The 57,671-nt window shown below is 46.0% G+C and carries 48 protein-coding genes (1 of these 48 running past the window's edge); 17 read left to right on the forward strand and 31 right to left on the reverse strand.

From position 1 onward, the window contains the following. Window positions 1-429: 429 nt before the first annotated feature. The 5 genes from B5D26_RS00005 to B5D26_RS00025 form a co-directional block, all read right to left on the reverse strand. Window positions 430-1,239 (reverse strand): ABC transporter permease subunit, encoded by an 810-nt coding sequence (locus B5D26_RS00005; protein WP_078743642.1) that lies wholly within the window; start codon window positions 1,237-1,239, stop codon window positions 430-432. Continuing rightward, window positions 1,236-2,141: an ABC transporter permease subunit gene (locus B5D26_RS00010; RefSeq protein ID WP_078743643.1), complete on the reverse strand. Its 906-nt coding sequence runs from the start codon at window positions 2,139-2,141 to the stop codon at window positions 1,236-1,238. Before B5D26_RS00010 ends, B5D26_RS00005 begins: the two co-directional genes overlap by 4 nt. Further along, window positions 2,138-3,274 (reverse strand): ABC transporter ATP-binding protein, encoded by a 1,137-nt coding sequence (locus tag B5D26_RS00015; protein WP_078743644.1) that lies wholly within the window; start codon window positions 3,272-3,274, stop codon window positions 2,138-2,140. The genes B5D26_RS00010 and B5D26_RS00015 overlap by 4 nt, the downstream gene beginning before the upstream one ends. Before the next feature lie 67 nt (window positions 3,275-3,341). Further along, complete coding sequence (locus tag B5D26_RS00020; RefSeq protein ID WP_078743645.1) at window positions 3,342-4,442, reverse strand: polyamine ABC transporter substrate-binding protein; 1,101 nt, start codon at window positions 4,440-4,442, stop codon at window positions 3,342-3,344. A 284-nt stretch (window positions 4,443-4,726) separates the two neighbouring features. Beyond that, entirely contained in the window at window positions 4,727-5,668 is a 942-nt protein-coding gene (locus B5D26_RS00025; protein ID WP_200810595.1) for a LysR family transcriptional regulator, read from the reverse strand. Window positions 5,669-5,800: 132 nt separating this feature from the next. Between B5D26_RS00025 and B5D26_RS16130 the strand changes: the two genes are divergently transcribed. The 4 genes from B5D26_RS16130 to B5D26_RS00040 are packed head-to-tail and all read left to right on the forward strand — an operon-like array spanning window position 5,801 to window position 8,606. Further along, window positions 5,801-5,971, forward strand: coding sequence for a hypothetical protein (locus B5D26_RS16130; protein WP_159445553.1), 171 nt, complete (start codon window positions 5,801-5,803; stop codon window positions 5,969-5,971). Between the two features lie 6 nt (window positions 5,972-5,977). Continuing rightward, window positions 5,978-6,913, forward strand: coding sequence for a sodium-dependent bicarbonate transport family permease (locus tag B5D26_RS00030; protein ID WP_078743646.1), 936 nt, complete (start codon window positions 5,978-5,980; stop codon window positions 6,911-6,913). Between the two features lie 40 nt (window positions 6,914-6,953). After that, a complete protein-coding gene (purE, locus tag B5D26_RS00035; RefSeq protein ID WP_078743647.1) occupies window positions 6,954-7,445 on the forward strand; it encodes a 5-(carboxyamino)imidazole ribonucleotide mutase in 492 nt (163 codons plus the stop codon). A gap of 33 nt (window positions 7,446-7,478) precedes the next feature. Further along, the gene (locus tag B5D26_RS00040; RefSeq protein ID WP_078743648.1) at window positions 7,479-8,606 is read left to right on the forward strand and encodes a 5-(carboxyamino)imidazole ribonucleotide synthase; all 1,128 of its coding nucleotides are present in this window, start codon (window positions 7,479-7,481) and stop codon (window positions 8,604-8,606) included. 83 nt (window positions 8,607-8,689) lie between these two features. Here the strand turns inward: B5D26_RS00040 and prpF are convergent, their stop codons facing one another. From prpF to B5D26_RS00075, 7 genes are all read right to left on the reverse strand, one after another. Then, window positions 8,690-9,868 carry a 2-methylaconitate cis-trans isomerase PrpF gene (gene prpF, locus B5D26_RS00045; protein WP_078743649.1) on the reverse strand — a complete coding sequence of 393 codons (1,179 nt, stop codon included), beginning with the start codon at window positions 9,866-9,868 and terminating at the stop codon, window positions 8,690-8,692. A gap of 158 nt (window positions 9,869-10,026) precedes the next feature. Next, window positions 10,027-12,639, reverse strand: a complete 2,613-nt coding sequence (acnD, locus tag B5D26_RS00050) for a Fe/S-dependent 2-methylisocitrate dehydratase AcnD (RefSeq protein ID WP_078743650.1) — start codon at window positions 12,637-12,639, stop codon at window positions 10,027-10,029. A gap of 176 nt (window positions 12,640-12,815) precedes the next feature. Beyond that, window positions 12,816-13,943, reverse strand: coding sequence for a bifunctional 2-methylcitrate synthase/citrate synthase (gene prpC, locus B5D26_RS00055; RefSeq protein WP_078743651.1), 1,128 nt, complete (start codon window positions 13,941-13,943; stop codon window positions 12,816-12,818). Window positions 13,944-14,005: 62 nt separating this feature from the next. Beyond that, complete coding sequence (gene prpB / locus B5D26_RS00060; RefSeq protein ID WP_078743652.1) at window positions 14,006-14,899, reverse strand: methylisocitrate lyase; 894 nt, start codon at window positions 14,897-14,899, stop codon at window positions 14,006-14,008. A 13-nt stretch (window positions 14,900-14,912) separates the two neighbouring features. Further along, entirely contained in the window at window positions 14,913-15,611 is a 699-nt protein-coding gene (locus B5D26_RS00065; RefSeq protein WP_078743653.1) for a GntR family transcriptional regulator, read from the reverse strand. Between the two features lie 244 nt (window positions 15,612-15,855). Next, window positions 15,856-16,707 (reverse strand): alpha/beta hydrolase, encoded by an 852-nt coding sequence (locus tag B5D26_RS00070; RefSeq protein WP_078743654.1) that lies wholly within the window; start codon window positions 16,705-16,707, stop codon window positions 15,856-15,858. A 121-nt stretch (window positions 16,708-16,828) separates the two neighbouring features. Further along, window positions 16,829-17,335, reverse strand: a complete 507-nt coding sequence (locus B5D26_RS00075) for a MarR family winged helix-turn-helix transcriptional regulator (RefSeq protein ID WP_327196234.1) — start codon at window positions 17,333-17,335, stop codon at window positions 16,829-16,831. A 115-nt stretch (window positions 17,336-17,450) separates the two neighbouring features. Between B5D26_RS00075 and B5D26_RS00080 the strand changes: the two genes are divergently transcribed. The 4 genes from B5D26_RS00080 (at window position 17,451) to pabB (ending at window position 22,036) form a co-directional block, all read left to right on the forward strand. Beyond that, a complete protein-coding gene (locus B5D26_RS00080) occupies window positions 17,451-18,356 on the forward strand; it encodes a DMT family transporter (RefSeq protein ID WP_234985142.1) in 906 nt (301 codons plus the stop codon). 186 nt (window positions 18,357-18,542) lie between these two features. After that, window positions 18,543-19,625, forward strand: coding sequence for an alkene reductase (locus B5D26_RS00085; protein WP_078743657.1), 1,083 nt, complete (start codon window positions 18,543-18,545; stop codon window positions 19,623-19,625). 15 nt (window positions 19,626-19,640) lie between these two features. Continuing rightward, complete coding sequence (yghU, locus tag B5D26_RS00090) at window positions 19,641-20,489, forward strand: glutathione-dependent disulfide-bond oxidoreductase (protein ID WP_078743658.1); 849 nt, start codon at window positions 19,641-19,643, stop codon at window positions 20,487-20,489. 173 nt (window positions 20,490-20,662) lie between these two features. Next, window positions 20,663-22,036 carry an aminodeoxychorismate synthase component I gene (pabB, locus tag B5D26_RS00095; protein ID WP_078743659.1) on the forward strand — a complete coding sequence of 458 codons (1,374 nt, stop codon included), beginning with the start codon at window positions 20,663-20,665 and terminating at the stop codon, window positions 22,034-22,036. Here pabB and B5D26_RS00100 read toward each other — a convergent pair. Both B5D26_RS00100 and B5D26_RS00105 read right to left on the reverse strand, forming a co-directional pair. Beyond that, window positions 22,033-23,403 carry a sensor histidine kinase gene (locus B5D26_RS00100; protein WP_078743660.1) on the reverse strand — a complete coding sequence of 457 codons (1,371 nt, stop codon included), beginning with the start codon at window positions 23,401-23,403 and terminating at the stop codon, window positions 22,033-22,035. The two genes, pabB and B5D26_RS00100, sit on opposite strands and share 4 nt — an antisense overlap. Beyond that, window positions 23,393-24,097, reverse strand: a complete 705-nt coding sequence (locus B5D26_RS00105; RefSeq protein ID WP_078743661.1) for a response regulator transcription factor — start codon at window positions 24,095-24,097, stop codon at window positions 23,393-23,395. Before B5D26_RS00105 ends, B5D26_RS00100 begins: the two co-directional genes overlap by 11 nt. 178 nt (window positions 24,098-24,275) lie before the next feature. On the opposite strand from B5D26_RS00105, the gene B5D26_RS00110 reads away from it, so the two are divergent. The 4 genes from B5D26_RS00110 (at window position 24,276) to B5D26_RS00125 (ending at window position 27,851) form a co-directional block, all read left to right on the forward strand. After that, window positions 24,276-24,773 (forward strand): GlcG/HbpS family heme-binding protein, encoded by a 498-nt coding sequence (locus tag B5D26_RS00110; protein ID WP_078743662.1) that lies wholly within the window; start codon window positions 24,276-24,278, stop codon window positions 24,771-24,773. A 254-nt stretch (window positions 24,774-25,027) separates the two neighbouring features. Further along, window positions 25,028-26,614, forward strand: coding sequence for a peptide chain release factor 3 (locus B5D26_RS00115; protein ID WP_078743663.1), 1,587 nt, complete (start codon window positions 25,028-25,030; stop codon window positions 26,612-26,614). Window positions 26,615-26,699: 85 nt separating this feature from the next. Next, window positions 26,700-27,491 (forward strand): TatD family hydrolase, encoded by a 792-nt coding sequence (locus B5D26_RS00120; protein ID WP_078743664.1) that lies wholly within the window; start codon window positions 26,700-26,702, stop codon window positions 27,489-27,491. Between the two features lie 21 nt (window positions 27,492-27,512). Continuing rightward, complete coding sequence (locus B5D26_RS00125) at window positions 27,513-27,851, forward strand: hypothetical protein (RefSeq protein ID WP_078743665.1); 339 nt, start codon at window positions 27,513-27,515, stop codon at window positions 27,849-27,851. A 91-nt stretch (window positions 27,852-27,942) separates the two neighbouring features. Here B5D26_RS00125 and sucD read toward each other — a convergent pair whose 3' ends face one another. From sucD to sdhC, 9 genes are all read right to left on the reverse strand, one after another. After that, window positions 27,943-28,818 carry a succinate--CoA ligase subunit alpha gene (sucD, locus tag B5D26_RS00130; RefSeq protein ID WP_078743666.1) on the reverse strand — a complete coding sequence of 292 codons (876 nt, stop codon included), beginning with the start codon at window positions 28,816-28,818 and terminating at the stop codon, window positions 27,943-27,945. A 5-nt stretch (window positions 28,819-28,823) separates the two neighbouring features. Further along, entirely contained in the window at window positions 28,824-29,990 is a 1,167-nt protein-coding gene (sucC, locus tag B5D26_RS00135) for an ADP-forming succinate--CoA ligase subunit beta (RefSeq protein ID WP_078743667.1), read from the reverse strand. Between the two features lie 93 nt (window positions 29,991-30,083). Continuing rightward, window positions 30,084-31,523, reverse strand: coding sequence for a dihydrolipoyl dehydrogenase (gene lpdA / locus B5D26_RS00140; RefSeq protein WP_078743668.1), 1,440 nt, complete (start codon window positions 31,521-31,523; stop codon window positions 30,084-30,086). 41 nt (window positions 31,524-31,564) lie between these two features. After that, entirely contained in the window at window positions 31,565-32,779 is a 1,215-nt protein-coding gene (gene odhB, locus B5D26_RS00145) for a 2-oxoglutarate dehydrogenase complex dihydrolipoyllysine-residue succinyltransferase (protein WP_078743669.1), read from the reverse strand. 82 nt (window positions 32,780-32,861) lie between these two features. After that, window positions 32,862-35,705 carry a 2-oxoglutarate dehydrogenase E1 component gene (locus tag B5D26_RS00150; RefSeq protein ID WP_078743670.1) on the reverse strand — a complete coding sequence of 948 codons (2,844 nt, stop codon included), beginning with the start codon at window positions 35,703-35,705 and terminating at the stop codon, window positions 32,862-32,864. A gap of 232 nt (window positions 35,706-35,937) precedes the next feature. After that, on the reverse strand, window positions 35,938-36,642 hold the full coding sequence (locus B5D26_RS00155) for a succinate dehydrogenase iron-sulfur subunit (RefSeq protein WP_078743671.1): 705 nt from the start codon (window positions 36,640-36,642) through the stop codon (window positions 35,938-35,940). Window positions 36,643-36,659: 17 nt separating this feature from the next. Next, a complete protein-coding gene (gene sdhA / locus B5D26_RS00160) occupies window positions 36,660-38,435 on the reverse strand; it encodes a succinate dehydrogenase flavoprotein subunit (protein WP_078743672.1) in 1,776 nt (591 codons plus the stop codon). A gap of 4 nt (window positions 38,436-38,439) precedes the next feature. Further along, window positions 38,440-38,787 carry a succinate dehydrogenase, hydrophobic membrane anchor protein gene (sdhD, locus tag B5D26_RS00165; RefSeq protein ID WP_078743673.1) on the reverse strand — a complete coding sequence of 116 codons (348 nt, stop codon included), beginning with the start codon at window positions 38,785-38,787 and terminating at the stop codon, window positions 38,440-38,442. After that, a complete protein-coding gene (gene sdhC / locus B5D26_RS00170; RefSeq protein WP_078743674.1) occupies window positions 38,781-39,158 on the reverse strand; it encodes a succinate dehydrogenase, cytochrome b556 subunit in 378 nt (125 codons plus the stop codon). The genes sdhD and sdhC overlap by 7 nt, the downstream gene beginning before the upstream one ends. A 376-nt stretch (window positions 39,159-39,534) precedes the next feature. Between sdhC and gltA the strand changes: the two genes are divergently transcribed. The 3 genes from gltA to B5D26_RS00185 all read left to right on the forward strand — a co-directional run bounded on the left by gltA (window position 39,535) and on the right by B5D26_RS00185 (window position 43,851). Then, the gene (gene gltA, locus B5D26_RS00175; protein WP_078743675.1) at window positions 39,535-40,821 is read left to right on the forward strand and encodes a citrate synthase; all 1,287 of its coding nucleotides are present in this window, start codon (window positions 39,535-39,537) and stop codon (window positions 40,819-40,821) included. A gap of 118 nt (window positions 40,822-40,939) precedes the next feature. Next, a complete protein-coding gene (locus B5D26_RS00180; protein WP_078743676.1) occupies window positions 40,940-41,815 on the forward strand; it encodes an NAD(P)-dependent oxidoreductase in 876 nt (291 codons plus the stop codon). Between the two features lie 146 nt (window positions 41,816-41,961). Further along, window positions 41,962-43,851 carry an HD domain-containing phosphohydrolase gene (locus B5D26_RS00185; RefSeq protein WP_078743677.1) on the forward strand — a complete coding sequence of 630 codons (1,890 nt, stop codon included), beginning with the start codon at window positions 41,962-41,964 and terminating at the stop codon, window positions 43,849-43,851. Window positions 43,852-43,920: 69 nt separating this feature from the next. Here B5D26_RS00185 and B5D26_RS00190 read toward each other — a convergent pair whose 3' ends face one another. The 5 genes from B5D26_RS00190 to B5D26_RS00210 form a co-directional block, all read right to left on the reverse strand. After that, window positions 43,921-44,631, reverse strand: a complete 711-nt coding sequence (locus tag B5D26_RS00190) for an MlaA family lipoprotein (protein ID WP_200810596.1) — start codon at window positions 44,629-44,631, stop codon at window positions 43,921-43,923. A 26-nt stretch (window positions 44,632-44,657) separates the two neighbouring features. Continuing rightward, complete coding sequence (locus B5D26_RS00195) at window positions 44,658-45,617, reverse strand: serine aminopeptidase domain-containing protein (protein WP_139776603.1); 960 nt, start codon at window positions 45,615-45,617, stop codon at window positions 44,658-44,660. Then, on the reverse strand, window positions 45,599-49,522 hold the full coding sequence (hrpA, locus tag B5D26_RS00200) for an ATP-dependent RNA helicase HrpA (protein ID WP_078743679.1): 3,924 nt from the start codon (window positions 49,520-49,522) through the stop codon (window positions 45,599-45,601). Before hrpA ends, B5D26_RS00195 begins: the two co-directional genes overlap by 19 nt. Before the next feature lie 237 nt (window positions 49,523-49,759). Beyond that, window positions 49,760-51,457 carry an AMP-binding protein gene (locus tag B5D26_RS00205; protein WP_078743680.1) on the reverse strand — a complete coding sequence of 566 codons (1,698 nt, stop codon included), beginning with the start codon at window positions 51,455-51,457 and terminating at the stop codon, window positions 49,760-49,762. Between the two features lie 372 nt (window positions 51,458-51,829). Further along, a complete protein-coding gene (locus B5D26_RS00210) occupies window positions 51,830-53,455 on the reverse strand; it encodes an acyl-CoA synthetase (protein ID WP_078743681.1) in 1,626 nt (541 codons plus the stop codon). Between the two features lie 260 nt (window positions 53,456-53,715). Here B5D26_RS00210 and B5D26_RS00215 point away from each other — a divergent pair, with 260 nt between their 5' ends. Together B5D26_RS00215 and B5D26_RS00220 are read left to right on the forward strand one after the other, a co-directional pair. Further along, window positions 53,716-54,498, forward strand: coding sequence for an alpha/beta fold hydrolase (locus B5D26_RS00215; protein WP_078743682.1), 783 nt, complete (start codon window positions 53,716-53,718; stop codon window positions 54,496-54,498). Between the two features lie 111 nt (window positions 54,499-54,609). Next, window positions 54,610-55,080 carry a MaoC/PaaZ C-terminal domain-containing protein gene (locus tag B5D26_RS00220; protein WP_200810597.1) on the forward strand — a complete coding sequence of 157 codons (471 nt, stop codon included), beginning with the start codon at window positions 54,610-54,612 and terminating at the stop codon, window positions 55,078-55,080. Between the two features lie 26 nt (window positions 55,081-55,106). Here B5D26_RS00220 and B5D26_RS00225 read toward each other — a convergent pair whose 3' ends face one another. From B5D26_RS00225 to B5D26_RS16570, 3 genes are all read right to left on the reverse strand, one after another. Beyond that, window positions 55,107-55,730 (reverse strand): response regulator transcription factor, encoded by a 624-nt coding sequence (locus B5D26_RS00225; RefSeq protein WP_078743684.1) that lies wholly within the window; start codon window positions 55,728-55,730, stop codon window positions 55,107-55,109. 17 nt (window positions 55,731-55,747) lie between these two features. Next, on the reverse strand, window positions 55,748-57,337 hold the full coding sequence (locus B5D26_RS00230) for a PAS domain-containing sensor histidine kinase (RefSeq protein ID WP_234985128.1): 1,590 nt from the start codon (window positions 57,335-57,337) through the stop codon (window positions 55,748-55,750). 114 nt (window positions 57,338-57,451) lie between these two features. Continuing rightward, a protein-coding gene (locus B5D26_RS16570) for an AMP-binding enzyme (protein ID WP_327196239.1) crosses the window boundary here: on the reverse strand, window positions 57,452-57,671 show its 3' portion. The gene runs 287 nt beyond the window's last position; the window shows 220 of its 507 coding nt (coding positions 288-507); its start codon lies beyond the right edge, outside the window; the stop codon is at window positions 57,452-57,454.

Consider the following 57,671-nt stretch of genomic DNA (forward strand, 5'->3'; position numbering starts at 1 on the left):
AAGCGCCCACACGAATTATCTGATTGAATTTTTAAAGAGCAATTTAGTTAATCGAAGGAGAGACAGAATCTCGATCACTTCGCTCAACTGAGGCTGCGTATTCTACAGAACCGAACCTCGTATTGTCAACCACTTTTTTCAACTTTCTTTTCAGTGCCGACCAACTCAGAAAACCGAACCAATCAAATATCGCACTCAAAAACATCAGTATAAACAAGCACTTAACACTTCCAATCAAGCCTTGCCTGACTAGAGAGCGCGTATTATACGCAGCAGAATGCATTGCGCAACTGTTTTTTTGAAAAAAGATAATAAAGAGTAAAAATAAGAGTAGAAGTGGCGATGGCGAGCAGTCTTACAGGGTTTTAATACGCAAAAGCCCGCTAAATAGCAGGCTTTGGTATAGTAATGACAAATATTAGTAGCTGACTAGTGTTTCACTTGCTTTTCCTGTCGATACATTACATATCCAGCAATGGCTACAGCTAGACTTACGACCACTACAATAATAGTTGCGAGCGCATTGATTTGAGGGCTAACACCTAAGCGTACACTTGAATACACCACCATTGGCAAGGTTGTTGATCCTGGCCCTGATACGAAACTGGCCACAACCAAGTCATCCATCGATAGTGTGAACGCCAACAACCAGCCCGCAATCAATGCTGGAGAGATAATAGGCAAGGTGATCGCGAAGAAAACTTTGAGCGGTTTCGCTCCCAGATCTAACGCAGCCTCCTCCAGAGACTTATCCATGTTCGCCAATCGACTTTGCACGACAACCGTGACATAGGCCGTCGCAAAAGTGGCGTGTGCGAGTATGATTGTCAGTTGTCCACGCCCTTCAGGCCACCCCAACCAATCTTCCATCGCCACAAATAGCAGCAAGAGTGAAAGACCAATAATCACCTCAGGCATCACCAGCGGTGCAGCCACCATCGTTTGCATCACCGCCCGACCTTTAAACTGGCGAAACTTCACCAATGCTAGGGAGGTTAAAGTCCCCAGCATCACAGCAAGCGTTGCGGTGATCGCTGCTAATTTAACACTAAGCCATGCCGCATTCAGCAAAGGCTCATTGTTTAGCAGCTCTGCATACCAATGGGTACTAAATCCCGCCCAAACGGTCACTAAGCGGCTTTCATTAAATGAATAGACCATCAGGCTGATAATTGGGCCATACAGGAATGCATAACCAAAGATCAGTACCGTAAATAGCAAAGGCATTCTGCGCATCATGAGTTTGCCTCCTCATTACGCTGCTCATAGTGCCGCATGATGACAAAAGGAATGATCAGCACGATCAAAAGAATCGCCGCAAGCGCAGAGGCTAAAGGCCAATCTTTATTACTGAAGAATTCCGTCCACATCAATTTGCCTATCATCAATGTATTAGGACCACCCAAAAGGTCTGGAATCACAAACTCACCCATAACAGGGATAAATACCAACATGGCACCAGCCATTAACCCTGGTAAAGAGAGCGGCAATGTCACAAGTACAAATTGCTTCCAAGGACGACACCCTAGATCTGCTGCTGCCTCCAGCAATGTCAAATCCATACGGACCAATGTGGCATACAACGGCAGCACAAAAAATGGCAAATAGCTGTATACAATACCGATATAGACCGCAACAGGGGTGTGCAAAATCTCTAAGGGAGAGTCAATAATCCCTAGCCACATCAAGGCTTGATTGAGCAAACCATTATTTTTAAGAATACCGATCCACGCATAGACACGAATCAGAAACGACGTCCAAAACGGTAAAATAATCAACATCAACAGTGGTAAGCGCATGTGATCTGGTGCACGGGCAATCGCATACGCCATCGGATAACCCAACAACACACAAAACAGTGTTGAAAGCGCAGCCACTTCAATAGAGCCTAATAACGCATTGAAATAAAGGGGATCTTCTAGCAATAACAGATAATTACCAAGATTGATCTTGATGGTCATTAAACCATCAGAGAACTCTCTCAACAGATCCATATAAGGCGGCTGCGCTAAAATAGGCTCAGAGATACTGATCTTCAGTACAAAAAGAAATGGCAGTAAGAAGAAGATGCTGAGCCATAACCAAGGCACGCCAATAATCAAAGCGCGACCTGTCACAACAGGCCGTTGCAATAGCTTCATTCTGTTAATACCCCACAACTATTTGGCAACCAACTTAAGGTCACAGACTGCTCCCAAGTTAAGGGCTGTTCCGCCAAAGCCTGAATATTAGGCTGTGTGAACTGGATTCGTTTACCCGTTGGCAAGTCAACGTGATAGATGGAGACATCACCTAGATAAGCGATCTCTTTGATGACTCCCTGCACTTCGTTTTCTGAGCCAGTAGGCTGATCAATCAAGCGAATCTTTTCAGGACGGATTGCAACAGACACCTCTGCACCTGTTGGTAATGGCTGACTATGACGCACCAATAATTCAGCCCCTGTATCGTCACTTTGAATCCAAAGCTTGTCATCCTGTTGACGAGCAACATAGCCATGAAATAGGTTTACAGAACCAATGAATGAGGCGGCATATCGAGTTGAAGGGAACTCATACATGTGACGAGGGGTATCCACCTGCTCCAGACGCCCCTCATGCATTAGCGCGATACGTGATGACATGGTCATCGCTTCTTCTTGGTCGTGAGTCACCACAATAAACGTAATACCCAAGCGCTCTTGAATATTCACTAGCTCAAACTGTGTTTTCTCACGTAATTTTTTATCTAATGCACCCAACGGCTCATCTAACAATAAGATCTTAGGGTGCTTTGCCAGTGCACGCGCCAATGCCACACGCTGACGCTGGCCACCGGATAGCTGATGAGGCTTACGTTTGGCAAAGCGCTCAATCTGCACCAGCTCCATCATTTCAGCCACACGCTCAGCACGCTCAGCTTTTGGCATCCCTTCTTGCTTTAAGCCAAATGCAATATTGTCTTCAACCGACATATGTGGAAACAGTGCATAGGACTGAAACATCATATTCACAGGACGCTCATAGGGCGGCACATGGGTCACATCTTGGCCATCAATATAGATACGACCACTACTTGGGGTTTCAAAACCTGCCAACATACGCAAAAGCGTAGTTTTGCCACAACCAGAAGCACCCAACAACGAGAAAAATTCACCGCGATGAATACTCAAGCTGATATCATCAACCGCATAAACCGAACCAAAGTTCTTCACCAAGTTTTCAATACGAACAATAGGTTCTTCTTCTGGAGACTGCCATGGCGCATCCAGAGTTGTTGAGCGCGTGTTTGCCATTATCTTTGAATCTCTCCTCTAAACACTTAAAAGCACAATGCCCCGTTAGGGGCATTGCTTTGACTGGTTACTGGCCGGTTTTCACTCGAGTCCAGAGCCGAGTCATCGCGCGATTCTCTTTATCTGTCGCTGTTTTCAGCGTAATAAACTTATCGCGAGTTTGCTGCGGTGGGTAGATACCCGGATCATTTTTGATCGCATCATCAACCAACTCTGTTGCAGCACTGTTTGCATTAGCATAAGCCACATAGTTAGAGATTGGTGCGATGACATCCGGCTGCATCAAGAAGTTGATGAACTTGTGAGCCGCATCTTTGTTTGGTGCATCTGCCGGAATCGCCATCACGTCAGTCCAAACAACAGCACCCTCAGATGGCACTAGATAAGCCACTTCAACACCGTTATTCGCTTCTTCTGCACGAGCACGGGCTTGCAGGATATCACCGCTATAACCGTGCGCAACGCAAAGATCACCGTTCGCTAGGTCATTAATGTACTGAGAACCGTGGAAGTAACGAATATTGGTACGCGTTGCCGTTACCGTTTTCGCGGCAGCATCTAAAGACTTTTTAGAGAAATCGGTGTGGTCTTCGCCTTTGTAAGCGTGTGCCGCTGCAAACACTTCGTTAGGGTCATCCATCAAAGAGATACCGCAAGAGGACAGTTTCGCTGCGATTTTAGGATCAAAGATCAGTTTCCAAGAATCTAGTGGCATATCATCACCTAGAATCTCTTTCACTTTCTTCAGGTTAATACCAATACCTGTTGTACCCCACATGTACGGCACAACATGCTGGTTACCCGCATCAACCGCAGATAGGTTATTCAGCAGACCTTTGTCGATATTGTCGTAGTTGCTCAGCTGAGACTTGTCTAACGGCTGATAAATATTGGCGCGAATATGGCGATCAGCAAAAGGTAACGCTGTTGGGAAAACCAGATCATAGCCACTGCGACCTGCTAGCAGCTTAGCTTCTAGCACTTCGTTTGAGTCATAAACGTCGTAGGTTACTTTGATACCAGTTTGCGCTTGAAAGCGACTGATAGTGTCTTCTGCAATGTAATCTGACCAGTTGTAAACGTGCAACTCTTCAGCGATAGCGCTTACAGAGCAGGTCAAAGCCAATGCAGCAGTTAGGGTTTTCAGTGCAAACTTGCCATTTTTCATCTGTTATTATCTCCCGAAAGCAGGGAACCAAAATAAACCCCTTAAGAGCTTATCTAAAAACTCTCAAGCGCTTCTTTTTTTCAGCCGTTGTTTGAGGTTAAAAACCTTCTCAACTCCGTTCATAAAAACGTCGCGATTGTCATGCAAAAAAGCTCAGAAAGCTATAATTTTTAAGCCTACAAATTTAAGTTTTTGCCCTACAGCAACCCTAATGTAAATAGCCGAATACAACTGAGGGCTGAATCTAAGCTGACATCAAAAAGCAAGAGTGCACAAGCTTGGCTTCAAGGAGTATCACCCTCAGCATTGATACGAAAAACACGAGGCGAGTTTTGGCGAATAAAGTCCAAAAAGGCTTTTGCCACTGGCGACATCGGCTTATTTTTCAAACGCACCAAATACCAGTGGGTCACTATAGAAAGCTGATCGACCTCTAAAATTGCCAAGCCCGTTCTATCACCAAAAGCTAAGGTGTGCTCAGACAGAATCGACACGCCCATTCCTGACATCACAGCATATTTAATCGCTTCATTACTCTCAATGGTCATGCGGACATTTAAGGTACAGCCCAGATGGGCAAGATAACTGTCAATGGCATGTCGAGTCCCTGACCCCTCCTCCCGCATCAGAAAGGGGGCTTGGCAAAACTCTGACAATGTGACACGTTTTTTTTGTGCCAATGGATGCGATTTGGGGGCAATGGCCACTAACCGATTAGATAAAAACTCAATCAGCTCAAGCCTATCATTTGCCGGAGGATGGCTAAACACATAGAAGTCATCCAAACCTGCAGTTAACTGTTCAATAATCTGGCGCCGATTGCCTACACGAAAGCGAGCATCAATTTGAGGATTTTGTTGGCTAAAATCACCAATCAGGTGCGGAATAAAGTATTTGGCCGTGGTCACGATCGAAAGGCTCAATGTGCCTTGCATCAAGCCCTTTAAACCTGAAAGCGTCATATCCAGACGCTCAAAACAAGCCAACACCTCGATAGCGGTTTGTACCGCTGCCTCTCCCGCCTCGGTAAAACAGATTTTTTTCCCCACCGTGTAATAGAGCGCAATATCCAAGCTCTCAGCCAACTTGCTTAGCTGCATAGACACCGTTGGTTGAGTGAGATGCAACTGTTCAGCAGCACCTGTGATGCTACCTGAGCGGTAAACCGCCAACAGAATCTCCATCTGCCTTAATGTACCCACTCGAGCATGTAAACGTGACGCCACAGGACGCTCTCCTTTTCTCACCAAATCATAGATGATTATCTATACATAACTTAGAGACAATCTATTTTTATCTATAGAGAAAGCCATAGACAATAGTCTCACATATCAGAGCATCATGATGGAGAGTAGCAAATGAACAACAAACAACTGAGTTTCGGCCTTTTAAGCGGCCTAATTGTGATGATAATCGGACTGGTACTGGCTTTAGATAACATCATTCCTTGGACGCTTTCTTTAACTGGCGCGGCGATTTTTGTCCTGAACATTGCTGTTTGGGTGCTCCATCGTCAAACAATGGAGTAATAGAATATGTCTCTGGATATTGTCGTTGCATTTTTCATCCTTGGCCTTGTGGCAACCCTTTTAGGGGCGAAGATCGACTTTCCTAAAGGCTTATATCAAACCTGCGTGCTATTTTTATTGTTAGCGATCGGATTAAAAGGGGGTTACGCCCTTCATCAACACGCTGGCGAGAATATTCTGGTCCAATCCATTGCCGTGATACTTTTCGGGTTTTTACTGCCTTTTGTGGCATATCCTCTGTTGCGCTGGTTTGGAGGTTGGTCTAAAACCGATGCCGCCGCGACTGCCGCACACTATGGTTCTGTCAGTGTCGGCACCTATGCGGTTGCAGTGGCCATTTTAGATGTGCAAAACATCGCCTATGAAGCATATTTTCCACTTTTTGTTGCATTACTTGAGGCACCAGCGATTGCAATAGGTATAATGCTCGCCCGTCAAAAGGGACAATGCCTGAATATCAAAGTGCTGGCCCATGAAATCTTTTTCAACCAAGGGGTATTTTTACTTCTGGGGGGATTAGTTATTGGTGCATGGGCAGGAGATCGTGTACAGAGCGTACAGCCATTCTTTGGCACACTCTTTCATGGTGTGTTGGCTTTATTCCTGTTGGCGATGGGGCAAAAGGCTGCAGAAAAATTGCATGATTTGAAAACACAGAGTGCATTTCTGATCAGTTTTGGTATTTTCATGCCCCTCATTGGCGCTTTAGCCGGTGCATTATTAGGCTCGATGCTTGAGCTCAGCCTAGGTGGCGTTGTATTGATGGCCGTATTAGGTGCCAGTGCATCCTATATCGCAGTACCTGCGGCACTGTCAGTCTCTCTGCCACAAGCCAATTTAAGCTTGGCATTAACAGCCTCATTAGCGGTGACATTTCCGTTTAATGTGATTGTGGGTATTCCACTATACCTCAGTCTGGCGCAGCATTGGTTTGGAGGTTAAGGGTCACACTCTTTTAAAGTCTTACTATTTGGAGTACAAGATGAAGTTTGCAAAAGTCACAATTGTCATGGGGTCTCAGTCTGATTGGGCGACTATGAAAGCCGCAACACTGCCACTTCAGGAGCTGGGTGTTGAATTTACCGCTGGCGTTGTTTCTGCTCACCGTACTCCAAAACGTTTGGCTGAGTTTGCAGGCAGAGCAAAAGAGGAAGGTGTTAAAGTGATTATTGCGGGTGCAGGGGGCGCAGCACACCTACCAGGCATGATTGCTGCTGAAACCGTTCTACCTGTTATTGGTGTACCTGTTGCCAGTCGCCACCTGAAAGGCATGGACAGCTTACTGTCTATTGTGCAGATGCCTAAAGGCGTTGCAGTGGCAACACAAGCGATTGGTGAAGCAGGTGCCTTTAACGCCGGTCTGATGGCGGCTCAAATGTTAGCCATTGAAGATGAGGCGCTCAGCCAGCGTTTGCAGCAGTGGCGTCAGAAACAAACTGATGCGGTTAGCTTTGAATTGATCGACGAAGCTTAATCTGAAAGTCTACAACAGAGGTAAACTGAACAAATGAAGATAGCGATTGTAGGTTCTGGACAATTAGCACGTATGATGGCCTTGTCAGGCTGGACAATGGGACTTGAGTTCAGCTTTCTAGCAGATGCAGGTGACAACACCGACTGCGTGAACGGCCTAGGTACTGTTGTGCATTATGATTCAGCGCTCACGGCTGAAGCACTTTATCTGGCACTGGGCAGCCCAGACCGCATCACTGTTGAAAAAGAAGCAGTGAATACTCAGCTACTGCGTGAACTACAAGCCTTCTGTCCAGTTTACCCTGATCCTGACATGATTGATGTGTGCCGTCATCGAGCCAATGAAAAACGTTGGCTGCAAGCTCAGGGTGCACCTACTGCGCACTTTTATCTGACTAATACTCGGGCAGATATTGAGTCTGCACTTGAGCAAGCTCAAGCGCGTTTACCTAAAGATGACAATAAGCCTACCATCATTCTGAAAAGCTGCGCAGGGGGCTATGACGGCTATAGCCAATGGCGCCTGAAATCCTCTCTAGAGGTTGCTGCATTAGATGACAGTGTGTGCGTCCAAGAGTGCGTTGCAGAAGAGCGTGTTGATTTCTCTGTTGAAGTCTCTGTAATTGCCGCCCGTAACGTACAAGGCGAGATTGAGATCTACCCCGTTGCGGAGAACGAACATCGCAACGGCATTCTGCTCACCACCTTAGTCCCTGCACAACAGGTCAGCTCAGAGCAGCGCGACCAAGCTATCGCCATCATGCGCAACTTGCTAGCAGCCTCTAACTACGTTGGTGTACTGACAATGGAATGCTTTGTTACCGAGCAGGGCATTGTGGTCAACGAGCTAGCCCCTCGCGTACACAACAGCGGCCATTGGTCGATGAATGCTGGCGTGGTCAGTCAGTTTGAAAACCACATACGTGCAGTTTGCGGTTTACCACTGGGTCGTGCACAACTGGCTCAAGGCGCTGCTGGCATGGTGAACCTACTGGGGATTGATGCACAACCAGAGCAAACCTTAACCACCAATACGCAGTTGCATCGCTACAACAAGTCTCTGAAAGCAGGCCGTAAAATGGGCCACCTGAACTTGCAAGCCGATACACCAGAACAAGTTCAAGCACAGATGGATGACTGGGTGGCAAAACTTTACGCCTAACTGATCATAATCAACATCTGCTAAAACAAAAAAACCCACGTGATGACGTGGGTTTTTTGCATTTTGGGCGCTTAATTTTCAGGTTAGAACGCATCCCCTGGAATACGCACAAAGCCTTCCATTAACACACGGGCGCTACGGCTCATGACTGCTTTAGTAGCAGTCCATTCACCATCCACCTCTGCTGCCGCTGCACCTACGCGCAACGTACCTGAAGGGTGTCCAAACACGACTGCATCGCGCTCAACACCACCAGCCGCTAAGTTCACCAAGGTGCCGGGAACCGCTGCTGCAGTGGCAATAGCAACAGATGCTGTGCCCATCATGGCATGGTGCAGCTTGCCCATCGACAAAGCGCGAACACAAACATCAATCTCACTGGCCGAAATCTGTTTGCCGCTTGAACTCACATAATCAGTAGCAGGTGCAACAAAGGCAATTTTAGGCGTATGCTGACGTGCCGCCGCTTCAGAGATGTCTGAAATCAAACCCATTTTGACCGCACCATAGGCGCGCATGGTTTCAAAACGTGCCAAAGCCTCAACATCAGAGTTCAGATCTTTTTGCAGCTCAGTACCGGTATAACCAATATCCGCTGCATTCACGAAAATAGTCGGAATACCGGAATTGATCATGGTGGCTTTGAAAGTGCCAATACCCGGCACCTCTAGGTCATCCACCAAGTTACCCGTAGGGAACATAGAACCTTCGCCATCGGCAGGGTCCATAAACTCAATCACCACTTCCGCAGCAGGGAACGTGACACCATCCAACTCAAAATCACCCGTTTCTTGCACCTCACCATTGGTGATTGGCACATGGGCAATAATGGTTTTCTGAATGTTTTTCTGCCAGATGCGTACGGTACAGATACCATTTTCAGGGATACGCGCAGGGTCAACCAAACCACCAGCAATCGCAAACGCGCCGACCGCTGCCGTTAAGTTACCGCAGTTGCCAGACCAATCCACGAATGCTTTGTTGATGGCGACTTGACCAAACAGATAGTCCACATCGTGATCAGGCTGCGTGCTTTTGTCTAGAATAACGGTTTTAGAGGTACTAGAGGTTGCACCACCCATACCGTCAATCTGTTGACCGTATGGATCAGGACTGCCAATCACACGCATCAAAATTTTATCGCGTGCTTCACCGGGTACTTGTGCAACTTCTGGCAGGTCTTGTAAACGAAAAAAAACACCTTTACTGGTGCCGCCACGGATATAAGTTGCTGGAATCTTAATTTGAGGAACGTGAGCCATGTGGAGATTTCCTGATCAATCAAGCGGTGCAAGTTGAACCGCAAAGAGAAAGGTTTAGCGTTTATCTAACCTTGCTGCACCATCCCATCAGGAGGACGAGATCCTGATGGGATGGCCGCAAGGGTAGACTATCAGGCTGATAGCAGTATCAGCGCTGCTTAGTTCGCGTTTGACTCAAGAAAGTCTTTTGCAAAGCGTTGTAATACGCCACCAGCTTGATAAACCGACACTTCTGCGGCGGTATCTAAGCGGCAGGTCACAGGGATTGAAACTTGCTCACCGTTGCGACGGGTCATCACAACTGTCAGGTCAGTACGTGGAGACAAATCGCCGACCACATCATAGGTTTCAGTACCGTCAATGCCGTAAGTCATACGAGTCTCGCCAGCTTTAAACTCAAGCGGCAGCACGCCCATACCAACAAGGTTAGTACGGTGAATACGCTCAAAACCTTCTGCAACAATCGCCTCAACGCCTGCTAGACGCACACCTTTAGCCGCCCAGTCACGAGAAGAGCCTTGACCGTAATCAGCACCAGCAATAATGATCAGTGGCTGTTTGCGCTCCATGTAGGTTTCAATCGCTTCCCACATACGGCTTTCTACGCCTTCTGGCTCAATACGTGCCAAAGAGCCCTGTTTCACATTACCGTTTTCATCACGGCACATTTCGTTCAACAGTTTAGGGTTAGCAAAAGTTGCACGCTGAGCCGTTAAGTGGTCACCACGGTGCGTAGCGTAAGAGTTAAAGTCTTCTTCTGGTAGACCCATCTTGGCGCAATACTCACCCGCCGCACTAGACGCCTGAATCGCGTTAGAAGGTGATAGGTGGTCAGTCGTGATGTTGTCACCCAATACCGCCAGCGGCACCATACCTTTCATGGTACGCTCACCCGCTAATGCACCTTCCCAGTATGGAGGGCGACGGATATAGGTAGTCTGTGGGCGCCAGTCGTATAGAGGGCTCTTAGAACGCTCAACGGCACCCAAATCAAACATCGGAATGTAAACCTGCTTGAACTGCTCAGGGGTTACACTCTGCTCAACCAATGTATCAATCTCTTCATCGCTTGGCCAAATGTCTTTCAGAGTAACGGGATTGCCCGCTTGGTCTGTACCCAGCACATCTTTTTCGATATCAAAACGAATCGTACCAGCAATCGCATAAGCCACAACTAGCGGAGGCGAAGCTAAGAAAGCCTGTTTTGCATGTGGGTGAATACGGCCATCAAAGTTACGGTTACCCGACAGTACAGCCGTGGCATATAGATCACGGTCGATGATCTCTTTTTCAATCACAGGATCTAGCGCACCACTCATACCGTTACAAGTTGTACAAGCGTATGCCACGATACCAAAGCCCAGCTTTTCCATCTCAGACAGAAGGCCTGCTTTTTCCAGATAAAGTTTGGCAACCTTAGAACCCGGTGCAAATGAAGATTTCACCCAAGGTTTACGCACTAGGCCTAATTCGTTGGCTTTCTTAGCCACCAAACCTGCCGCTACTACGTTGCGTGGATTCGAGGTGTTAGTACAAGAGGTGATCGCTGCGATAATGACCGCACCATCTGGCATTAAACCTTCAGTTTCTTCCGCTTTAGCAGAAGCCAGCATAGCGTCGCCCGCAATTCCACGAGAAGCCAAATCAGAGGTTGGTAAACGACGATGTGGGTTAGATGGACCCGCCATGTTGCGTACAACCGTTGACAGATCAAACTTCAATACACGCTCGTATTCTGCCGTAGCCAAATCATCTGCCCATAGGCCAGTCTCTTTCGCATACTGCTCAACCAGTGCCACTTGCTCTGGTTCACGGCCTGTCAGTTTCAGATACTCAATGGTTTGTTCGTCGATATAGAACATACCTGCTGATGCACCGAACTCAGGTGTCATGTTAGAGATCGTAGCACGATCACCAATTGACAGTGCTTTAGCACCTTCACCGAAGAACTCTAGGTAAGCCGATACCACTTTTTCGTTACGCAGGAATTCAGTAATCGCCAATACGATATCGGTTGCAGTGATGCCTGGCTGACGTTTGCCCACCAGCTCAACACCGATAATGTCTGGCAGACGCATCATAGACGGCAAGCCTAACATCACAGTTTCAGCTTCTAAACCACCCACACCAATCGCCACTACACCTAATGCATCAACATGAGGTGTGTGTGAGTCAGTCCCTACGCAAGTATCAGGGAATGCCACACCGTCACGTGCCTGAATCACTGGAGACATTTTCTCCAAGTTGATCTGGTGCATGATGCCGTTACCAGCAGGGATCACATCAACGTTATCAAATGCAGTTTTGCACCACTCGATAAAGTGGAAACGGTCATCGTTACGACGATCTTCAATGGCACGGTTTTTCTCAAATGCATCAGGATCAAAACCTGCCGCTTCAACCGCCAGAGAGTGGTCAACAATTAACTGTGTTGGTACTACAGGGTTAACTTTAGACGGATCGCCGCCTTGCTCTGCAATCGCATCACGCAGACCTGCAAGATCTACTAGAGCGGTCTGACCCAAAATGTCATGACATACTACACGCGCTGGATACCAAGGAAAGTCCAAGTCACGTTTGCGCTCAATAAGCTGTTTCAAAGAATCTGTCAGCGCTTCAGGCTCACAGCGACGCACCAACTGCTCTGCCAAAATACGTGAGGTATAAGGCAGCGTGGCATAAGCACCCGGTTGGATCGCTTCAACCGCAGCGCGGGTATCGAAATAATCCAGAGAAGTGCCAGAAAGAGATTTGCGATATTCAGTATTCATGATGTCAGGAATCCACTCGAGAAATGTTTAGAGGGACTTGCAAGGCGATAGGGCTAGCCTAAAACCCTTTTGAATCGGTTCTAAAATGGCTATCGGAGTTCTCCGATAGCCATAATAAAAAAGGCAGGGGCCAAGGGCGTTTGAGGCAAGTATTTGTCCAGCCCTGCCGAAATTTTTTAAGCGCGGTCTTCGATAGCCACCCAAGCCGATGACTCTGGGCCAGTATAATCCGCACTTGGGCGAATAATACGGTTGTTAGAGCGCTGCTCCATTACGTGAGCGGTCCAACCTGATGCACGTGAACACACAAAGATCGGTGTGAACAGCTTAGTTGGAATACCCATGAAGTGGTAAGCCGATGCATGGAAGAAGTCTGCGTTACAGAACAGTTTCTTCTCACGCCACATGACCGATTCAACACGCTCAGATACTGCATACAGATGAGTATCACCCACTTGTGCAGACAGCTTTTCTGACCATTCTTTGATAATCGCGTTACGTGGATCTGACTCACGATAGATCGCGTGACCAAAGCCCATGATCTTATCTTTACGCGCCAACATACCCATGATCGCTTCTTCAGCTTCGTCTGCTGATTTCCACTGTTCAATCATGTCCATTGCAGCTTCGTTAGCGCCACCATGTAGTGGGCCACGTAGCGAGCCAATCGCAGCAGTTACACAGCTGTGAATATCAGACAACGTAGACGCACAAACACGTGCAGTGAACGTAGAAGCATTGAACTCATGCTCTGCGTACAGAATCAAAGACGCGTGCATCACTTTAACGTGCAGCGGCTCAGGCTTCTTATCATGCAAAGTCCACAGGAACTGTTCTGCAATAGAATCTGCATCTGTTTCAACGTCGATACGCTTGCCGTTATGGCTGAAGTTGTACCAGTAGTTGATCATGCCAGGGAATACCGCCAGCATACGATCGATATGGTCGGTTTGCTCAGAGAAATCTTGCTCAGTCTCTAAGTTACCCAACATTGAGCAACCCGTACGCATCACATCCATTGGATGTGCATCAGCAGGAATCTGTTCTAAAACTACTTTCAAAGCATCTGGTAAACCACGTAGGGTTTTCAGCTTTGCCATATAAGCATCAAGCTCAGCTTGATTTGGCAGCTTGCCGTAAGCCAACAGATAAGACACTTCTTCAAACAGTGCTTTGTCTGCCAATTCTTTGATGTCATAACCGCGATAAGTTAAACCCGCGCCGGTTTTACCTACTGTACAAAGTGCGGTTTCACCTGCCGACTGGCCACGCAGACCAGCACCCGATAATTTTTTGTCGACCATTAATTTGCTCCTTTGCGATCGCTCAGAGAGTCACATTATTGTTTTAATTTCTGAGATCAGAATTACTTATTTTTACCTTCAGCAAACAGCGCATCTAGCTTTTGCTCGAAGTCGTGGTAGTTCAAGAAATCGTACAGTTCCATACGTGTTTGCATGGTGTCGATTACCGCTTTCTGATCACCATCATCTAGAAGATGCTGATAAACATTCAAAGCTGCTTTGTTCATAGCACGGAATGCAGACAGTGGGTACAACACCATAGTCGCACCGTTCTCAGCCAGCTCAACTTTATTGAACAGTGGCGTTGCACCGAACTCAGTGATATTGGCTAGTAGATGTGCACCTTTAATACCGGTTGAGAAGGCTTTGTAATCATCTAGTGTATGTACAGCTTCAGCAAAGATGCCGTCTGCACCCGCTTCTAAACAAGCTTGTGCACGCTCAACCGCTGCATTCAAACCTTCCATTTGGAACGCATCAGTACGGGCGATGATGAAGAAATCATCGTCAGTTTTCGCATCAACCGCAGCTTTCACGCGATCCACCATCTCTTGCAGAGACACGATCTCTTTATTTGGACGGTGACCACAACGTTTCTGCGCCACTTGATCTTCTAGGTGTACCGCAGCAGCACCTGCTTTGATCATCTCTTTAACAGCACGGTTGATATTGAACGCACCACCCCAACCCGTATCGATATCAACCAACAGCGGTGTTTCCACTGCACTGGTAATGCGACGCACATCTTCCAGAACATCATTCATAGAAGTCATGCCCAGATCCGGCAGGCCATAAGAAGCATTCGCCACGCCGCCACCAGACAGATAAATTGCCTGATGACCAACGCGCTGCGCCATCATTGCTGAGTAAGCATTGACAGTTCCAACGATTTGTAGAGGTTGGTTTTCTTGTAGGGCCTTACGGAAACGGCCACCCGCTGTCAGTTTATTAGTCATTGGGTCTTTCCTTCTAGGGTTGTTCTGCTTTGGATTCGAGCAGACGTTGTTCTACATTTTTTCGTGACGCACTGATGTGGCGACGCATTAACATCTCCGCCAGCTCTTCGTCCCGCTGTTCAATGGCATCCACTATGCGATGGTGCTCGGCAAACGCTCTTTTTGGACGAGAGCTTGAAGCGCTGAACTGATACCGATACATACGCACCAAGTGATACAGTTCGCCGCACAGCAGCTCGGTCAACTTCTCATTTTTACTACCTAAAACGATGCGGAAATGGAAATCCAAGTCCCCTTCTTTTTGATAGTATGCAACACCTTCTTTCAGCTCTGACGCTTGTTCATGACGCGCCAGCAACTCTCTTAAACTTGCGATTTCTTCGATAGTCATGTTACGTGCAGCCAAGCGACAGGCCATACCTTCCATCGCCTCACGTACATAGTAAATATCCAGCAACTCTTCAAATGAGAGCGATACTACTCGTGCACCTACATGAGCAACACGTTTGATCAATCGACGACCTTCTAAGCGACGAATAGCCTCTCTCAATGGCCCGCGACTGATACCATATTTCTTTGCCAAATCTGGCTCAGTAATTTTACTGCCGGGTGCAATATCACCTTTTACAATGGCGGTTTGAATCTGTTCAAACACACGATCCGCCAAGGTACGAGACTCACCCTCATCGTATACATATTGAACGTCTGACATGGCCAAGTGTTCTTCTTAATAATTGTCGACAATTTATCTAGATGCGATGAACTGTAGACAATCAACATTCTATCGTCAACCTGAACCAAAGTATTATTTGTCAACAATCCATGACAAAAGGGTGTGATAAAAGCTGAAGCTTTTATATTTTCTATTATTAATCAATCAGATAGGAGAATAGCAGAAGCGCAACTGATCAGTCACACTGAATAGATTGTCGACTATCTGCTATCAAATCAAAAGATTAGAGTAGCGATTTCTCCATCACCTCTGCCACACGAGAAGGCTTTTGGAAAGGAAGCGAGTGATCAGCGCCTATCACCTCATGATAATGCCAATCTTCTTTTACCTGAGCTTGCGTTTGATGGCACTGCTGCATGGACAACAAGCTTTTATTGCCCACAAAACTATGCACTTGAGTTTGCGCGGCTAAAATAGGCGCTCGCTCTAAACGTTGCACCGCCTCAGTAACCGCATCTAAGGCATAAGATAAGCCCAACACGCGCTTTTGCAGACGATGTACGGTTGCCTGCTCCACACGGGCTGATTTAGAGCGACGCGGGGAGATCAAGTCTAAAAACTGCGTAATACCCAAGGTGCAGGGTTCCACTTCACGCATCATCTTGGCCGCCTCAGAGTAAGACTCTCGCACTTGCACCATCTCTTGCGGATCCAAGCGCTCCATAAAAGCAGGCTCTAATAGGTAAGTGTGCTGAAAAGCAGACGGGCGTTGTTGCTTTAATAGCATCGCCACCAAACCGCCAAAAGAGTAACCCGCCAAATCCATTTCAAACCACGCCAAATGATCGAGCAAAGCACACACATCAGCCACCACCTCATCAATCAAGAAAGGTTGCTCTATACCTGAAACCGGATGACTTTCCCCCATGCCACGCAAATCAGGCACTAATAACTCACCCCAGCTATGTAGTCGATGCAGTGTGGGCTCCCAAGTCAAAGCGCCATCTACACCAGCACCATGTAGCATCAGCATTTTACGTCCATTGGGGTGATGTAAATTTCGATAACGGCGATAAAACAACTGATAACCCGCATGGGTGATCAACCCAGTCTGACAACTATAATGCTCGGCCATAACGCCCTCAAAACTGACTTAGAATAGATAAAACCAAAATTGTTGACAGTTTAGCGGTTTTATCAAGAGACGGTATTGTGCCAAATTTAAACAGAGCATCAATCTTAAGGTTAACATTGACTTAGGATTCAAGCTGACCAAGAAGAGCCTTCAAACCAATATTAAGTGCCCGATGCTCTTCTGGGCTTAACCCAGACAACAGGTTCAAGCCATTTTCAACATGAGGCTCCAACACTTGATCAATTAGCGCTAAGCCACTCGCACTTAAGCAAACGAGCTTACTACGTGCATCTTGCTCATTACTGACTCGTTCAATCCATCCCTTTTTTTCTAACTGAGTCATACGATGAGTCATGGTGCCAGACGTTACCATCAGTGTTGAAAAAAGCTCGGTTGGTGTTAAGCAGTAGGGTACGCCAGATCGCCTCAATGTCGCCAACACATCAAACTCCCAAAAATTTAGACCATTATCAGAAAACACCTGCTCTAGCTTAGGTGTCAGTAACGCAGAGCAACGCTTTAATCTGCCAAGTACTTCCATTGCTGAAAGGTCAAACTCAGGTTTTTCCTTACGCCACTGCGTCAAAATTCGATCTACTGCATCTTCAGATTTTAATTCTTTCATCATATTTTACCTTGATATCAAGATAGTCTCGTGCCAAACTCAATTTATCTTTATATCAAGATAAATTTAACCATCCAATTTGTCGAGCATACTTATGTCAGTCTTACTAACCATTCTAATGACTGCCCTAGCACCTGCCATATGGGGAACAACCTACATTGTAACCAGCGAGATATTACCAGCTGATTCCCCTTTCACTGCCGCTACAATTCGGTGTTTACCAGCTGGTCTATTGCTAATATTAATTAGCCGCTATATACCAAAAAGACATGAATGGCCCAAGCTCATCGCTTTATCGGCACTGAATATAGGCTGTTTCCAAGCATTGCTTTTTATTGCAGCTTATCGCTTATCTGGTGGACTAGCCGCAGTTATTGGTGCTGTACAGCCACTTATTACTTTAGGGCTTGTATGGCTCATGCAAGGAGAGCGCCCAAACTGGTTAAGTTTACTCGCATCAATACTGTCAATCACAGGTATGACACTTCTACTACTATCCCCCAAGCTAGACCAGCATACTGCTATGCAATGGGACACTATTGGCATTATTGCCGCCTTGGTCGGCGCAATTAGCATGGCCTTAGGCATGTATTTTTCCAAGCACCGTCAAAATACCTCTTCAGCAACAGCGTTAAGTATACCTTTGCTGGCCTTTACAGGTTGGCAACTGGCTTTGGGGGGGATGATGTTATTACCTTTCTCCCTACTGATTGACCCAGCGATACCTAGGCTGACTCACATACACATCGCAGGTTATAGTTACCTAACATTAGTCGGCACTCTACTCGCATATGCCCTGTGGTTTAAAGGCATACAGCAACTACCGCCTGTTGCCGTTTCTGCGCTAGGTCTACTCAGCCCTCTATCGGCCATTGCTTTAGGTTGGATATTTTTGGGTGAACGTATTGAAGGCACTGCCCTAATAGGACTAATTACTGTGCTGGTCAGTGTTCTGGCAGTTCAGTGGTCACAACTATTAATCAAACCCTCAGCAAAAAAATCGTTAGCCAATACAGACCGCTGAACCTAAGCCGTAGTAAATAAAGCAAATATATTTTGTTACGGAGAGGTTGGGCAGCAGCACCGTCTATATATTGCTGAAAATTGATTAATTATTCCGCCTGTATTTTGTCTGTTTGAGCTTTAAATCCTAACTTTCGTAACAATCTGCTCAAATAACTTACTGAATCAATCAACTTTAGGAATCAACATGACAGATCTTTTTACCCCGTTAACACTGGGCGCAGTTGAAATTAAAAACCGTATCCTTATGGCGCCACTCACCCGCTGCCGTGCCGATGAAAACCATGTGCCAACCGATCTGATTACGGAGCACTATGCGCAGCGTGCCTCCGGTGGTCTGCTGATTGCCGAAGCCACTATGGCGATGGAAGGTAACTCAGCATTCTGGCGTGAGCCGGGTATCTATTCCGAGGCTCAGGTTGAAGGCTGGAAAAAGGTGACTGATGCCGTTCATGCGAAAGACGGCAAAATTTTCCTGCAGATTTGGCACGGTGGTCGTGCTTGTCACCCTGCTCTGAACGAAGGTAAGCAACCCGTAGCGCCTAGCGCTATTGCAATTACCAATAGCGACATCCATACGCCAGAGGGTAAGCAGAGCTATACCGTTCCTCGCGCGTTGGACGATGCTGAAATTCCGGCCATTATCGAAGGTTTTGCCAAGGCTGCAGAAAATGCCAAACGCGCGGGTTTTGACGGTGTTGAAATTCATGGTGCTAACGGCTACCTGCTGGATGAGTTCCTACGTGATGGTGCTAACCACCGTGAAGGCCCTTATGGCGGTTCCCTTGAAAACCGCGCCCGTTTGTTGCTGGAAGTGATTGAAGCCGTGAGCAAGGTCTGGGGTTCGGATCGTGTCGGTGTGCGTCTGTCACCACTGAATACCTTTAACAGCATGAGCGACAGTGATCCGGTTGGTCTGATGACCTGGCTGTCTGAAAAACTGAGCGGCTATGATCTTGCTTATCTGCACCTGATGCGGGCTAACTTTATGGGCGCAGAGCCGCTAGATGTGATCACGCCAACCCGTGAGCACTACAAGGGCAATTTGATTGTAAATATGGGCTACAGCCCGCAGGAAGCACAGCAGGTGGTTGCAGATGGCATCGCCGATGCGGTGGCCTTTGGCGTGCCTTTCCTTGCTAATCCAGATTTGCCCCATCGCATTAAAGAGGGTGCCGAGTTAAATCAGGCAGACCCCAAGACCTTCTATACTCAAGGATACGCAGGCTATAACGACTACCCAACTCTAGACGCACTGGCACTGGCTTAAACAAAAGGAACTTCTATGACTGACTCAACTTACACGCCACCTAAGGTTTGGCAATGGCAACCTGGTAATGGCGGCAAGTTTGCCAATATTAACCGTCCGACAGCAGGTGCAACCCATGAGAAAGCATTGCCTGTAGGCACTCATCCTCTACAGTTATACTCAATGGCAACACCCAATGGTATCAAAGTGACCATCATGCTAGAGGAGTTGCTGGCGCTAGGTATTCAAGAAGCAGAGTATGATGCTTGGTTGATCGACATTATGGAAGGAGATCAATTTAGTTCTGGTTTTGTTGAGATCAACCCCAACTCAAAAATTCCAGCCCTGATGGATCATAGCATTAACCCACCGCAGCGCGTGTTTGAATCCGGTGCCATTTTGCTTTATCTCGCCGAGAAGTTTGGTGCCTTTATCCCAAAAGAAGCCCGCGCACGCACCGAGTGTTTAAACTGGGCATTCTGGCAGATGGGTACCGCGCCTATTCTTGGTGGTGGTTTTGGTCATTTCTATGCCTATGCCCCTGAAAAATTTGAATACCCTATCAATCGCTTCGCTATGGAGATCAAGCGCCAGCTGGATGTATTAGACCAACATTTAGCCCACAACACTTATTTAGCAGGCGAAGAGTACAGCATCGCAGATATGCTGGTTTGGTCTTGGCATGGCGGGTTAGTGTTGGGTCGTCTATACGAAGCCGCAGAGTTTTTAGACGTTACCTCATATCAGCATGTGGTACGCTGGGCAAAAACTATAGATCAGCGCCCAGCTGTACAACGTGGTCGTATTGTTAACCGCACTTGGGGAGAAACATTTGAGCAGTTACGAGAACGTCATAGCGCCTCTGATTTTGATAGGGTGAAATAACTCTCGCCTCTCACATTCAATTGTGGGCTAGGTCGAAAGGCTCTAGCCCACAAGTGCTTACAGATACTTTCCACAGCTAAAATAGCTGATATAAGCCCCTACATAAAAAAACCAATAGCCAGCAGCCATTAAGCGGTTAAAATACGCTGTTTTTTTCTGGCGCTGTAGCGGTTATGTCTAAACTATTGATTACCTGCCTACCTTATCTCAATGGCACTGACTATTTTTCCAAAGTTCAGCATCGGGCACTGCCTGTATTACTGGACAGCGGGCAGCCACTTAGCCCATCAGGTCGATATGACATTATTTCTGCCGATCCAGTGGAGGTAATTAATAGCCAAACACTCGCAACCAGTACCTCACTGGAGGTGTTGCGCACCCACCTAAAGGCCTATCAGCCCGAAGAAGCCGATACTGAGATCGAGCTACCCTTTTACGGGGGCTTTATTGGCTATATAAGTTACGATTTTGGGCGAGAGCTGGAGCAGCTGCCCAAGCAAGCACAAGCTGATATTGAGTTACCCAAACTACTCGGTGGAATCTACACTTGGGCCATTATTTGCGACCATCAAGAAAAGTGTAGTTATTTAGTTGCCCCTGCTGATGAACACCCACAACAGCTGTTACATCTGCAACAGCCAAATAAGATCAACTCTGAACAGACCTTCAAGCTGCAGACCCCGTTCTATGCCAATATGAGCAAGGCGGAGTATCGGGCACAGTTTGCTCGTATTATTGAATACATTAAGGCGGGAGACTGTTATCAGATCAACTTCTCACAGCGCTTTAAGGCTCAATGCAGCGGAGACAGTTGGCAAGCTTATTTGGCTATTCGCTCAGCAACCCCAGCCCCTTTTAGCGCTTATCTGGACTTTGGTCAGCAACAAATTTTGAGCGTGTCACCCGAGCGTTTTATCAAGCTACAACAGCAACAAGTTGAAACCAAACCGATAAAAGGTACAGCCCCTCGATCAACTAACCCTGAGTTAGATCTACAGTTGGCAGAGGAACTACAAGCCAGCTTAAAGAATCGCGCAGAAAATCTGATGATTGTGGATCTGTTGCGAAATGATCTAAGCCGTGTTTGCCAATCAGGCTCCGTTAAAGTACCCGCACTATTCGCCTTAGAAAGCTATGCCAATGTTCACCATCTTGTCAGCACTATTGTCGGCACGCTTGATGCGGATAAAGATGCACTCGACCTATTGGCCGCCAGTTTTCCCGGCGGCTCCATCACAGGCGCACCCAAGATTCGTGCAATGGAGATCATTGATGAACTAGAGCCACAGAGACGTACTATTTACTGTGGCTCGGTGCTATATCTGGATTTTTTCCAGCAGATGGACAGTAACATTACCATTCGCACTTTACTGCATACACAATCAACCGATCCAAAAGCCAGCAATCAACTTTACTGCTGGGGCGGTGGTGGCATTGTGTATGACTCAGAAGCAGACGCAGAGTATCAAGAGACGCTGCATAAAGTCGGTAAGATTTTATCGGCCTTAGACCCTGACTTTTTACAGCATTTCTCAACCGAACATTAGCCTAAGCTTAAGGGCAAGCCTAAGCTGAACCGACAGCCGTTCGGCTGCAAGTTATGCACTTGAACTTGCCCTTGATGCGCCTCAACCACGGCTTTGACCAAACTCAAACCCAGCCCTAAACCTTTTGTTGTACGACTGATATCGGCACGGTATAAGCGATCAAAAATAAAAGGCAGATCTTGCTCAGCAACACCTTGACCGCTGTCATCAACATGAACCCATAGCTGCTGAGCGGTAACTTCAACCCACAGCTTTACTTGCCCCTTTTCAGGACTGTACTTGATCGCATTATCCAGTAAGTTGCTCAGCACTTGCCTTAAACGATTCTGATCAGCTCTCAGTGTTGTACCACCCTCACAATCTAAGGACAGTGTTATTTGTGTCTCTTCTGCCACAAACTCATAGAGCTCAAGCAACTGCTCCAGTAACGGCTTTACCTCAAATACGGTGAGATGAAGCGTCATCAACCCCGACTCTGCCTCAGAAATATCCATCAGTGTTGTCAGCATCTGCTCAATGCGCTCAGTGTCCTCAATCAAATCAGCCACATTGTCATAAAGGTCAGCTTGCGCTTGTATACTGGGAGTTAGCAGGAGTTGTTCAATGCGTAAGCGCTGGCGTGCTAAAGGCGTTCTCAGATCGTGAGCTACATTATCCAACGTCGCCTTCATGCCTTGAATCAAACGTTCATTGTTAGCTAGAAAACGGTTAGTCTGCTGCACTAATCGATCTAGCTCAGTATGTTGAGCGCGCTCAGGTACTCGCTCAGATAAATGCTGCCCCGACTGGATACGTGCAACGGTGTCAATCAAATCACGTATCGGTCTTAAGGTTCGGTAATTCAACCAATACAGCAACAATAGGCTAATTAGATACAGGGGTAGCAACGTCAGTACAATAGCCCACCGATAACCCTCTTGCTGCTGTTGCCTTGGCAAACTGCTCAGACCTAGCGTCAGTTGCCATGCTTTCTCCCCAGCCCTTAATGATGTCTCTTGCACAAACCAGCGCTTGCCTGATGTCTCTAGAATTGGCCATTGTGGGTTGACTAGTCGCTTGACCCCATCGGCTTCCTCTAAACTTTGATTACTGAACTGCACTTGGCGGTTATGTTTCAACTCGACCAACCACAACGCATCAACCAACTGCTCTTGCTCAATAACCTCAACAAGCTTATCAGCCCCTGCATGTGTCAAGATACGTTGATAATTATTGAGCCGTGCCTCGATTAAATGACGGTCTTGTCCCACTAATGACTGATAAAGAAAAAAGTCTGCCAAGGCCGCAAAGAAGAGATAACTGAAGAGCAGCAGCGCACCCAGATAAAAGTTAAGGTAGCCGGATGTGTGCTGTGTTTTAGTGATCATGAGTCGCCCTTTCGCTAGGCTCAACCCTTAGTACGTAACCCACCCCTCTTAGCGTATGCAGCAGCTTAGGTGTAAATGCCTTGTCCAGCTTAGCGCGTAACCGACATACCAGTACATCCACGACATTGGTTTGTGGATCAAATTGGTAGTCCCAGACCTGTTCTAGAATCATGGTTTTAGACAGCACTTTGCCTTGATGCCTCAGCAGATACTCTAAAAGTGCAAACTCTCTTGGTTGTAAAACCACAGTCTGCCCTTGTCGCGTCACCTTTTTACTGAGCAGATCCAAACTCAGATCAGCCAGCTGCAAGACTGTAGCTTCAGGTACTTGTTGCTGACGACGTCTTAATAGCGCTTGCACGCGAGCCTGTAACTCCACAAAGGAAAAAGGCTTCACTAAGTAGTCATCGCTTCCGGTTTCTAGCCCTTGTACACGATCATTGACGGTATGGCGCGCACTTAAGATCAAAATAGGAAGGGCGTAGCCTCGCTCACGCAAGCTTCGAATTAAACTTAAGCCATCTAAGCTGGGGAGCATTAAATCCACTATCGCAACATCAAAAGGCGTCTCAACCATAAGGTTCAGCGCATCATAACCATCACTCACATGGCTAACCGTAAAACCTAATGCTTTAAACCCGTTGCAGATAAACTGAGCAATCGTAACGTCATCCTCTACAACCAGTAAGTTCAAGTTAATCCCCTTATATCCGCTACGCTTTAGTTGTACTCATCATAGCAGTGCCTTCCCACTAGCCCTAGGCAAAGCCGCGAACATTACCAATTTGTAATACTTTAGAAAGGTTAAGGTAAGCTGCGCTCTGCTAAGTTGGTGACAGCTGACTCAGCTTACACTTTGATAGGACAAACATATGCGCACATTTAACACTCTTTCTTTATTCTCATCAGGATTGGCCATGCTGTTCTCTGGCGCTGTCATGGCGGCAACCACAACCAGTACCAGCCTATTAACATCAGACACTGCAACAGCATTAGTGCAGACCACCGTTGCCGAGTGTCGTGCCGAAGGTTTTGCCACTAGCGCAGCCGTTGTTGATCGGTCGGGTAATCTTCTCGCCTTTGCCCGTCATGAGATGGCGGGGCCTCACACCATCACCAGCAGCCAGCGCAAAGCATTCACCTCTGCTAGCATGGGACAGGCAACAGGTAAACTGGCCCAACTGGTCACCGACAAACCTGCGCTGGCAGGCCTACGCGATATGAACCCTAATTTATTGTTGTTAGAGGGCGGTTTACCGGTGGTTATTAATCAGATTCGCGTTGCAGGCATCGGGGTTGGTGGCGCACCCGGCGGTCATATTGATGCGGCTTGCGCCCAAAAAGCCCTGACCAAAATTCTGGGCCAATAGACGCAGATGTTATGCCCCAAGAGAGACGAGTAGTCGTCTCTCTAATCTTTTCTCCATCGTAATGCTCTCTACTCTTATCAATACGCCCGATCAACGTGCGACCCAAATTGCCACATCAGATCATCATTGATTGTTAATCCGCATCAGATCAGCGAAAATAGCCGCCAATTATCTTTGAATATTTACAGGTTGAGATTGGCTTAACAAGCCGCTAAATCTGTCCCCTCTTTGCATAAACTAGAAGATTTTAATTGATGTCAAACACGGCTATTCAGCAAGAAGTCTCGCGCCGTAGGACTTTTGCTATTATTTCGCACCCTGATGCGGGTAAAACTACCATTACTGAAAAACTGTTACTGCTGGGTAATTTGATTCAAACCGCAGGCTCGGTAAAAGGTAAGAAAGGTGATCGTCACGCCACATCTGACTGGATGAGCATGGAGCAAGAGCGTGGGATTTCGATCACTTCTTCTGTGATGCAGTTTCCCTACAATGGCCGTATGGTGAACCTTCTTGACACTCCCGGTCACGAGGATTTCTCTGAAGACACTTACCGCACCCTAACAGCAGTTGACTCTGCGTTGATGGTGGTTGACGGCGCTAAGGGTGTTGAAGATCGAACTATTAAGCTGATGGACGTTTGCCGCCTGCGTGACACACCCATTTTCTCATTTGTGAACAAAATGGATCGTGATATTCGTGATCCAATTGAACTGCTTGATGAGATTGAGTCCGTACTTAAAATTGCCGCGGCACCTATCAACTGGCCAATCGGTATGGGTAAAGACTTTAAAGGGGTTTATAACCTTTACACCGACACCATTCATGTTTTTGTGCCTGGCAAAGGTCATACTTTACAAGATGATATTCGTATCCAAGGGTTAGATAACCCTGAAGCACGTGAATTGTTAGGTTATCTATACGATGATTTTGTAGATGAAATGGAGTTAGTACGGGGTGCAACTCATGTATTTGACTCTGAAGCCTTTGTCGCAGGCAAAATGACACCTGTGTTTTTTGGTACTGCGCTAGCCAACTTTGGTGTGCGTGAGATGTTGAATGATTTCGTAGAGTGGGCTCCCTCACCTATCGCACGAAAAACTGAAACCCGTATGGTCGAAGCCAATGAAGAAGCTTTCTCAGGTTTCGTATTTAAGATCCAAGCTAATATGGATCCTAAACACCGTGACCGTATTGCCTTTATGCGGGTGTGCTCGGGCAGTTATAGCCGAGGCATGAAAATGAAGCACGTACGCTTAGGTAAAGATGTCAAAATTGCTGATGCGGTTACCTTTCTCGCAGGCGATCGCGAGAACGTCGAGGAAGCTTGGTCTGGCGATATTATTGGCTTACATAACCACGGTACGATCCAGATCGGCGACACCTTTACCGAAGGTGAGTTATTAAAGTTCACAGGGATTCCACACTTTGCCCCTGAAATGTTCCGTCGTGTACGCACCAAAGATCCTCTTAAGGCCAAACAGCTACTGAAAGGCTTACAACAGCTTTCAGAAGAAGGTGCGGTGCAGTTGTTTATGCCAATGAATAATAATGACATGATCTTAGGCGCTGTCGGCCAGCTTCAGTTTGAAGTGGTAGTTTTCCGACTACGTGATGAATACAAAGTTGAGTGTATGTATGAGCCTGTTAACGTGCAGACAGCACGTTGGGTTGAATGCAATGATCCTAAAAAGCTAGACGAATTCAAACGTAAAAATGCAGATAACTTAGGCGTTGATGGCGGCGGTTTATTGACTTATCTTGCTCCTAGCCGTGTTAATTTATCACTGGCACAAGAACGTTTCCCAGAAGTTCTGTTCAGAGCCACCCGCGAGCACTAAACTCCTATAAAACGGCTGTCTTGTACAGCCGCTTTTCTTTAGGCCTCAATTCAAATGTAGAAATAAATCAGATAGGGATATTGCCATGCTGATTGATAGCCACTGCCATATTGACTTTCATCATTATCACCACGACCGTGCAGATGTATTAAAACAAGCTGCAAAGGTGGGGGTACGTCAGCTGATCATACCTGCGGTGAGTGCTCAATATTGGCCTCGGGTTCTGTCTCTATCTGGTGAGTTTTGCGGTGTACAGTTGTTTTGTACCTTAGGGCTGCATCCTATATTTATGGCTGAGCATAAGCCTATACATTTGAAACAACTTGAGCAGTTATTAATGCAGCACCAAGGGCATGTTGTTGCGGTGGGCGAAATCGGATTAGATTTTTCTGACAAAGCGTGTGACAAAGCCGCTCAACTGGCTCTATTTCAAGCCCAGCTTGATATTGCGGAGCAATTTCAACTACCTGTAATTTTGCATGTGGTAAAAGCTCATGAACAGGTCTTAAAACAGCTGAAAGCAAGACCTAATATAGTCGGTATTGTGCATGGATTTTCAGGTAGTTTTCCTCAGGCGCAGCAGTATATTCAGCAGGGCTTTTTATTGGGTGTAGGCGGTGTTATTACTTGGCCAAACGCGGCAAAAAAGCGACAGCTATTTAGCCAACTACCGTTAAGCGCGCTAGCATTAGAAACCGATGCTCCTGATATGTCGCCCGCAGGCTTAAAAGGTGAACGCAATCGTCCCGATCAAGTGCTCAGTATTCTGGATCAACTGGCAAGCATACGTAATGAAAGTACTGAAGAAATTGCCAAAACAACCAGCCAAAATGTGATTCGACTTATGTCTCTAAACAAAGTCTGTCGTTTGTATTAAATTTTACATTTGGGGGCCAAAGTGGCGGCTACAGCTCAAGATAAGAATAAAGAAAAAATACAATTTCAATCCTCAGCGTCAGCTATTCGAGCCTTAAAAGTTGGCAAACGCAATCCTAATTGGATTGATGCGGCAGAGTTCCTAATCAATCGGGCCTCTCCAGAAGTTAAGCTCCTTTTAGAGGCTGCTCAAGAGATTGAACGCCAAAAATGGCAAACCAATACGATTACCAACCATGAAACAAAGGTGACCAGCAGCCTTTTTACACCTGCACAATGGGGTATCATGATCGGTGTTGGCGCTATTTTTACAGGTCTTATGATTTGGATTGCCAGTCAATTTGGATTGCAAAGCTGCTAACTACAGGAAAAGCACTTCATTTATCAATAATTTTAAGACAATAAAAAGGCGACCCGAAGGTCGCCTTATATCAAGCTATTAGCGGGAAATATTATTTCCAGCCAGTCACTTCACGCAAGCCATCAGCGATGCCTGCTAGAGAGCGAACAGTCTTAACACCAGCGTCTTCTAGTGCAGCAAACTTCTCATCAGCTGTACCTTTACCGCCAGAGATAATCGCACCAGCGTGACCCATACGCTTGCCTTTAGGTGCAGTTACACCAGCAATGTAAGAAACCACAGGCTTAGTTACGTTAGCTTTGATAAATGCCGCTGCTTCTTCTTCAGCAGAACCACCGATCTCACCGATCATTACAATCGCTTCAGTCTGTGGATCATTCTGGAACATTTCCAGAATGTCGATGAAGTTAGAACCAGGAATTGGATCACCACCGATACCAACACAAGTAGACTGACCGAAGCCAGCGTCAGTAGTTTGTTTTACTGCTTCATAAGTCAGAGTACCTGAGCGAGAAACAATACCTACTTTACCTGGTAAGTGAATGTGACCTGGCATAATACCGATCTTGCATTCGCCTGGAGTGATCACGCCTGGGCAGTTAGGGCCGATTAGGCGTACGCCCAGCTCGTCACACTTAACTTTACAAACTAGCATGTCCTGAACAGGAATGTGCTCAGTAATACATACGATCAACTTGATACCAGCGTTAGCCGCTTCAAGGATAGAATCTTTACAGAATGCAGCTGGAACATAGATCACAGAAGCGTCTGCACCAGTTGTTTCAACAGCTTCTTTAACTGTGTTGAAAACTGGTAGACCTAGGTGAGTAGTACCACCTTTGCCTGGAGTTACACCGCCAACCATTTGCGTACCGTACGCAATAGCCTGCTCAGAGTGGAAAGTACCCTGACCACCAGTAAAACCTTGGCAGATTACTTTAGTATCTTTGTTAATTAAGATAGACATGACGATTAGTTCCCCGCTGCTGCTTTAACTGCTTGTTGTGCAGCATCAGTTAAGCTTTCAGCTGCGATGATCGCTAGGCCAGATTCTTCCAGAACCTTTTTACCTAGATCAGCGTTTGTTCCTTCCAAACGCACAACAACAGGAATAGTTACGCCTACTTCTTTAACTGCACCGATGATGCCTTCTGCGATCATATCGCAACGCACGATGCCGCCGAAGATGTTAACCAATACTGCTTTAACTTTCTCGTCAGACAGAATCAGTTTGAACGCATGAGCAACGCGCTCTTTAGTTGCGCCACCGCCAACATCAAGGAAGTTAGCTGGGAAGCCACCGTGCAGAGCAACGATGTCCATTGTACCCATTGCTAGACCAGCACCGTTCACCATGCAGCCGATGTTACCATCTAGTGCTACGTAGTTCAGATCCCACTCTGCTGCTTCTGCTTCACGCGCATCTTCCTGAGAAGGGTCGTTCATCTCTTGCAGATCTTTGTGACGGTATACAGAGTTACCATCTACACCGATTTTCGCATCTAGACAGTGCAGATCACCATCTTCTTTGATAACCAGCGGGTTGATTTCTAACAGAGCCAAATCTTTTTCAATGAACAGATTCGCCAGACCCATGAAGATATGGGTGAACTGCTTAACTTGGCTAGGGTTTAAGCCAAGTTGGAAAGCTAGCTCGCGACCTTGGTAAGGCTGAGGGCCTGCCAATGGATCGATAGTTGCTTTCAGAATTTTTTCTGGAGTCTCTTCTGCTACTTTCTCGATCTCAACACCACCTTCGGTAGATGCCATGAACACAACGCGACGAGAAGAGCGGTCAACAACCGCACCCAGATATAGCTCATCAGCAATATCTGTGCAGCTTTCAACCAAAATTTTAGCAACAGGCTGACCATTTTCATCAGTCTGATAAGTTACAAGGTTTTTACCCAACCATTTTTCAGCAAATGCTGCTGCTTCAGCAGGAGAGTCAACCAGTTTCACGCCGCCCGCTTTACCACGGCCACCTGCGTGTACCTGTGCTTTAACTACCCACTTATCGCCACCAATTTTTTCGCATGCTGCGGCGGCTTCCTCAGGGGTATCTACAGCATAACCCTTGGAAACAGGCAGTCCGTATTCGGCAAAAAGCTGTTTGCCCTGATATTCATGAAGATTCATACTGCTAAGCCATTTTTTTTGTGCACTAACACTATTGGCGACACCTTGGGGTATGGTGCCGCCCCCTGCTACGGTTACCCGTAATCTTAATTCTTACTTACGTTTTTTGCGGTTTGGCATGTGGATCGCGTGACCTGCAACCGACAGCGCAGCTTCGTGTACTGCTTCTGATAAAGTTGGGTGTGCAAAACACATCAGCGCTAGATCTTCTGCGCTTGAACCAAATTCCATCGCGATCACACCTTGATGGATCATTTCACCAGCATTCTGACCGATGATATGCATACCCAAGATACGATCTGTCGATTTTTGAGTGATAATTTTCACCATGCCATCAGTACAACCATTGGTCATTGCACGACCGATTGCTGTGAACGGGAAAGTACCTACCTCATATTCAGTACCGTCTGCCTTAACTTGCTCTTCGGTTTTGCCAACAGAAGCAATTTCAGGGAAGGTATAAATTACACCAGGGATGGTGTCGTAATTCATTTGTGCTTTGTGGCCTGCAATGATATCGGCAACCATCACACCTTCTTCAGATGCTTTGTGTGCCAGCATTGGGCCGCGCACCACGTCACCAATTGCAAAAACGCCTGGTACAGAAGTACGACATTGGTCATCAACAAAGATGAAGCCACGCTCATCAAGAGATACGCCACTGTCATTTGCTAACAAGCCTTGAGAGTATGGACGACGGCCCACACAAACGATTAGCTTGTCAAAAGTCACTTGCTGTTCACCTTTAGCGTCAACATAAGTCACTACAACTTCATTGCCGTTAACTTGTGAGCCTGTTACGCGAGCACCGATTTCGATTTTTAAACCTTGCTTGGTTAAAATCTTCTTCGCTTCTTTAGCAATCTGTTGATCAGTTGTTGCTAAGAAAGAATCTTGTGCTTCAAGTACAGTAACGTCAGAGCCCAGACGCTGCCAAACAGAACCTAGCTCTAGACCGATTACGCCACCACCAATTACACCTAAGCGTGCTGGAACTTCTTCAAAGTCCAAAGCGCCTGTTGAATCAACGATCAAACCTTCAGTCAGCGGTGTAGGCGGAATCTCAACAGGTACAGAACCTGAAGCAATAATGATGTTCTCAGCTTCAACAATCTGAACTGAGCCATCATGGCCTGTTACTTCAACTTTCTTACCTGCCAATACTTTACCAGTACCATGCAAAGCAGTAACGCCGTTTGCTTTAAATAAGCCACCGATGCCCTGAGTCAAGTTACCGACAATCTTGTTCTTACGGGCGATCATTTTCTTAACGTCCATTGTGACGCTAGGAATTTCAATACCCAAATCAGCAAAATCATGCTGCGCTTCAGCATATTTGTGCGAAGCTTCTAATAGTGCTTTAGACGGAATACAACCGACGTTTAAGCAAGTACCACCATAAGAAGGTTTACCTTCTTTATTCAGCCACTTCTCAACGCAAGCGGTTTTCAGACCCAGCTGTGCAGCACGGATAGCTGCAACATAACCGCCAGGACCTGCACCGATGACAACTACATCATATTTATCAGACATTGTGTTTTCCTGTCTTCGTGTCATTAGTGATAATACTGTTCTTAAACTTCCAGCAGGATACGTGCTGGATCTTCAAGCAGCTCTTTGATTGTAACAAGGAACTGTACAGCATCTTTACCATCGATCATACGGTGGTCATAAGACAGTGCAAGATACATCATTGGACGAATCTCAACTTGACCATTGATCGCCATAGGACGTTCTTGAATTTTGTGCATACCCAGAATAGCAGTCTGAGGTGCATTTAGAATCGGAGTAGACATTAGAGAGCCAAACACACCACCGTTAGTGATAGTGAATGTACCACCAGTCATATCCGCGATGCCTAGTTTACCTTCACGGCCGCGCTTAGCATACTCTCCAATGCTAGATTCAACATCTGCAAGGCTCATTGTGTCGGTATCACGTAGAATAGGTACTACTAAACCACGATCAGTCGATACTGCAACACCAATATCGTAGTAGCCATGGTAAACGATATCAGTACCATCGATAGATGCGTTCACATCTGGGAAGCGCTTCAGAGCCTCTGCTGCAGCTTTTACGAAGAAAGACATGAAGCCAAGACGAACACCATTGTGTTTCTTCTCGAACATATCTTTGTATTTCTTACGTAAATCCATTACTGGCTTCATATCCACTTCGTTATAAGTGGTCAACATCGCTGCAGTTTGTTGTGCTTCAACTAAACGCTTAGCGATTGTCTGACGCATACGGCTCATTGGTACACGTTTTTCTACACGCTCACCAGCAGCAACTACAACAGGAGCAGGCGCTGCTGCTACTGGTGCAGGCGCTGCAGATGCTTTCGCTGCACCTGATTGAACGGCATTCAGTACATCTTCTTTAGATACACGACCGCCTTTGCCAGTACCAACCAGTTTAGCAATATCTAGATTATTTTCTAAAGCCAGTTTACGCGCTGCCGGACTTAAAATTTTGTCGCCAACTTGTACGTCTTCTTCCTCAGCAGAAGCGGCTACAGCTTCTACTGCTGCAGGTGCTGCGGCTGCCGTTGCACCTTCCTCGAAGTAACCGATCAGTTGCTCACTATTAACTGTCGTATCTTCTGCACAGATGATCTCTTTCAATACACCATCTGCAGGTGCTAAAACTTCAATTACAACTTTATCAGTTTCAATATCAACTAAAAGCTCATCACGAGAAACTGCTTCGCCCGGCTTTTTGTGCCAAGTTGCGATGGTGCCGTCTGCAACAGACTCTGGGAATACAGGTGCTTTAATTTCAGTAGCCATGTTCGATCCTTTCTGGATTGTTCTTTTGTTGTGCACAAACAAAAACGGTTGATGCCCTTCCTAGGAAGGGCATGCACTGTCATTACAGGTTAAATGCGTCGTCAATTAGCTTAGCTTGCTGCTCAGCGTGGACAGAAGTGTAACCACAAGCTGGCGCTGCTGAAGCCGCTCGACCTGCGAAATGCAGTTCATAACCTAGACCTTTACGGTAGTTATTCATCACATTACGCATATGGTGCTGGCTACTGTACCAAGCACCTTGGTTCATTGGTTCATCTTGACACCAAACCACAGATTCAAGTGCAGGATATTCCGCAACAATTTCTTGCAACTTTTGCTCTGGGAATGGATACAGCTGCTCAATACGGATAACCGCAGTGTCAGAACGCCCATTCTCATTACGATAGTTAACCAAATCGTAGTAGATCTTACCTGATGTCAGAATCAAGCGTTTCACCTGAGACTTATCAATGCTGCTATCCACTTCATTGATAATATCTTGGAAGCTACCATTAGCCAGCTCTTCCAGAGTTGAGATCGCATCTTTATGACGCAGCAAGCTCTTAGGTGACATTACAATCAGAGGCTTACGCAGCGGACGAATGACCTGACGACGCAGCATATGGTAAACCTGAGCCGGAGTTGTCGGCACAACCACTTGAATATTGTGCTCAGCACAAAGCTGCAAATAGCGCTCTAAACGGGCTGATGAGTGCTCAGGGCCTTGACCTTCGTAACCATGTGGCAACAACATCGTTAGGCCGCATAAACGTCCCCATTTGTGCTCACCACTGGTAATGAATTGGTCAATTACCACCTGTGCACCGTTTGCGAAGTCACCAAACTGTGCTTCCCAGATCACCAGTGCATTAGGCACTGTTGTCGCATAACCGTATTCGAATGCTAGTACCGCTTCCTCTGAAAGGAATGAGTCATGAATGGTCATACGTGGCTGATTTTCAGACAGATTCTGTAATGGAACATAAACCTGTGCATCTGTCTGGCTGTGAACAACAGCATGACGATGCGAGAAAGTACCACGCCCTACGTCCTGACCTGTAATACGGATTGGGTGTTTTTGATCCAAAATAGAGGCATAAGCCAAGGTTTCAGCAAAACCCCAGTTAATTGGCATCGCACCAGCGGCCATCTTACGACGATCTTCGTATATCTTGCCAACTTGACGCTGTAGCTGAATACCATCAGGAATCTCACATAGCTTATTAGCTAATGATTGTAGATGTGTTAGCTCAACTGTTGTGTCAGCATCTGACTGCCACTTAAGACCTAGATAAGGTGTCCAGTCAACAAATAGCTCTTTGTTTGGCTGCATTACCAAACTTTTTGCTACGTGACGTCCGTCGACTAGAGCTGAACGGTAGTCTTCCATCAGGTCTTTGTCTTCGGCTTCAGTCAAAACGCCTTCTGCAACCAACTTCTTCGCATACAAAGTACGAGTAGTAGGTTGTTTGGCAATTTTCTGATACATCAAAGGCTGAGTACCAGATGGCTCATCTGCTTCGTTGTGACCACGACGACGGTAACATACCATGTCTATTACAACGTCACGTTTGAATTGTTGACGGTAGTCTGCAGCAACTTGAGCCGCATGAATAACCGCTTCTGGATCATCACCATTCACGTGGATGATAGGTGCCTGAACCATTTTAGCAATATCAGTACAGTATTCGGTAGAACGCATGTCTTCCGGTTTACTGGTAGTAAAGCCAACTTGGTTATTGATCACGATGTGAATAGTGCCACCCGTTTTATAAGCACGGGTTTGAGACATCTGGAATGTCTCCATCACAACACCTTGACCTGCAAACGCAGAGTCACCGTGTACCACAATTGGCATTACTGTATCACCAGTCGCATCGTTACGGCGGTCTTGACGTGCGCGCACGGAGCCTTCTACTACTGGTGATGCAATTTCTAAGTGTGATGGGTTAAACGCAAGAGCTAAGTGAACCTCACCCGCAGAAGTCATCACGTTTGAAGAGAAACCTTGGTGATATTTTACGTCACCAGAGCCATCATGCATGAGTTTTTTACCTTCAAACTCATCAAACAGCTCTGCTGGGTTTTTACCCAGAATGTTCACCAACAGGTTCAAACGACCACGGTGTGCCATACCGATCACAACTTCTTTCACGCCATAAGAGCCTGAGCGTTGAATCAGCTCATCAACCATCGGAATGAAAGATTCGCCACCCTCTAAACCAAAGCGTTTGGTACCTGGGTAACGAGAAGCAAGATAGTTTTCCATACCTTCAGCAGCAGTTAGGCGCTCAAGAATATGTTTTTTAGCCTCTACACCATAAGCAGGCGCAGAACGTACACTTTCAAAACGTTGTTGTAACCAGCGCTTCTCTTCTGTGTTCACAATATGCATGAACTCAGCGCCAGTGGTGTTGCAGTACGTTTTTTCTAATGCACTGATGATTTCGCTTAACGGTGCTTCCTCTTTGCCGATGAACAGTGATCCCGTTTGGAAAACAGTATCCATATCGGCAGCAGATAGCTGATGATAAGCCAAATCTAAATCGGGTATAGACTCACGCTGCATCAGATTCAGAGGGTCAATATTGGCCTTCTGATGACCGCGAAAACGGTACGCATTAATGAGCTGTAAAACACGAATCTGCTTCTTTTCATGCTCAGAGCTAACTGAACTCGCACTCGCAGGCGCAGCTTTATGCTTGTTCTTAGCGAGCAGATTGAAATGATCACGGATGGGTGTGAGAGGAATGTCGGTAGAAGCCGCGCCTTCGGTTCTTGGTAGCTTGTCGAAATAATTCCGCCATTCTTCAGGAATTGCATTCGGATCAAGCAAATATTGCTCATAAAGCCCTTCAACGTAGGACACATTGCCCCCGTAGACGTGGGAAGAGCTCCACATCAACTCCATTATGCCTTCTTGCATTCTTAGTCACCCTGCACGAGGAACTTGAAATCTACAATGACCATCAAGTCGTTTTTTGGGCCAAAAAAGGTAGCGTGCCTTACCTTTGTAGATCACAGGTTTAACCCTGTTCCCCAGTCGTTTCACATTTGCCAAAGCCAGCACCTTATGAGTACTGGCCTTGGCGACCACAGACATTTACCTAATGGTAAACTCTTAGCGTTATTATTGTATTAGTGATCTACGCGTGTGATTAGGTCGCATTACGCAACAGCATGTCACGGATGTGGCCGATTGCTTTAGTTGGGTTTAGACCCTTCGGACACACATTTACGCAGTTCATAATACCGCGGCAGCGGAACACACTGAACGGATCGTCCAGTTCACTCAAGCGCTCGCGTGTCTGGGTATCACGACTATCCACTAGGAAGCGGTAAGCCTGTAACAGACCAGACGGGCCTACAAATTTATCTGGATTCCACCAGAATGATGGGCAAGAAGTTGAACAGCATGCACAAAGAATACACTCATACAGACCATCTAACTTGTCACGCTCTTCTGGCGACTGCAAACGCTCAATAGCAGGTGCAGGTGTATCATTCAGCAAGAATGGCTTAATGCGCTCATACTGCTTGTAGAACAGTGACATATCAACCACAAGGTCACGAATCACTGGTAAACCAGGCAGTGGACGAACCACTAACTTGCCATCTGTCACAACTTCTGACAGTGGTGTGATGCAAGCCAGACCATTCTTACCGTTCATGTTCATACCGTCAGAGCCACAAACACCCTCACGGCAAGAACGACGATAAGCAAATGCGTTATCTTGATCTTTTACTAGATGTAAAACATCCAGAACCATCAGGTCGGCACCTTTAGTGTCAACCTTGAACTCCTGCATGAATGGAGCAGAATCAGTTTCCGGATTGTAGCGGTATACACTAACGACCAGCATATCACTTACTCCCGTTATTAGTAGGTACGTACTTTAGGTTGGAACGCAGGTACAGTTTTTGGTGCGAAGTTTACATCGCGCTTACCAACACGTTTATCACCTGGGAAGTACAGTGAGTGTTTCAGCCAGTTTTCATCGTCACGATCACGGTAATCATCACGCGCATGAGCACCACGGCTCTCTTTACGTGCTTCTGCTGTGATCGCAGTTGCTTCTGCAACTTCTAGCAAGTTGTCCAATTCCAACGCTTCGATACGTGCAGTATTGAAGGTTTGAGACTTGTCATCCAACTTAGCCTTAGCAACGCGAGCACGTAGGTTCGCCAGCTCTTGAATACCCTTCTTCATGTATTCTTCTGTACGGAATACACCGAAGTAGTTCTGCATGATGGTTTGCAGCTCTGTACGTAGTGCAGGTACAGACTCACCTTCAGAAGAGTTATTCCAACGATTCAGACGCGCCATTGCACGCTCAATATCCGTTTGATTCACTTCTGCATCTGTCAGACCTTCGCTCAGCGCTTTTTCGATATGAATACCTGCCGCACGACCGAATACCACCAAGTCAAGCAGTGAGTTACCACCCAGACGGTTTGCACCGTGTACCGATACGCAAGCCACTTCACCTACAGCATACAGACCATTAATGATCTGGTCATTGCCATTTTCATCTTGTGTCAGCGCTTGACCGTGTACGTTTGTTGGTACACCGCCCATCATGTAGTGACAAGTAGGAACAACTGGTACTGGCTCCTTGGTTGGATCCGCATGAGCAAATGTCTTGGACAGCTCACAGATACCCGGCAGACGCTTGTTCAGCACCTCTTCACCTAGGTGATCCAACTTCAAGAATACGTGGTCACCTTTCTCGCCACAACCACGGCCTTCCAGGATTTCCATAACCATCGAGCGTGCCACAACGTCACGACCCGCAAGGTCTTTCGCGTTAGGCGCATAACGCTCCATGAAACGTTCACCGTTTTTGTTAACCAAATAACCACCTTCACCACGGCAGCCTTCAGTTACCAACACGCCCGCGCCCGCAATACCTGTCGGGTGGAACTGCCACATCTCGATATCCTGAACAGGAATACCAGCACGTAGCGCCATACCCACACCGTCACCAGTGTTGATCAAAGCGTTTGTAGTTGAAGCATAGATACGACCTGCACCACCTGTTGCTAGAACAGTAGCAGCCGCTTTTACGAATACGGTTTCGCCCGTTTCGATGCACAGTGCAATTACACCACAAACATCGCCAGACTCATTGCGAACTAGATCAACTGCATACCACTCATTTAGGAATACAGTCTTGTTTTTCAAGTTTGCTTGATAAAGCGTGTGCAATAATGCATGACCTGTACGGTCAGCTGCCGCACAAGTACGCGCAGCTTGTCCACCTTCACCGAAGTTCTTAGACTGACCACCAAATGGACGCTGGTAAATACGACCATTATCAAAGCGAGAGAAAGGTAACCCCATATGCTCCAGTTCAAAAACTGCTTTAGGGCCTTCCATACACATATATTCGATAGAGTCTTGGTCACCGATATAATCAGAACCTTTAACTGTATCGTACATGTGCCAGCGCCAATCATCATTTGGGTCAGCACTTGCGATTGCACAGGTAATACCACCCTGAGCAGAAACTGTGTGTGAACGTGTTGGGAATACTTTAGTGATCAGTGCCGTCTTTTTACCGGACTGAGACAACTGAAGTGCAGCGCGCATACCCGCGCCACCACCACCAACAATAATGGCGTCAAAATTCAGAGTACGAAGGTTTGCAGACATTCGTTTACGCTCCCCACAGAACTTGAACACCCCATACCACATAGGTAAAGAGTGCGAGGTTACAGACTAACTGGAATACAAAACGAGTTCCGGTTGGCTTGATATAGTCAGTAGAAATAGTCCACAGACCGATCCAAGCATGGGCTGCGATTGACAAAATACTTAAGAACGTAAAGATACGAACCCAAGTCTGCTCAAAAAATGCTGACCACTGTGCATAGCTACCATCAAAACTGGTTAGAAAATAGCCCACAATAAAAACACTGTACAGAGCCAGAACAACCGCGCTGAAGCGCTGTAACAACCAGTCAGACAGACCGCTACGACTAAAGTTTGTTACGTTGGTTACCATACCCACACCCCTGCCAGTACAACCAGAATCACAGATACTACTAGCGTTAGCTGAGCACCTTTTAAGCCACCTTCAAGCGTTTCACCAATGCCAACATCCATCAATAGATGTTTCACACCAGCGACCACATGATAGGCCAGCGCAGAAAGAAGTCCCCAGAGTACAAACTTAGCGAATGCACTCTCCTGCAATGTTTCTTTTACTGCATTGAATCCAGCTTCAGACTCTAAAGAAGAGTCAAAAGCCCAGAACAGGAACGCCAAACCAACAAACAGAATGACACCTGTGATACGATGCAGAATAGATGTATACGCAGGGAGAGGGAGCTTAATAGTTGTTAGATCTAAATTTACAGGTCTTTTGCTATTCACGGCTCTTACACACTCTCTTTGCCTCTTTAACCAGAGGCTTATGGTTTCAGATGGTCATACCACTATAAATAGCATTAGTAAAATACTGTAAAACAGATTTCTACCGACGCTTTTTATAGTGTTACACCACCGCCAATCGTGCGGCAGGAATTATAGTGACTCGCTATTCCGATTACAATAAAGCCAAAGGTATAGGCTGCCTTATTCCTGCGCTTTGTTGCACAAAAAACAGATTAGTTTCGATTTTACCAAGTCAAACTGCTTTTACTGCTACCTTTTTAGGTAATTGACAAAGCTTTTTATCACTCTATATTTGACCAGTCCTCGATTTAGGGCATGGCAAGTATGAATTAAATAATTAAAAAAGGAGGCCATAATGGCTGACAAGAAAGCGATCCTGACAGTACCAGGGCTCGACGAAAACATTGAGCTGCCAATTTATTCAGGCACTGTTGGCCCTGATGTTGTCGACGTACGCGGCTTGACCTCCAAAGGACTGTTCACCTACGACCCAGGCTTTGTATCTACTGCAGCTTGTGAGTCCGCTATCACTTATATTGATGGTGGCAAAGGCGTTCTATTACACCGTGGTTATCCAATCGAACAGCTTGCAAAGCACTCTCACTATCTTGAGCTGTGCTATTTGCTACTAAACGGTGAACTACCTACTCCTGAAGAGGAAGAAAAGTTCGAAAACACCATTACTCACCACACAATGGTGCATGAGCAGCTATTACAGTTTTACAAGGGCTTCCGCCGCGATGCTCACCCAATGGCAATTCTTTGTGGTGTTGTGGGCGCGCTGTCAGCGTTTTATCACGACTCTTTGGACATCAACAATCCACGCGACCGTGAAGTATCAGCATTTCGTTTGATTGCGAAGATGCCAACAATGGCAGCAATGTGCTACAAATACTCTGTTGGTCAACCGTTCATTTATCCAAAGAACGACCTGAACTATGCAGAGAATTTCCTGCACATGATGTTCAGCACTCCATGCGGTGACTATCAGCCAAACCCAGTTTTATCAAAAGCGATGGATCGTATCTTCATGCTACATGCAGATCACGAGCAAAACGCTTCAACTTCAACTGTTCGCCTGACAGGCTCAACAGGTGCTAACCCATTTGCCTGTATCGCAGCAGGTATCGCAGCACTTTGGGGACCTTCTCATGGCGGTGCAAACGAAGCCGTACTGACTATGCTGGATGAAATTGGTGAGGACTCTGAAGAGAATATCCAACACTTTATTTCACGTGCAAAAGACAAAAATGATCCATTCCGCCTGATGGGCTTCGGTCACCGCGTCTATCGCAACTTCGATCCTCGCGCTAAAGTGATGAAAGAAACCTGCGATGAAGTACTAAAAGAGCTAGGTCTAGAGAACGATCCTCAGCTGCACATTGCAAAACGCTTGGAAGAGATTGCACTGTCTGATGAATATTTCATTGAGCGCCAGCTTTATCCAAATGTAGATTTCTATTCTGGTATCATCCTGAAAGCAATTGGCATCCCAACTAATATGTTTACAGTGATTTTTGCACTGTCTCGTACAGTTGGTTGGATCTCTCATTGGAAAGAAATGGTAAGTGGCGACAACAAAATTGGTCGTCCACGCCAGCTATACACTGGCCATGACGTACGCGATTACCCAGCAAAATAGAATTGCTACGGTGAATGCTAAAAAGGGCTGCCATGCAGCCCTTTTTTACGCTTGGCAATAAAATGGGCTGAGTTCATTTACTAACATCCACTACAGCCAACCTTTGGAGCTAACAAAAATGACATTAAAACTCACCTTTATTGGCTTAGGCGTCATGGGTTATCCGATGGCAGGCCACCTTGCGAAAGCAGGACACCAAGTAACGGTTTATAATCGCTCTACGGCCAAAGCAGAAAAATGGTCGACTGAGTTCAAAGGGCAGTTTGCCTTAACCCCCGCATTGGCTGCTCAAGATGCTGATATCGTATTCTGCTGTGTCGGTAACGATGACGATGTACGCAGCGTCACTATAGGTGATGAGGGCGTAGTTAACACAATGAAAGCGGGTAGCATCTTAGTTGATCACACCACCGCTTCAGCAGAGCTTGCCCTTGAACTAGATACAGCTTGTCGTAATGCAGGTCTATCTTTTATTGATGCCCCTGTTTCAGGAGGCCAACAAGGTGCAGAAAATGGCAAGCTGACTATTATGTGCGGCGGAGAAGAGTCAACATTCCATATCGCTCAGCCTATTATGTCGACCTACGCACAAGCAGTGAACCTAATGGGTCAAGCAGGCGCAGGACAGCTAACAAAAATGGTAAACCAAATTTGTATCGCAGGCTTAGTTCAAGGTTTATCAGAAGGGCTTTATTTCGCTGAAAAAGCAGGGCTAGATCAAAACAAAGTCATTGATGTAATCTCTAAAGGTGCAGCGGGCTCTTGGCAAATGCTTAATCGCCACAAAACAATGATCGAAGATCAATATAATCATGGCTTCGCTGTTGATTGGATGAGAAAGGATCTAGACATTTGTCTATCGCAAGGCCGAAAGATTGGCGCTAAACTACCCATCACCGCCATCATTGATCAATTTTATGCTGAAGTGCAGGCGATGGGTGGCGCTCGCTGGGATACATCAAGCCTATTAAAGCGCTTAAAAGCAACAGATTAACACTGAGTAAAAACTTTAAACAGCTGCATCTGTATCAACACAGATACAATTTGCAGTTTACATTTTATCTTTTTGATTTTATAAGATGTTTCTCCCATCTATAATAAGCAATTTGCAGCCCGAATAAACAAAGAGGATTTGATACATTGGCTTCTGAACTGCCCACTAAACAACAGGCGAATCAAGAGCAGGCGCAAGGTCAGCTATTGACAAAACCTGAAAGTATTTTCGGGCTTCTCAATCGCCTTAAAGAGCATCACATTCCTCTTAAACTCCATTTCAATACGATGGAGGGCAACTATTCGACCATCATTTTGAAAGTAGATCTCAAAGGGCGCTTTTTTATTGTTGACCAGGTGACTCCAAACTGGGGTGACCGCATGATGGCGCAAAGTTCTGCATTCCGCTTTGAGGCTTTTTATGATGGCTGCCGAATTGCTTCAACTGCGATTCGTGCGATAGGCAAAGGTATTCAAGATGGGCAGGCAATTTACAAGGTCCCTTTTCCAGACGAGTTAGATTACTTCCAACGCCGCCAATATTATCGAGCCCAAATACGCAGAGGCGTTGTCGTTACAACAGAAATGACGGCTCCTGAGCTAGAAGAACCTATTTTTGGTGAGCTGAAGGATATTTCAGCTCAGGGCTGTCAAATTGAGCTGCCTGGTGATTATCGAGAAATACTCGCAGATCAGTTTCATGTCGAAAACTGTAGCGTGATTTTCCCTAATCAGCTGAACATTAATACCGCTATGCAAATCCGCCACATTGGTTACGATGAAAAGAAAGATATCTCCTCTTGTGGCTGCCTATTTGTAGAGCTTCCACCAATGGAAGAGCGTAAAGTATCTTATGCGGTTGCTGAGATTCAGCGAGAAATTGCACGTCGTTCCAATGATGGTAGCAGCCGTTATATTTCGCCTCTCTATGAGGAAAAACCGCCTGAAGAAGAGGGTGGAGCGCTTACTCAGGCCGCCGATGGCGATGTAGTAGACGACTCTAAGAAGAAAGATAGTAAAAAGAAAGACTCTGAAACTATCGTGCTTGATGCCGAGATGAAATCAGGCATCAGCGAATTGAAACAACAGAAAGAAAAAGCCAAGCTCCAAGAGCTGTTTAAAGAGTTTCGCGTATACCACACCAATGCCATTGCCAGTGTTAAAGGCTTAATGTCGCAGCTTAAACAAGGTCAGCCTTTACGCCTACAAGTTGCTCATGAGGTTTCTGAAAAGCTAGCTTATGCTCTGGAAGTAAACCCTTACGTCCTCCTAGCACTTACTACGCTACGTGATGCTCAAGACTATTTGGCCCAACATAGCATCAGCTTTGGTATTCATCTAGCACACTTTGCTAAAAGCGTAGGCTATCAAGGCTCTATAACAGACTTGATCTATGCGGGCATGTTGCATGATATCGGAAAGATTACCATTCCATCCGTCGTGCTACTTAAGCCAAACAAGCTCAGCGATGCTGAAATGAAGATGATGCAACGCCATGTAATCAATACCCATAAAGCTCTCAGCAGTGCAGAGTTTGAGCTACCGAAAGAGGTAATGGCTGTAGCATTAGGTAATACTGAACGTTTAGATGGATCAGGATATCCTAGGCAGCTTAAGGCAGATAAAATTTCTGGCTTAGCCCGCATGGCGGCAATTGTCGATGCTTATGACGCAATGACAACAGACCGTAACTATGCGAAAGGCATGCTACCAGCACTTGCATTTAAAACATTGATGAACAGCGACAAGCAGTTTGACCGTACCATGGTTCAACGTTTTATTAAGTGTGTTGGTTTGTTGCCTGTGGGCTCTTTGGTGCGTTTAACCAGTGATAAACTCGCTTTTGTTTTAACCTTAGACCCTGCAACAGCTAAACCAGCCTTAGTACGCGTAATTTATGATGCGAAACGTAGCCAGCTGATTACACCTGATGACTATGATTTAACCGACCCTATTGTTGAGCGGGATATCGGCAGCATTATGCGCCCTGAAGACCCTAGTAAGTACTTTATTAACCGACTTTTGATGATGGATTGATCAGCAATTGTTCTACCGATAAAACTAGTAACTATCGAGCTGACAATCCACTTGACCTTGACGTCGAGCTTAATCCAGTAATAAATCATCTAAACCAGCATCAAATTTATCTTCGACTTGGCCATCTTTAATCTCATATTCCCGTGATTGAAGATAAGCATCTTTGAAGAAGCGATAACGATCACCCTGTACGATAGACTCTGCGTCAAGCAAATCATGACGACGATGCAATTGCTCTAGTAACAACACACCATAAGTCTCAGCCTCAGAAAGGTCTGCATAGCGCACGGGGCTCAGATAATAGTTTGGATAGATAGAAGCAGTATCTCGTAAAGTACTGGGGCCTAAAAATGGCAGCACTAGATAAGGTCCGCTCCCCACTCCCCAGACAGCTAAAGTTTGACCAAAGTCCTCACTGTGTTCGTCAATACCAAATAAGGTCGCCACATCAAACAAGCCAAAAATACCTAAAGTTGAATTAATTAGAAAACGACCTGATGCCTCTAAAGCGGCACCCGGTTTTGCTTGCAAAATATCATTGGCCGCTGTTGGTATCTCACCTAAGTTACTGAAAAAGTTACCAATACCATTTCGTACAAACTTGGGCAGAACTGCACGATAGGTTTTAGCCGCAGGACGTGCAATATAATCATCCATCACTTCATTAAACTGATGCACACTACGGTTCCAACCTTCCAATGGATCATTGTTGTTCTCTGCAGCCCAAGAAGCTTGGGCTAAACACAAAAGCATTAACGCACTGATACACAACTTTTTCACAAACCGACTCCAATTCACTAGCATTTTTAATGGGACAACCTATCCATATCTGCTGTCGATATTTCTTTCAGCCACTTCAACAGTAAAGGGTAATAGTCTTGCTCGGCCTGCACACTTCGACACAGATCCAACAGATTATAGTCCTGCTGGTTACCCACTTTTGCACCCAATTTGATCATCCTGCCATTATGGTAAGGCTGCTCAAACATAAAAGCTCTACAGTCATGCTCCAGCCCATGCCAACGCTGTTTGAGCGGTACAAAATACAAACTAGGAGGAAAATACTGTCCAGCCGCTACGGTCTTGTAATCAAAGTTATCCCAAGCATCTTTCCAGTCAGCTGTCTGCCAATGTAAATAATCTTGATAAAGATCGGCTGACTCATTCACCCTACCCAAATGCAAAGCTTTAGTTGGGGTATAGCCAAGGAGGCGTGCTAATCTTTTCAGAAGGCCTTGTTCAAGCCACTGATATCGTAGAACTTTTAAACGCCCAACAGCTAACAATTGACGTTGAGGTGCAAAGTGAATAATACCTTTAACCTCTGAGGCATATTGAGGGTTACGTACTAAAAATGCACTCCACAAAGAACAGCCAAACTGAAAACCAACCAAGAATAGCCTGTCGTGTCGACGCCGTTTAGCAACGGCTCTCCATATCAAAGGCAAGTCTTCAGTTAACAATTGCCGTAAACCGAAGTTCTCTCTTTTCAGTTGATTATTATTGACATCACGGCCACGCCATTCCGCAATAAAAACATCGTAACCTTGCTCAGCTAAAAAATAGGCCAAGCCCCCCCCTCCTTGCTCATCAAGAAAAATACTACTGTCTTGCATCAGGCCATGCAGCATTATAACAGTGCCTTTAGTTTCACCACTTCGAGGTGAAAAGCGCCTTAACATAGCATTTAGTGCAGGGGTTACGGGTAACTGAATCCGTTCCTCTAAAATTTGTCGTTCAACGGCCATTAGGTCAGCTCGCTCCACAATTTATCAATCCTTTTAGCCGAGACAGGTAGCTTTACACCCAGTTGTTGAGCAAAAAGTGACACCCGATACTCTTCCAGCATCCATCTGAATAAGTCTAATGACCTTGCACTACCTTCACGCTGTTTTAATTGCTCAGCTTTGGTGTGGTACTTTTGCCACAACTGACGTAACTCTTCGCTCCACATTTGGTCTCGTCCGCGATTAATACCTGCTTTTTCAAGCCGTAATAATATCGCGTTTAAATAGCGTGGATATTCTGTTAACCACTCTCGGCCGGCTTGATGCAAAAAGCCTACATGCACAAGCTGTTCAAGCTGGAAGCGAATATCCGCATAAATAAAAGCAACCGCTAAAGGAATTTTACCTTTTAGCTTTTTTTGCACCTCATGATGCAGCTGTAAAATATCACGGCACAAGGCCAAAAGATGCTCTGCTTGTATGCCAAACTGGTCTTTGCGCTCAGCCAGAAGAAGGTTAAAACTTTCCTCATCCCGTGGAATAGCCTCTGTTTTAAAAGTCCAATCAAAAACGGCTAAGGTGAGGTCTTGCACCAACTGTTCTTTCTTACCCAAGCTATTGAATAATAAAGAAATTTGATTTAGCCCTGGTAGGGATTTTTCAATCCACTTTACTTGTTGAGGTAAAGCATTCATCAATAAGCGACGCACCCCTTGCCAGTGACTGTCTTCAGCCTGCCCTTGCAAATCAAACAGCGTCATATCAACTGTGCTACCTTGATCAACCAAAGCGGGATAAGCACGCAGCACTATACCTTGCTGTTCTTGCTCTATCTGTTCAGGTAGGCTCAAACCTTCTGGCCAGTGTTGTAAGCCTGACTGCTTATATTGTTCATCACCACTGATTCGCACCTGCTCTTTAGACTGCTCGGCAAAGCGCTCAACCAGCTCGGCCAAGTTGCGAGACTCACCTAAAATTTGGCCTTTACTGTCGACCACTTGAATCAGCATGTGAAAATGCGTCTCCAGTTTTTCCGGCTGCCACAGCTCTGGTGCAATACGCACGCCTGTTTTGCGTCTTAACTGTTCGGCCAACATGTCGATTAAAGACTGATCGCAGGGTTCCAGCATCGGTAGCACCGCATCCACATAATCAGGGATAGGTACAAAGTTTTTACGCACTTGTTTAGGTAAGTTTTTCACTAGAGCGATGCATTTATCGCGCAGCATCCCTGGTACAAGCCACTCCAGACGCTGTTCATTGATCTGTTGCAAGCCTGCAACAGGTACACGCATACAGACCCCATCGTTACGCTTACCCGGTTCGAACTGATAATCCAGCGCTAGACGCATCCCTTCCAAGCCAATTTGATCAGGGTAATGCTGGGCTATCGCCTCATCAGGCGCTCGCTGCATCAGCTGCTCTGCACTGGCAAACAGTAGCGTTTTATTCTGCTTTTCTGCTGTTTTACGCCACTTTTCAAATGCTGAACCGTTGTACACCCCGTCAGGAATGATCGCGTCATAAAATTGATAGAACGCTTCATCATCAATCAGAATATCGCGACGACGCACCTTAGACTCTAAATGTTCAATCTCTGCGACAACGCCTTGATTATGCCGAAAAAAAGCCGCTTGTGTTTGATACTGTCCCTCGACCAAAGCCGAACGAATAAAAATCTCCCGCGAGATAACAGGATCAATCGGGCCATAATGCACCTTGCGATTCATCACAATGGGTAGGCCGTACAAACTGACGTTCTCAAGCGCCACCACTTGTGCGCGCTTTTTCTCCCAATGAGGTTCGTTGTGACTGTTTTTGGTTAAGTGCTTGGCGTAACGCTCAATCCATTCCGGTTCGATTTTAGCGACGCAACGCGCATAGAGCTTACTTGTCTCAACCAAATCAGCCGCCATCACCCAGCGGGGCTTTTTCTTATAGAGCACAGAACCGGGGAAGAGATAAAACTTGCGGTTACGCGCACCCAGATACTCTCGATCTTCTAGCAGCGTACCCAAGTTACCTAGCAGACCGGAAAGCAGCGACTGGTGTACAGCAACTGAATCAGCGGGCTCCGCATTAAAAAACAGTTTGAGCTCTTTACACATCAAACGCAGCTGATGGTGAATATCACGCCACTCACGCAATCTTAAGTAAGACAGGTACTGTTTATGGCACCACTTTCTTAGGGCGTTAGCACTCAACTCTTGGCGCTGTGTTTCATAGCCTTGCCAAAGATTAACAAAAGCCAAGAAGTCGGAGTTCTCATCCTGCCATTGTTTATGGCGCTCATCAGAGGCTTGCTGTTTATCATGCGGGCGTTCCCTTGGGTCTTGGGCACTCAAGGCACTAGCAATAATCAGCACTTCATTTAAAGCACCGTGCTGTGCACCCGAAAGCACCATGCGCCCAATGCGCGGATCAATTGGCAAATGCGCCAACTGCCGCCCAATCGGTGTGAGTCGGTTTTGTAGATCCACCGCACCCAGCTCATGCAGTAAACGGAAACCATCGCGAATAAAACGACTGTCTGGAGCATCTACAAAGGGAAAAGCTTCGACATCTCCTAAACGCAGATTCAACATCTGCAAAATAACTGAGGCTAAGTTTGTACGACGGATCTCTGGGTCTGTAAACTCTGGGCGACTGACAAAATCCTCTTCGCTATACAGGCGAATGCAGACCCCATCAGAGATACGTCCACAACGCCCTTTACGCTGATTAGCGCTGGCTTGAGAGATCGCTTCCACAGGCAACCGCTGTACTTTTGAACGATAGCTATAACGACTGATCCGCGCAGTACCGGGGTCAATCACATAGCGTATTCCCGGAACAGTCAGCGAAGTTTCAGCCACGTTGGTGGTCAGCACAATACGTCGTCCACTGTGTGACTGAAAGACTCGGTTTTGCTCTTTGGCACTGAGTCGCGCATACAGCGGAAGAATTTCAGTTTGTGGCAGTTGCGCTTTACGTAACACCTCTGCGGCCTCACGAATTTCACGCTCACCCGGTAGAAATATCAAAATATCCCGTGCACCGCTGGCCCATTTACGCTCGCGCTCAATCCGGCCAATTTCCTCAACCGCCTCCACAATACCTTGATGCAGATATTGATCATAATCTCCTTCCTCATCTTCTTTCAGCTCCATTAAAGGCCGATAGAGTAGATCAACGGGAAAGGTACGTCCCGACACTTCAATCACAGGGGCATTACTGAAGTGCTCAGAAAAACGCTGCACATCAATGGTGGCAGAGGTGATGATTAACTTAAGATCAGGGCGCTTTGGGAGTAGCTGCTTTAAAATACCCAACAAGAAATCAATATTCAGGCTACGCTCATGCGCTTCATCAATGATGATCACTTCATAGCGATTTAAAAACCGGTCATTCTGCGTTTCGGCCAGCAAAATACCGTCAGTCATCAGTTTGACTAAGGTATTTTCCGTCACTTGATCAGTGAAGCGCACCTGATAACCAACTTGCTCGCCTAGAGGTACTTTCAACTCTTCTGCGATACGACTGGCAACCGTACGCGCGGCTAAACGACGAGGCTGCGTATGACCAATTAAGCCCTTGGCGCCCAAGCCAAGCTCTAAGCAGATTTTTGGAATTTGCGTGGTTTTACCGGAACCCGTTTCACCTGCAATCACTACTACCTGATTATTTTTAATCGCCTCGGCAATCTCTTCTTTTTTCTGACTGACGGGTAGGTTTTCAGGGTATTCAATTTTGGGAATCAAGTTTTTTCGCAACAGCGCCTGATCCGCAGACTTTTGCGCTTGAGCAAGCAACAGTGCTAACTGGGATTCAGCATCAGAATTAGATGTGTGTTTTTGCAACTGGCGCAGTTTATTATGCAGCCGGAATCGATCCTTTAGCAGACATTTTGCGATTAAAGTCTTAATTAACTGACTGATTTCAGATCGATTTTCTGTGCTGCTCATTAACTCGATTACTCATTTACTCAACGGTCGAACCATCCTAGGGATGATCAAAAGCGGGCATTTTAACCTGTTTACAGATAAAACGCAGAGTTCTCATCGAGAGAAAATCAATCAAATAGAGTCAAGCAGGACTGTATACGTAGTACATTCAGCGAAGCACTACAAAAACAATACAGTATATAGAGTGCAAAACAGGCACCTAAGTGCCCGTTCGCCTGTCGATTTAGCAGCGTTTTTTTATACAGTGGCTACTTTTTCTTGTTTGATCTTAGCAAGCTCCTCATCTCGCAGGGTGCGGCGCAACACCTTACCGACATTAGTTTTAGGTAGCTCTTTGCGGAACTCAATCTGTTTAGGCACCTTGTAACCTGTTAGATGTTCACGGCAATAGTCTTTAACCTCTTGCGCGCTTATCTCGTGATTACGCAACACTAAAAATACTTTGATGGCCTCGCCTGTTTTCTCATCTGGCACACCAATGGCGGCTGCTTCAATAATGGCTGGGTGTGATACGATCACATCTTCAACTTCATTAGGGTAAACATTAAAACCAGAGACGTTGATCATGTCTTTTTTACGATCCACAATACGGATATAACCATCTGGCTGAATAACCGCCATATCACCTGTATTGAGCCAGCCTTGTTCATCAATCATTTCGGCTGTTTCTTCTGGCTTATTCCAATAGCCCACCATCACTTGTGGACCTTGAACACAGAGTTCGCCTACCTCACCTAAAGGTAAGGTAACACCCTGTTCGTCTACCACTTTGACATCGGTCGAGGGTACAGGAAAGCCAATAGTGCCCAGTTGTGATTTGCAAGGTAGGTTGAAAGTTGCAATAGGCGACGTCTCGGTCATACCGTAGCCTTCATAGATATGACAACCTGTCACCTCATGCCACTCTTTTTCAGCAGCATGCGTCAACGCCATACCTCCTGAAATAGTGAGCTTTAACCCTGAGAAATCGAGCTGTTTAAAGTCATCACGATTGGCTAATGCCACAAATAGCGTGTTCAACCCCACAAAACCAGTAAAGCGCGTTTTGCTGAGCTCTTTCACAAAAGCAGGCAAATCTCTTGGATTGGTGATTAAAATAGAGTGATTACCCAGCTCCATCAGTACCAAACTGACGGTAAAGCTGTAGATGTGATACATCGGCAGCGGCAAAACAATGGATTCAGTTCCTTCATCCATAACAGTTTTAATCACAATGCGCGCTTGCAGCATGTTGGCAACAAGGTTTCGATGACTTAGCATCGCGCCCTTTGCCACCCCAGTAGTGCCACCTGTATATTGCAATACAGCTAGGTCTTCAGGCTGTGCACGATGTTCTTGCAAAGGCAGTGTTTGACCAATAGATAAGGCACTTCTGAATGTAACAGCTTTGGGCAATGAGAAAGCTGGCACCATTTTTTTCACATAGCGCACCACTGCGTTAATCAACAAACGCTTGGCAAAACCTTGCATATCACCCAGCTCAGTGACAATCACATGCTCAATTTTAGTATCAGGCAATACCTTTTCTGCTAAATGAGCCATATTTGCCAAAACAACCAGCGCTTTCACACCTGAATCTTGAAACTGATGACGCATTTCGCGCTCGGTATATAGTGGGTTGGTATTCACCACAATTAAGCCTGCGCGCATCGCACCAAACAGCGCAATGGGATATTGCAAGGTGTTAGGCAGCTGTATAGCAATACGCTCTCCTGCTTTCAGCCCTAGGTGGTTTTGCAGATAGGCTGCAAAATCCCGCGCGTGTTGATCCAGCTCTTTAAAGCTAATGGTTTTACCCATATTTGAGAATGCTGGGCGGTCTGCAAAATGTTTGCAGGACTCATCTAACACATCAAGCACCGAGCTGTACGCAGACAGGTCGATCTCCGTGTCGATACCTTCTGGATATTGTTTTTTGAAAAACTGGCTGATCATGGTTATCTCCCGTCTATTGTTTTTATTAGCTCAGAGGGCCCAAAGATTTATATTTTGACCATTTTTGTTATGGATAGGTCACAAAATAAACTAGAGCAAACCAAATGTAAAACAAACGATTGAAACGCACGTTTGTTTTATTGATCAAAGCTAAAGAATCCTTCGATTTTTAGTTTAGAGGATTTTGTAAAAAAGGGAGGATATTTACTGTAGTAACTTAAATAGAGTGAAGCGTAAATATAGGCAGGCAAAAAAACGGGAGCCTTGCGACTCCCAAAATTTACAGACAGAACTTGTCTAATAGATCTAACAGTTTTCAAGCACCAGTGTTAGCAAGCGCGAACACTGGCTTAGCAGTCAATCGTTAATCAATTAAAGCTCTTTAGCACGGTCACGCAGCATGAACTTTTGGATTTTACCCGTTGATGTTTTAGGCAGATCACCAAAAATTACATTCTTAGGCGCTTTAAAACGTGCCATATTGTCACGACAGAACTGAATAACCTCTTCCTCTGTCAGCTCTTGGCCTGGACGTACAGCAACGAAAGCACAAGGGGTTTCGCCCCACTTCTCATCAGGCTTCGCCACTACAGCGGCTTCCATGATCTTTGGATGACGGTAGAGCACATCTTCTACTTCGATAGATGAAATGTTTTCACCACCAGAAATAATAATGTCTTTAGAGCGATCTTTAATCTCGATGTAGCCATCTGGATGCCATACAGCTAAGTCACCTGAGTGGAACCAACCACCTGAGAATGATTCGTCAGTGGTATTCGGGTTTTTCAGATAACCTTTCATCACCAAGTTACCACGGATGAAAATTTCACCCATAGTGACGCCGTCCATTGGTACTGGCTCTAGCGTATCTGGGTCAGCGATCATCAAACCTTCTTGCATTGGTGCGCGTACACCTTGGCGAGACTTCAGTTTTGCACGCTCTTTCAGAGGTAGTGCATCCCACTCACCATGCCACTCACAAACTACGCAAGGGCCGTAAGTTTCAGTTAGGCCATAAACATGAGTCACCTTAAAGCCCATGCCTTCCATGCCTTCAATCACAGAAGCTGGTGGTGCAGCGCCAGCGGTCATCACTTTAACTTCGTGGTTAATGCCCGCTTTCATTTCGTCGTCGGCATTGTTTAGCATGTTCAGAACAATTGGCGCACCACAGAAATGATTTACACCATATTCTTTGATTGAGTGATAAATATCATCCACACGTACATGACGTAAGCTCACACTCACACCACAAGCCAACGCAATAGTCCAAGGGAAACACCAGCCGTTACAGTGGAACATCGGCAGTGTCCAAAGGTAAACAGGGTGATGCCCCATATCCCAAGAGATCACGTTGCTCTGAGAGTTCAGATAAGCTCCACGGTGGTGATAGACCACGCCTTTAGGATTACCTGTAGTACCCGAAGTGTAATTCAGCGTAATCGCATCCCACTCGTTGGCTGGCATTTCCCAAGCGAAGTCGTCATCACCTGTTGCGATGAAATCTTCATAGTTGGTGTCGCCAATCAGTTCACCGCCTTCAAAATAAGGATCGTCAATGTCGATTAGGCGCGGCTTGTTTTGCAGCATTTTCACGGCACGTGAAATAACCTCAGAAAATTCACGATCCACAAATACTACTTTGGCTTCTGCGTGTTGCAGAATAAATGCAATAGCCTCTGCATCAAGACGGGTATTCATTGCGTTTAAAACCGCACCCGACATTGGCACACCAAAATGTGCTTCAAATAACGCTGGAATATTGGGTGACATGAAAGCGACAGTGTCGCCTTTTTTGATGCCCGCTTTATTTAGCGCAGAAGCTAAGCGCACAGCACGTTGATACGTTTCTTTCCACGTTATCCGGTTGCCATGATGGATCTGCGCGGTATATTCCGGATAAACAAACGCTGCCCGTTTGAGATAACTTAAGGGAGTCAACGCTTCATAGTTAGCTGGCGTCTGCTCCAGCCCCATGTCGTAAATATTCTGATGCATCGGATTTACCTTTGGTTTCGAGCCCTGATTATTGTTATGAGCACTCTTTGGCGAGTTGTCCGATCAGTCACCTAATAACTTTGCAACTGACCGAAAGAACATGATTATCTATTAGAGGGAATTAAGCATTACGCTGCAATGCAAAAAAATCAGACTTTAGTTGAGTTAATAGCAGAATCCGCCAATAATTTGCGACTAAGCAGTCATATTTTTCAGCATTTTGCCCTTTTTACACCATATTCAAAAGGCCTAACATCAGCATGAATAACACAGATCTATTCTGTATCACAAGCCAAGAACGTGACCCAATCGTCTGTTTACATAGCTCTTTAAGTAGCAGTCAACAATGGCAAAAACTCGCTCTCTCATTTCCAGATTGCATCACCCCTGATTTACTGGGTTACGGTAATAGCCCAATGCCACTTCAAGCTCGCCATCAGTTTCAACTACAGCATGAATTAGAGGCGCTGAAAGGGCAGCTATTCGCACAACCTTTTCACCTAGTCGGCCACTCTTATGGTGCGGCAACTGCTTTGCAAATAGCCAAACGCTTTCCAGAACAAATTTTAAGCTTAACTTTGTTTGAGCCTGTCGCTTTTCATCTGTTGCCAGACTCAAGTGAAGCTTTACACGCGATTAAATTATTAAGTGAGAAGATCAGCCAAGACTTAGAGACTGGCAATGCCAAAGCCGCAGCTGAGTGTTTTATTGATTATTGGAGCCAACAAGGTTCCTTTGCACGTTTATCAACAGAACTACAACAGCTCTTTGTAGAAGGCATTCAAAAAGTAGCCTTTGATTTTTCAGCTTTGCTCAGTGAGCCAACAAAGCTAGATGATTTGAGGTCGATACAATGCCCAGTATTATTATTGGAAGGGCTTTACAGCCCCCACACTACAAGAGCTGTGATTGCAGTGCTAGCAGAGCTGTTTCCAGAGGCAGAACGCCATAGCCTAGAGTGTGGACATATGGGGCCATTGAGCCACCCACAATTAGTAAACCCAATAGTCATGCAATTTATTGCGACGCACAAGAAAGCGTAATACCCTAACTCAAATTTAAAATGCCGTCATAATGGCGTAATAGAGTTTGTCATAAGCTCGGTAATAGTTTGATAAACAACGGATTACCATCAAAAATATTTGGAGAACAGCATGACCACACTAGTGAATAGAACTTACGATGAGATTCAAGAAGGCGATAGCGCAACTTTAGCACGCACACTAACCGAAAAGGAGTTGGTACTATTCGCTGCGGTATCAGGTGATGTTAACCCTGTTCACTTAGACGCAGAGTTTGCCAAAACCACGATGTTTGGTGAACAGATTGCACACGGCATGTGGTCAGGCTCGCTGATCTCTGCGGCACTGGCAACGGTACTACCTGGCCCAGGTACAATCTACCTAGGCCAAGAGCTTAGCTTCCGTCGCCCAGTTAAACTGGCTGACACACTTACCGTAACGCTAACAGTGAAAGAAAAGCTGAGCAAAAACCGTGTTATTTTGGATACTTTAGTAACCAATCAAGACGGTGAAAAGGTAGTAGTGGGTACAGCAACAGTGATGGCACCCACTGAAAAAGCAGAGCTAACTGCACCTGTTTTGCCAGAAATCAAGATTGGCTAAAATACTGCTCAGCTTGTGGACGATCGTTACTGATCGTCCATACGCAAACTAATACCAATTTCCACTAACTCTGATAATGAGCTAACAGCCATTTTTACCATCATATTGGCCCTGTGCCCCTCAACCGTTTTGCGGTTAATACCTAGCACATCTGCAATCTCTTGGTTTGAAAGCCCTTTTACAACCTGCTCAAAAACCTGATGTTCACGTTTGGTTAGACCATTAAAGCGTGTACGATATTCTGCAATCACTTTTTGTTTTTGCCGATGATGGCTGTTTTGTTCTAAGGCAGTTTGCACATGATCAATTAAGGTTTGATCATCAAAAGGTTTTTCAATAAAAGTTAAAGCACCTTGCGTCATGGCAGTAACGGCCATATCAATACTGCCATGTGCTGAAATCATAATCACAGGCAAGTTAATTTGCTGCTCTGATAATTTTTTCTGGGCATTAATACCGCTTAAACCAGGCATTCTCACATCCATTACGATACAGCCCGCAGCATCCTCTGGGCACTGTGCTAAAAAATCTAGCGCTGTCGCATAAGTACAAACTTGCAGGCCAACAGATTCCAACAACCACTGCAACGACTCCCGTACATCGGGGTCATCATCTATAACAAAAATCGTTTGAGTGCGATCTTGCAGCATCTAGGTTCTCTCTCCAATCAAGTGGGGGCTAACGCTAAGGTAAAACAAAAACAAGCTCCACCAGTGTGATTGTTGCTGGCTATCAGCTCACCACCATTGCTTTCTACAAGAGAGCGGCTAATCGCCAGCCCCATACCCAATCCTTTAGGTTTTGTTGTAAAAAACTGCTCAAAAACCTGTTCTGGCAGAGCTGTAGATAAGCCTGAACCTTGGTCGGTAACTTTAATTTCAACACGCTTATCCGACTGTTCTTGAGCGGTGATTTGCACAAGGCGCACTCGATCGTCTGCATTGCCTTGATGACTACAGGCCTCTATGCCGTTCATCATAAGATTAAGTAAAATCTGCTCAAGCTGAATTCGGTCAACCCATAAATTTAAGGCTGCATTGTGGATATGGTTTTCAACTTTCACATGGTGTTTGTCTGCATTTTCGGCGCAAAATTCTATCAGATCGTCTACCACATCACTAAGATTAATCGAACACTTCTGAGGCTCTTGTTTGCGAGTAAAATCCATCATTCGGTGGATAATATTACCTGCACGCATTGCTGTACTGGCCATTTTCTCTAAAGGTACTTCGATCTCTCTCCAAGTGAGTTGTTCACGACCGGCAAAGCGTCGTTGCAATCCTCGCGCATAGTTCACAATAGCGGTTAAAGGTTGATTCAGCTCATGAGCCAAGCTTGAAGCCAACTCACCCATCGTAATCAAACGAGAGGCATGATTAATCTCTGTTTGGTAGCGCTTCAATTCTGCTTGAGCTTGCTTGGCTTCGGTTAAGTCCCGTGCCACCAATGAAAAATACTCTAATTGGCCTTGAAAAGCGCGGTGTGCCAATAGCTCTAACAGAACTGGAATAGCTGTATTGTTAGGACCTTGCATCTCCAGCTCTTGAGTCCAAACCTGTCCTGAGGTTACCGCTGGAAAGCCCTGTTGAATCAAACGCTCAAAACTACTGGGCACAAGTAATGAGGCTAACTGTAGCTGCTCCAACTTGGCCGACTCTAGGGATAAAGTTTGTCTGGCGGCTTCGTTTAAATGAGATATGCGCTGTTCAGGTGTTACAAAAACCACAAGGTCGCTGGTGCATTCTAATACCCTTGCTAAACGGTGATTGGCCTGTTCTGTTTCAATACGACGACTGGCATCTCTAGACACCACCAAAATTTCTTTTAACTCGCCAGTATCAGGATGCCGAATACTGCGACTGGTACTTTCTAGCCAAGTGTAACGTCCATCTTTACGGCGAAACCTATAGCTGTGGGTGTACAAACCTCGCTCATAGCTGACACTTGGGCTACGGCGCTTAAAATCCTCAACATCATCGGGGTGGTACAGATCATAAGCTGAGACACCTATAATTTCTTCAACCTGATAACCTAATAAGTGGGTCACCGCAGGAGAGACATAAATAAAGCGCCAATCATCTGGAGTATGACGCGAGATCATATCGGTTGATTGTTCAGCCATTTCAGCTAACAGCTTATTACGCTCAGCATCATCTGTTAGCGTTGAACTTGCACCAGAAGAAGGGAAAGATTTGACCATACTAAAACCACACTCTAAAGCATTCGCCACAGAATACTGATTCAATAGCCGAATCATCAATATTAATTATCCTTTAAAAACACCTGTAATCCTTTGCATTCATCAATATAATCAAAAGATTACAGGTTTTTTAGCCCAAAAAAGCAAGCTTATCAGTTAAACACTTAGCCTTTAGCTTGCTAAGCTTTTGACCATTTCTCGCAAGGCAAATTTCTGAATTTTACCCGTTGCCGTTTTAGGCAAGTCAGCAAAAATCACTTTTTTAGGGCATTTAAAATGTGCCATATGATCACGACAGAATTGGATAATCTCTTGTTCTGATGAGGTTTTCCCCTCCTTTAAGGATACGATGGCACAAGGTACTTCACCCCAAAAGTCATGAGCCAGTGCA

The sequence above is a fragment of the Oceanospirillum multiglobuliferum genome (assembly GCF_900167095.1).
Classification (GTDB): domain Bacteria; phylum Pseudomonadota; class Gammaproteobacteria; order Pseudomonadales; family Halomonadaceae; genus Oceanospirillum; species Oceanospirillum multiglobuliferum.

Coding starts and splice junctions, on each gene's coding strand:
- yghU (WP_078743658.1), top strand. CDS start 19,641: ATGACTGACTCAACTTACACGCCACCTAAGGTTTGGCAATGGCAACCT.
- B5D26_RS00030 (WP_078743646.1), top strand. CDS start 5,978: ATGTCTCTGGATATTGTCGTTGCATTTTTCATCCTTGGCCTTGTGGCA.
- B5D26_RS00155 (WP_078743671.1), bottom strand. CDS start 36,642: ATGCTGGTCGTTAGTGTATACCGCTACAATCCGGAAACTGATTCTGCT.
- B5D26_RS00150 (WP_078743670.1), bottom strand. CDS start 35,705: ATGCAAGAAGGCATAATGGAGTTGATGTGGAGCTCTTCCCACGTCTAC.
- B5D26_RS00120 (WP_078743664.1), top strand. CDS start 26,700: ATGCTGATTGATAGCCACTGCCATATTGACTTTCATCATTATCACCAC.
- B5D26_RS00085 (WP_078743657.1), top strand. CDS start 18,543: ATGACAGATCTTTTTACCCCGTTAACACTGGGCGCAGTTGAAATTAAA.
- sdhA (WP_078743672.1), bottom strand. CDS start 38,435: ATGTCTGCAAACCTTCGTACTCTGAATTTTGACGCCATTATTGTTGGT.
- B5D26_RS00015 (WP_078743644.1), bottom strand. CDS start 3,274: ATGGCAAACACGCGCTCAACAACTCTGGATGCGCCATGGCAGTCTCCA.
- purE (WP_078743647.1), top strand. CDS start 6,954: ATGAAGTTTGCAAAAGTCACAATTGTCATGGGGTCTCAGTCTGATTGG.
- B5D26_RS00220 (WP_200810597.1), top strand. CDS start 54,610: ATGACCACACTAGTGAATAGAACTTACGATGAGATTCAAGAAGGCGAT.
- B5D26_RS00215 (WP_078743682.1), top strand. CDS start 53,716: ATGAATAACACAGATCTATTCTGTATCACAAGCCAAGAACGTGACCCA.
- odhB (WP_078743669.1), bottom strand. CDS start 32,779: ATGGCTACTGAAATTAAAGCACCTGTATTCCCAGAGTCTGTTGCAGAC.
- sucC (WP_078743667.1), bottom strand. CDS start 29,990: ATGAATCTTCATGAATATCAGGGCAAACAGCTTTTTGCCGAATACGGA.
- B5D26_RS00115 (WP_078743663.1), top strand. CDS start 25,028: ATGTCAAACACGGCTATTCAGCAAGAAGTCTCGCGCCGTAGGACTTTT.
- B5D26_RS00010 (WP_078743643.1), bottom strand. CDS start 2,141: ATGAAGCTATTGCAACGGCCTGTTGTGACAGGTCGCGCTTTGATTATT.
- B5D26_RS00205 (WP_078743680.1), bottom strand. CDS start 51,457: ATGATCAGCCAGTTTTTCAAAAAACAATATCCAGAAGGTATCGACACG.
- pabB (WP_078743659.1), top strand. CDS start 20,663: ATGTCTAAACTATTGATTACCTGCCTACCTTATCTCAATGGCACTGAC.
- B5D26_RS00230 (WP_234985128.1), bottom strand. CDS start 57,337: ATGATTCGGCTATTGAATCAGTATTCTGTGGCGAATGCTTTAGAGTGT.
- B5D26_RS00080 (WP_234985142.1), top strand. CDS start 17,451: ATGACTGCCCTAGCACCTGCCATATGGGGAACAACCTACATTGTAACC.
- sdhD (WP_078743673.1), bottom strand. CDS start 38,787: ATGGTAACCAACGTAACAAACTTTAGTCGTAGCGGTCTGTCTGACTGG.
- B5D26_RS00065 (WP_078743653.1), bottom strand. CDS start 15,611: ATGTCAGACGTTCAATATGTATACGATGAGGGTGAGTCTCGTACCTTG.
- B5D26_RS00225 (WP_078743684.1), bottom strand. CDS start 55,730: ATGCTGCAAGATCGCACTCAAACGATTTTTGTTATAGATGATGACCCC.
- sucD (WP_078743666.1), bottom strand. CDS start 28,818: ATGTCTATCTTAATTAACAAAGATACTAAAGTAATCTGCCAAGGTTTT.
- B5D26_RS00020 (WP_078743645.1), bottom strand. CDS start 4,442: ATGAAAAATGGCAAGTTTGCACTGAAAACCCTAACTGCTGCATTGGCT.
- prpB (WP_078743652.1), bottom strand. CDS start 14,899: ATGACTAATAAACTGACAGCGGGTGGCCGTTTCCGTAAGGCCCTACAA.
- gltA (WP_078743675.1), top strand. CDS start 39,535: ATGGCTGACAAGAAAGCGATCCTGACAGTACCAGGGCTCGACGAAAAC.
- B5D26_RS00040 (WP_078743648.1), top strand. CDS start 7,479: ATGAAGATAGCGATTGTAGGTTCTGGACAATTAGCACGTATGATGGCC.
- prpF (WP_078743649.1), bottom strand. CDS start 9,868: ATGGCTCACGTTCCTCAAATTAAGATTCCAGCAACTTATATCCGTGGC.
- B5D26_RS16130 (WP_159445553.1), top strand. CDS start 5,801: ATGAACAACAAACAACTGAGTTTCGGCCTTTTAAGCGGCCTAATTGTG.
- hrpA (WP_078743679.1), bottom strand. CDS start 49,522: ATGAGCAGCACAGAAAATCGATCTGAAATCAGTCAGTTAATTAAGACT.
- B5D26_RS00210 (WP_078743681.1), bottom strand. CDS start 53,455: ATGCATCAGAATATTTACGACATGGGGCTGGAGCAGACGCCAGCTAAC.
- B5D26_RS00075 (WP_327196234.1), bottom strand. CDS start 17,335: ATGATGAAAGAATTAAAATCTGAAGATGCAGTAGATCGAATTTTGACG.
- B5D26_RS00100 (WP_078743660.1), bottom strand. CDS start 23,403: ATGATCACTAAAACACAGCACACATCCGGCTACCTTAACTTTTATCTG.
- prpC (WP_078743651.1), bottom strand. CDS start 13,943: ATGGTCGACAAAAAATTATCGGGTGCTGGTCTGCGTGGCCAGTCGGCA.
- acnD (WP_078743650.1), bottom strand. CDS start 12,639: ATGAATACTGAATATCGCAAATCTCTTTCTGGCACTTCTCTGGATTAT.
- B5D26_RS00110 (WP_078743662.1), top strand. CDS start 24,276: ATGCGCACATTTAACACTCTTTCTTTATTCTCATCAGGATTGGCCATG.
- B5D26_RS00070 (WP_078743654.1), bottom strand. CDS start 16,707: ATGGCCGAGCATTATAGTTGTCAGACTGGGTTGATCACCCATGCGGGT.
- B5D26_RS00180 (WP_078743676.1), top strand. CDS start 40,940: ATGACATTAAAACTCACCTTTATTGGCTTAGGCGTCATGGGTTATCCG.
- B5D26_RS00005 (WP_078743642.1), bottom strand. CDS start 1,239: ATGATGCGCAGAATGCCTTTGCTATTTACGGTACTGATCTTTGGTTAT.
- lpdA (WP_078743668.1), bottom strand. CDS start 31,523: ATGTCTGATAAATATGATGTAGTTGTCATCGGTGCAGGTCCTGGCGGT.